The sequence below is a fragment of the Plantibacter flavus genome, from assembly GCF_900177615.1.
Taxonomy (GTDB): Bacteria; Actinomycetota; Actinomycetes; order Actinomycetales; family Microbacteriaceae; genus Plantibacter; species Plantibacter flavus.
Genome location: NZ_FXAP01000002.1, coordinates 446715 through 503108, shown reverse-complemented (window position 1 = coordinate 503108; position 56394 = coordinate 446715). Strand labels below are relative to the sequence as shown.

Annotated in this window: 54 protein-coding genes and 3 tRNA genes (1 of these 57 cut by a window edge); 41 read left to right on the top strand and 16 right to left on the bottom strand. The window is 68.2% G+C overall.

The window, feature by feature from the left end; genetic code table 11:
- The first annotated feature begins 15 nt into the window (after nt 1–15).
- From recF to B9Y95_RS08730, 8 genes are all read left to right on the top strand, one after another.
- Nucleotides 16–1245: a DNA replication/repair protein RecF gene (gene recF, locus B9Y95_RS08765; protein WP_085511732.1), complete on the top strand. Its 1230-nt coding sequence runs from the start codon at nt 16–18 to the stop codon at nt 1243–1245.
- Nucleotides 1238–1762, top strand: coding sequence for a DciA family protein (locus B9Y95_RS08760; protein WP_085511498.1), 525 nt, complete (start codon nt 1238–1240; stop codon nt 1760–1762). The genes recF and B9Y95_RS08760 overlap by 8 nt, the downstream gene beginning before the upstream one ends.
- A 123-nt stretch (nt 1763–1885) precedes the next feature.
- Nucleotides 1886–3895: a DNA topoisomerase (ATP-hydrolyzing) subunit B gene (gene gyrB, locus B9Y95_RS08755; protein WP_079704323.1), complete on the top strand. Its 2010-nt coding sequence runs from the start codon at nt 1886–1888 to the stop codon at nt 3893–3895.
- Nucleotides 3896–4002: 107 nt separating this feature from the next.
- Nucleotides 4003–6627 (top strand): DNA gyrase subunit A, encoded by a 2625-nt coding sequence (gene gyrA, locus B9Y95_RS08750; protein WP_085511497.1) that lies wholly within the window; start codon nt 4003–4005, stop codon nt 6625–6627.
- Complete coding sequence (locus tag B9Y95_RS08745; protein WP_056010202.1) at nt 6617–7024, top strand: DUF3566 domain-containing protein; 408 nt, start codon at nt 6617–6619, stop codon at nt 7022–7024. Before gyrA ends, B9Y95_RS08745 begins: the two co-directional genes overlap by 11 nt.
- 87 nt (nt 7025–7111) lie before the next feature.
- Nucleotides 7112–7185 (top strand) — tRNA-Ile (locus B9Y95_RS08740).
- A gap of 55 nt (nt 7186–7240) precedes the next feature.
- A tRNA-Ala gene (locus B9Y95_RS08735) sits at nt 7241–7313 on the top strand.
- A 74-nt stretch (nt 7314–7387) separates the two neighbouring features.
- A complete protein-coding gene (locus B9Y95_RS08730; RefSeq protein ID WP_085511496.1) occupies nt 7388–7810 on the top strand; it encodes an NUDIX hydrolase in 423 nt (140 codons plus the stop codon).
- A gap of 70 nt (nt 7811–7880) precedes the next feature.
- Here B9Y95_RS08730 and B9Y95_RS08725 read toward each other — a convergent pair whose 3' ends face one another.
- Nucleotides 7881–8405, bottom strand: a complete 525-nt coding sequence (locus tag B9Y95_RS08725) for a hypothetical protein (protein ID WP_085511495.1) — start codon at nt 8403–8405, stop codon at nt 7881–7883.
- Nucleotides 8406–8509: 104 nt separating this feature from the next.
- Here B9Y95_RS08725 and B9Y95_RS08720 point away from each other — a divergent pair, with 104 nt between their 5' ends.
- On the top strand, nt 8510–9067 hold the full coding sequence (locus tag B9Y95_RS08720) for a peptidylprolyl isomerase (RefSeq protein WP_064294028.1): 558 nt from the start codon (nt 8510–8512) through the stop codon (nt 9065–9067).
- 165 nt (nt 9068–9232) lie between these two features.
- Nucleotides 9233–9925: a rhomboid family intramembrane serine protease gene (locus B9Y95_RS08715; protein ID WP_234994030.1), complete on the top strand. Its 693-nt coding sequence runs from the start codon at nt 9233–9235 to the stop codon at nt 9923–9925.
- A 325-nt stretch (nt 9926–10250) separates the two neighbouring features.
- Here the strand turns inward: B9Y95_RS08715 and B9Y95_RS08710 are convergent, their stop codons facing one another.
- Entirely contained in the window at nt 10251–10496 is a 246-nt protein-coding gene (locus tag B9Y95_RS08710) for a cell division protein CrgA (protein WP_064294026.1), read from the bottom strand.
- A 78-nt stretch (nt 10497–10574) separates the two neighbouring features.
- Here B9Y95_RS08710 and B9Y95_RS08705 point away from each other — a divergent pair, with 78 nt between their 5' ends.
- The 3 genes from B9Y95_RS08705 to B9Y95_RS08700 are packed head-to-tail and all read left to right on the top strand — an operon-like array spanning nt 10575 to nt 12177.
- On the top strand, nt 10575–11381 hold the full coding sequence (locus B9Y95_RS08705) for a class E sortase (RefSeq protein WP_143736387.1): 807 nt from the start codon (nt 10575–10577) through the stop codon (nt 11379–11381).
- A 2-nt stretch (nt 11382–11383) separates the two neighbouring features.
- Nucleotides 11384–11545 carry a hypothetical protein gene (locus tag B9Y95_RS20830; protein ID WP_162852296.1) on the top strand — a complete coding sequence of 54 codons (162 nt, stop codon included), beginning with the start codon at nt 11384–11386 and terminating at the stop codon, nt 11543–11545.
- Nucleotides 11542–12177, top strand: coding sequence for an anthranilate synthase component II (locus B9Y95_RS08700; RefSeq protein WP_085511493.1), 636 nt, complete (start codon nt 11542–11544; stop codon nt 12175–12177). Before B9Y95_RS20830 ends, B9Y95_RS08700 begins: the two co-directional genes overlap by 4 nt.
- 174 nt (nt 12178–12351) lie before the next feature.
- Here the strand turns inward: B9Y95_RS08700 and pknB are convergent, their stop codons facing one another.
- The 7 genes from pknB to B9Y95_RS08665 all read right to left on the bottom strand — a co-directional run bounded on the left by pknB (nt 12352) and on the right by B9Y95_RS08665 (nt 21281).
- Nucleotides 12352–14043, bottom strand: a complete 1692-nt coding sequence (pknB, locus tag B9Y95_RS08695; RefSeq protein ID WP_085511492.1) for a Stk1 family PASTA domain-containing Ser/Thr kinase — start codon at nt 14041–14043, stop codon at nt 12352–12354.
- Between the two features lie 102 nt (nt 14044–14145).
- Nucleotides 14146–15897, bottom strand: a complete 1752-nt coding sequence (locus B9Y95_RS08690) for a serine/threonine-protein kinase (protein ID WP_085511491.1) — start codon at nt 15895–15897, stop codon at nt 14146–14148.
- Entirely contained in the window at nt 15894–17369 is a 1476-nt protein-coding gene (locus B9Y95_RS08685) for a peptidoglycan D,D-transpeptidase FtsI family protein (RefSeq protein WP_085511490.1), read from the bottom strand. Before B9Y95_RS08685 ends, B9Y95_RS08690 begins: the two co-directional genes overlap by 4 nt.
- A complete protein-coding gene (locus tag B9Y95_RS08680) occupies nt 17366–18763 on the bottom strand; it encodes an FtsW/RodA/SpoVE family cell cycle protein (protein ID WP_085511489.1) in 1398 nt (465 codons plus the stop codon). The genes B9Y95_RS08685 and B9Y95_RS08680 overlap by 4 nt, the downstream gene beginning before the upstream one ends.
- The gene (locus B9Y95_RS08675; RefSeq protein ID WP_085511488.1) at nt 18753–19997 is read right to left on the bottom strand and encodes a Stp1/IreP family PP2C-type Ser/Thr phosphatase; all 1245 of its coding nucleotides are present in this window, start codon (nt 19995–19997) and stop codon (nt 18753–18755) included. The genes B9Y95_RS08680 and B9Y95_RS08675 overlap by 11 nt, the downstream gene beginning before the upstream one ends.
- A gap of 4 nt (nt 19998–20001) precedes the next feature.
- A complete protein-coding gene (locus tag B9Y95_RS08670; protein ID WP_064294019.1) occupies nt 20002–20538 on the bottom strand; it encodes an FHA domain-containing protein FhaB/FipA in 537 nt (178 codons plus the stop codon).
- A complete protein-coding gene (locus B9Y95_RS08665) occupies nt 20535–21281 on the bottom strand; it encodes an FhaA domain-containing protein (protein WP_085511487.1) in 747 nt (248 codons plus the stop codon). Before B9Y95_RS08665 ends, B9Y95_RS08670 begins: the two co-directional genes overlap by 4 nt.
- A gap of 238 nt (nt 21282–21519) precedes the next feature.
- Here B9Y95_RS08665 and B9Y95_RS08660 point away from each other — a divergent pair.
- Nucleotides 21520–21606, top strand: a tRNA-Leu gene (locus tag B9Y95_RS08660).
- Between the two features lie 74 nt (nt 21607–21680).
- Here the strand turns inward: B9Y95_RS08660 and B9Y95_RS08655 are convergent.
- A complete protein-coding gene (locus tag B9Y95_RS08655; RefSeq protein WP_085511486.1) occupies nt 21681–22838 on the bottom strand; it encodes a globin domain-containing protein in 1158 nt (385 codons plus the stop codon).
- Between the two features lie 115 nt (nt 22839–22953).
- Between B9Y95_RS08655 and B9Y95_RS08650 the strand changes: the two genes are divergently transcribed.
- From B9Y95_RS08650 to B9Y95_RS08620, 7 genes are all read left to right on the top strand, one after another.
- Nucleotides 22954–23571: a helix-turn-helix domain-containing protein gene (locus B9Y95_RS08650; protein WP_085511485.1), complete on the top strand. Its 618-nt coding sequence runs from the start codon at nt 22954–22956 to the stop codon at nt 23569–23571.
- A gap of 60 nt (nt 23572–23631) precedes the next feature.
- Nucleotides 23632–24309 carry a hypothetical protein gene (locus tag B9Y95_RS08645; protein ID WP_143736385.1) on the top strand — a complete coding sequence of 226 codons (678 nt, stop codon included), beginning with the start codon at nt 23632–23634 and terminating at the stop codon, nt 24307–24309.
- A gap of 251 nt (nt 24310–24560) precedes the next feature.
- A complete protein-coding gene (locus B9Y95_RS08640) occupies nt 24561–25577 on the top strand; it encodes an ABC transporter permease (RefSeq protein ID WP_159453359.1) in 1017 nt (338 codons plus the stop codon).
- Nucleotides 25574–25996: a hypothetical protein gene (locus B9Y95_RS08635; protein ID WP_085511482.1), complete on the top strand. Its 423-nt coding sequence runs from the start codon at nt 25574–25576 to the stop codon at nt 25994–25996. Before B9Y95_RS08640 ends, B9Y95_RS08635 begins: the two co-directional genes overlap by 4 nt.
- The gene (locus B9Y95_RS08630) at nt 25993–26217 is read left to right on the top strand and encodes a helix-turn-helix transcriptional regulator (RefSeq protein ID WP_079704339.1); all 225 of its coding nucleotides are present in this window, start codon (nt 25993–25995) and stop codon (nt 26215–26217) included. The genes B9Y95_RS08635 and B9Y95_RS08630 overlap by 4 nt, the downstream gene beginning before the upstream one ends.
- A complete protein-coding gene (locus B9Y95_RS08625; RefSeq protein WP_085511481.1) occupies nt 26214–27173 on the top strand; it encodes an ABC transporter ATP-binding protein in 960 nt (319 codons plus the stop codon). The genes B9Y95_RS08630 and B9Y95_RS08625 overlap by 4 nt, the downstream gene beginning before the upstream one ends.
- Nucleotides 27174–27178: 5 nt before the next feature.
- Nucleotides 27179–27943 (top strand): ABC transporter permease, encoded by a 765-nt coding sequence (locus B9Y95_RS08620; RefSeq protein ID WP_159453358.1) that lies wholly within the window; start codon nt 27179–27181, stop codon nt 27941–27943.
- A 24-nt stretch (nt 27944–27967) separates the two neighbouring features.
- On the opposite strand, the gene B9Y95_RS08615 is transcribed toward B9Y95_RS08620, so the two are convergent.
- Entirely contained in the window at nt 27968–28933 is a 966-nt protein-coding gene (locus B9Y95_RS08615; protein ID WP_085511479.1) for a LacI family DNA-binding transcriptional regulator, read from the bottom strand.
- Between the two features lie 154 nt (nt 28934–29087).
- On the opposite strand from B9Y95_RS08615, the gene B9Y95_RS08610 reads away from it, so the two are divergent.
- From B9Y95_RS08610 to B9Y95_RS08575, 8 genes are all read left to right on the top strand, one after another.
- Nucleotides 29088–30605, top strand: coding sequence for a mannitol dehydrogenase family protein (locus B9Y95_RS08610; protein WP_085511478.1), 1518 nt, complete (start codon nt 29088–29090; stop codon nt 30603–30605).
- A complete protein-coding gene (locus tag B9Y95_RS08605; protein WP_085511477.1) occupies nt 30602–31606 on the top strand; it encodes an L-idonate 5-dehydrogenase in 1005 nt (334 codons plus the stop codon). The genes B9Y95_RS08610 and B9Y95_RS08605 overlap by 4 nt, the downstream gene beginning before the upstream one ends.
- Nucleotides 31607–31669: 63 nt before the next feature.
- Entirely contained in the window at nt 31670–33061 is a 1392-nt protein-coding gene (locus B9Y95_RS08600) for an MFS transporter (protein ID WP_085511476.1), read from the top strand.
- 31 nt (nt 33062–33092) lie between these two features.
- Nucleotides 33093–34334 carry a D-mannonate dehydratase ManD gene (manD, locus tag B9Y95_RS08595; protein WP_085511475.1) on the top strand — a complete coding sequence of 414 codons (1242 nt, stop codon included), beginning with the start codon at nt 33093–33095 and terminating at the stop codon, nt 34332–34334.
- 169 nt (nt 34335–34503) lie between these two features.
- Nucleotides 34504–35586, top strand: a complete 1083-nt coding sequence (locus tag B9Y95_RS20630; protein ID WP_159453357.1) for a hypothetical protein — start codon at nt 34504–34506, stop codon at nt 35584–35586.
- Between the two features lie 40 nt (nt 35587–35626).
- A complete protein-coding gene (locus B9Y95_RS08585; protein WP_085511473.1) occupies nt 35627–36139 on the top strand; it encodes a hypothetical protein in 513 nt (170 codons plus the stop codon).
- A 30-nt stretch (nt 36140–36169) separates the two neighbouring features.
- Nucleotides 36170–37075: an EamA family transporter RarD gene (gene rarD, locus B9Y95_RS08580; RefSeq protein WP_085511472.1), complete on the top strand. Its 906-nt coding sequence runs from the start codon at nt 36170–36172 to the stop codon at nt 37073–37075.
- 86 nt (nt 37076–37161) lie between these two features.
- Nucleotides 37162–37443 (top strand): hypothetical protein, encoded by a 282-nt coding sequence (locus B9Y95_RS08575; protein ID WP_139205469.1) that lies wholly within the window; start codon nt 37162–37164, stop codon nt 37441–37443.
- A gap of 78 nt (nt 37444–37521) precedes the next feature.
- Here the strand turns inward: B9Y95_RS08575 and B9Y95_RS08570 are convergent, their stop codons facing one another.
- On the bottom strand, nt 37522–38544 hold the full coding sequence (locus tag B9Y95_RS08570; protein ID WP_085511471.1) for a LacI family DNA-binding transcriptional regulator: 1023 nt from the start codon (nt 38542–38544) through the stop codon (nt 37522–37524).
- 151 nt (nt 38545–38695) lie between these two features.
- On the opposite strand from B9Y95_RS08570, the gene B9Y95_RS08565 reads away from it, so the two are divergent.
- From B9Y95_RS08565 to B9Y95_RS08545, 5 genes are all read left to right on the top strand, one after another.
- A complete protein-coding gene (locus B9Y95_RS08565) occupies nt 38696–40705 on the top strand; it encodes a beta-galactosidase (protein WP_085511470.1) in 2010 nt (669 codons plus the stop codon).
- Nucleotides 40702–41646 (top strand): carbohydrate ABC transporter permease, encoded by a 945-nt coding sequence (locus B9Y95_RS08560; RefSeq protein ID WP_085511469.1) that lies wholly within the window; start codon nt 40702–40704, stop codon nt 41644–41646. Before B9Y95_RS08565 ends, B9Y95_RS08560 begins: the two co-directional genes overlap by 4 nt.
- Nucleotides 41643–42512 carry a carbohydrate ABC transporter permease gene (locus tag B9Y95_RS08555; protein WP_079704354.1) on the top strand — a complete coding sequence of 290 codons (870 nt, stop codon included), beginning with the start codon at nt 41643–41645 and terminating at the stop codon, nt 42510–42512. Before B9Y95_RS08560 ends, B9Y95_RS08555 begins: the two co-directional genes overlap by 4 nt.
- Before the next feature lie 78 nt (nt 42513–42590).
- Entirely contained in the window at nt 42591–43913 is a 1323-nt protein-coding gene (locus B9Y95_RS08550) for an ABC transporter substrate-binding protein (protein ID WP_085511468.1), read from the top strand.
- Between the two features lie 7 nt (nt 43914–43920).
- Nucleotides 43921–46023 (top strand): alpha-galactosidase, encoded by a 2103-nt coding sequence (locus B9Y95_RS08545; protein WP_327083092.1) that lies wholly within the window; start codon nt 43921–43923, stop codon nt 46021–46023.
- Nucleotides 46024–46109: 86 nt separating this feature from the next.
- Here B9Y95_RS08545 and B9Y95_RS08540 read toward each other — a convergent pair whose 3' ends face one another.
- From B9Y95_RS08540 to B9Y95_RS08530, 3 genes are all read right to left on the bottom strand, one after another.
- A complete protein-coding gene (locus tag B9Y95_RS08540; RefSeq protein ID WP_159453356.1) occupies nt 46110–46523 on the bottom strand; it encodes a peptidoglycan-binding domain-containing protein in 414 nt (137 codons plus the stop codon).
- An 88-nt stretch (nt 46524–46611) separates the two neighbouring features.
- Nucleotides 46612–47043, bottom strand: coding sequence for a hypothetical protein (locus tag B9Y95_RS08535; protein WP_085511466.1), 432 nt, complete (start codon nt 47041–47043; stop codon nt 46612–46614).
- 104 nt (nt 47044–47147) lie between these two features.
- Nucleotides 47148–47687: a hypothetical protein gene (locus tag B9Y95_RS08530; RefSeq protein WP_085511465.1), complete on the bottom strand. Its 540-nt coding sequence runs from the start codon at nt 47685–47687 to the stop codon at nt 47148–47150.
- A gap of 272 nt (nt 47688–47959) precedes the next feature.
- Here B9Y95_RS08530 and B9Y95_RS08525 point away from each other — a divergent pair, with 272 nt between their 5' ends.
- From B9Y95_RS08525 to B9Y95_RS08505, 5 genes are all read left to right on the top strand, one after another.
- Entirely contained in the window at nt 47960–48808 is an 849-nt protein-coding gene (locus B9Y95_RS08525) for a carbohydrate ABC transporter permease (RefSeq protein ID WP_123539828.1), read from the top strand.
- On the top strand, nt 48805–49743 hold the full coding sequence (locus B9Y95_RS08520; protein WP_085511463.1) for a carbohydrate ABC transporter permease: 939 nt from the start codon (nt 48805–48807) through the stop codon (nt 49741–49743). The genes B9Y95_RS08525 and B9Y95_RS08520 overlap by 4 nt, the downstream gene beginning before the upstream one ends.
- A gap of 93 nt (nt 49744–49836) precedes the next feature.
- Complete coding sequence (locus B9Y95_RS08515; RefSeq protein WP_085511462.1) at nt 49837–51171, top strand: ABC transporter substrate-binding protein; 1335 nt, start codon at nt 49837–49839, stop codon at nt 51169–51171.
- Nucleotides 51172–51210: 39 nt separating this feature from the next.
- Nucleotides 51211–53115 carry a BNR-4 repeat-containing protein gene (locus tag B9Y95_RS08510; RefSeq protein ID WP_085511461.1) on the top strand — a complete coding sequence of 635 codons (1905 nt, stop codon included), beginning with the start codon at nt 51211–51213 and terminating at the stop codon, nt 53113–53115.
- A gap of 73 nt (nt 53116–53188) precedes the next feature.
- Nucleotides 53189–54082: a LacI family DNA-binding transcriptional regulator gene (locus B9Y95_RS08505; protein WP_085511460.1), complete on the top strand. Its 894-nt coding sequence runs from the start codon at nt 53189–53191 to the stop codon at nt 54080–54082.
- Between the two features lie 61 nt (nt 54083–54143).
- Here the strand turns inward: B9Y95_RS08505 and B9Y95_RS08500 are convergent, their stop codons facing one another.
- Nucleotides 54144–54965, bottom strand: coding sequence for a DeoR/GlpR family DNA-binding transcription regulator (locus B9Y95_RS08500; RefSeq protein ID WP_200811375.1), 822 nt, complete (start codon nt 54963–54965; stop codon nt 54144–54146).
- A 95-nt stretch (nt 54966–55060) separates the two neighbouring features.
- Between B9Y95_RS08500 and B9Y95_RS08495 the strand changes: the two genes are divergently transcribed.
- Both B9Y95_RS08495 and B9Y95_RS08490 read left to right on the top strand, forming a co-directional pair.
- Nucleotides 55061–56059 carry an acetylxylan esterase gene (locus tag B9Y95_RS08495; RefSeq protein ID WP_085511459.1) on the top strand — a complete coding sequence of 333 codons (999 nt, stop codon included), beginning with the start codon at nt 55061–55063 and terminating at the stop codon, nt 56057–56059.
- Nucleotides 56060–56071: 12 nt separating this feature from the next.
- Nucleotides 56072–56394, top strand: the 5' portion of a protein-coding gene (locus B9Y95_RS08490; RefSeq protein ID WP_085511458.1) for a GNAT family N-acetyltransferase. Its footprint extends 211 nt past the window's final position; 323 of the gene's 534 nt are visible here — the first part of the coding sequence; it begins with the start codon at nt 56072–56074; the stop codon falls past the right edge of the window.

Genomic DNA, 56394 nt, shown 5'->3' with positions numbered 1-56394 from the left:
CGGTAGGGTGACGTGGTGATCGTGCGGCACTTGAATCTCACCGACTACCGCAACTACGCGGTGGTCGACGTGGCGCTCGAACCCGGACCCAATCTGTTCGTGGGTCGCAACGGCCAGGGCAAGACCAACCTCGTCGAGGCGATCGGATACCTCAGCAGCCTCGGGTCCCATCGGGTCTCCTCCGAACAGGCGCTCATCCGACACGGTGCCGATGCGGCGATCATCCGGGCCCGCATCATGCACGACGGTCGTGAGCTCCTCGCCGAGGTGCAGCTCAACCGGGGTTCGGCCAACCGTGCGCAGGTGAACCGGTCTCAGATCAAGCCGCGTGAACTGCCGCGGTACGTGTCCACGGTGCTCTTCGCGCCGGAGGACCTCTTGATCGTCCGCGGCGACCCGTCGGCGCGCCGGCGGTTCATCGATCAGCTCCTCGTGCAGCGGATCCCACGGCTGGCCGGCGTGATGGCCGACTACGACCGCTCCCTGAAGCAGCGGAACTCGCTCCTCAAGTCGGCGAGGGCGCGTGGGCTGAAGTCCGGGCCCTTGGCGACGCTCGACCTCTGGGACGACCGACTCGTGCAGTACGGCACGGAGATCATCGCCGAACGCCTGCAGCTCCTGGCCATGCTCGGTGGGCCACTGCGCGGAGCGTACGAGGCCGTCGCCGGCGACGATCACCGACCGGTCCTCCTGCCCGTGCTCAGTATCGCCGGCACCGATGCCGAGGACGAGTCGGCCGCCGCTGACCCGACTGAGGGCGTCGAGCCGGGCGCGCCCGTCGATCTGGGGCGCATCGCGGAACGGTTCCGCGCGGCGCTCGCGCAGCGCCGGTCGGCAGAGCTCGAGCGTGGCCTGACGCTCGTCGGACCGCACCGCGACGACGTGTTCTTCGGTCTCAACGGGCTCCCGGTGAAGGGGTACGCGAGCCACGGCGAATCGTGGTCGTTCGCGCTCGCCGCCAAACTCGCCTCGGCCGAGCTCCTCCGGGCCGACTCGTCCCTCGGCGATCCGGTGCTCATCCTCGACGACGTCTTCGCCGAGCTCGATTCGCGTCGCCGGGAACGCCTCGCGGCCGCGGTCGCGGAGTACGACCAGGTCATCATCACCGCGGCCGTGTTCGACGACGTCCCCGAACGGTTCACCGCGCACGTCGTGCGCATCGAAGCCGGACGGATCGTGGACGGTCCGGACGAGGAGGCCGCCGTCGTGAGCGAGCCGCTCCCCGCGGAGTCGACGCATGACTGAGCCGCGCCGACTCGGACGGGATGCCGACCCGGCGGGGGAACTCTCCGCCACGGTGTACCTCCGGTTCAAGGAGATCTTCGGCGGCGAACGGGTCTCCCGTGACCGCAAGCGCCGGGAACGCTCGGCCGAGGGGCCCCAGGACTCGGTGCCGTACGGTGTCGGTCGCGACCCCAAGGGCCTCGGGACGGTCATCGATTCGCTGACCGCCGGACTCGGGTGGAATTCGCCGCTCGCCCAGCACGAGGTGCTCGGGAACTGGGCGGAGTTGTGCGGCGAGGACACCGCCAGGTACTCCGAACCGGTGTCGATCTCGGACGGCGTCCTGCTCGTGCAATGCCAGTCGACGGCCTGGGCGACACAGCTGCGCCACATGCGCCACGAGATCCTCGTCCGCATCGCCGAACGCTATCCCGACGCCGGTGTCGACACGATCCGTTTCCAGGGCCCCGGAGCACCCTCCTGGAAAAGAGGCCCCAGGTCGATCCCAGGGCGTGGTCCACGCGATACTTACGGCTAGGGAGGCAAATACGGCCTCCGGGCACGGAAAAGTGCCTCAAACGGGCGTTTTCTCGCGGCTTCACGGGGTCTGTTTGGTAGGATGGAACGGTCGAATCTCGACGGTTTGGAGCCCTCTTTTCCTATGACATCAGAACCCAACACGCACGCCCAAGACTCTGATTACGGCGCAAGTGCCATCCAGGTTCTCGAAGGTCTCGAAGCCGTCCGGAAGCGGCCCGGTATGTACATCGGGTCCACCGGTCCACGTGGTCTGCACCACCTGGTCTACGAGATCGTCGACAACTCCGTGGACGAGGCCCTCGCCGGCTACTGCGACACGATCCTCGTGACCATCCTCGAGGACGGCGGCGTCCGCGTCATCGACAACGGTCGAGGCATCCCGGTCGACATCCACCCGGTCGAGAAGAAGTCGACCGTCGAGGTCGTCCTGACCATCCTGCACGCCGGCGGCAAGTTCGGTGGCGGCGGGTACGCGGTCTCCGGTGGGCTCCACGGCGTCGGTTCGTCCGTCGTCAACGCACTGTCCACGCGCCTCTCGGTCGAGGTCCGTCGTCAGGGTTCGGTCTGGCGTCAGAGTTTCCAGCACGGTGTCCCCGACGCCCCGCTCCACGAGGACGAGCCGTCCTCCGAGACGGGTACCACGATCACCTTCTGGCCGAGCGCCGAGACGTTCGAGACGACGGAGTTCGACTACGAGACGCTCCGGACCCGCTTCCAGCAGATGGCGTTCCTCAACAAGGGCCTTCGAATCGAGCTCGCTGACGAGCGGCCGTTGCGCGACGCCATCGAGGCCGAGGACGTCGACGACAACTCGGCGGCCCACTCGCAGCGCAAGGACGTCTTCTTCTACGAGCGCGGTCTCGAGGACTACGTCGAGTACCTGAACAAGGCCAAGCGTGCCGAGCTCGTCCACGACGAGATCATCTCCTTCGAGTCGGAGAACACCGAGCGCAAGATCGCGCTCGAGGTCGCGATGCAGTGGACGACGGCGTACAACGAGAGTGTCCACACCTACGCGAACACGATCAACACGCACGAGGGCGGCACCCACGAGGAAGGGTTCCGTGCGGCGCTCACCACGCTCGTGAACCGATACGCACGTGAGAAGGGCATCCTCAAGGAGAAGGACGACAACCTCTCCGGCGACGACGTCCGCGAGGGTCTCACCGCCGTCATCTCCGTCAAGCTCTCCGAGCCGCAGTTCGAGGGCCAGACGAAGACCAAGCTCGGCAACACCGAGGCGAAGGCGTTCGTGCAGAAGGTCGTGAGCGAGCAGCTCAACGACTGGTTCGACCGCAACCCCAACCAGGCTAAGGAGATCATCCGGAAGGCGCTGCAGGCCGCGACCGCTCGTCTCGCCGCCCGGAAGGCGCGTGAGACGGCCCGCCGCAAGGGCCTCCTCGAGGGTGGCGGCATGCCCGGCAAGCTCAAGGACTGCCAGTCGAAGGACCCGTCGCTGTCCGAGATCTTCATCGTCGAGGGTGACTCCGCAGGCGGCTCCGCCGTGCAGGGTCGCAACCCGGAGACCCAGGCGATCCTCCCGCTCCGTGGCAAGATCCTCAACGTCGAGAAGGCACGCCTCGACCGCGCGCTCGCGAACAACGAGGTCCAGGCCATGATCACGGCTTTCGGTGCCGGCATCGGTGAGGACTTCAACCCCGACAAGGTGCGGTACCACAAGATCGTGCTCATGGCCGATGCCGACGTCGACGGCCAGCACATCACGACGCTGCTGCTGACGCTCCTGTTCCGCTACATGCGTCCGCTCGTCGACCTCGGCTACGTGTACCTCGCGCAGCCGCCGCTCTACCGCCTGAAGTGGTCGAACGCCGACCACCAGTACGTGTACAGCGACCGCGAGCGCGACGCCCTCCTCACCGACGGTGTCGCCTCGGGCAAGCGCATCCCGAAGGAGAACGGGATCCAGCGCTACAAGGGTCTCGGCGAGATGAACTACAAGGAGCTGTGGGAGACCACGATGGACCCGCAGACGCGGACGCTCCTCCAGGTCACCCTCGACGACGCCGCTGCTGCCGATGAGATCTTCTCCACGCTCATGGGCGAGGACGTGGAGTCCCGACGGACCTTCATCCAGAAGAACGCGAAAGACGTCCGCTTCCTCGACATCTGAGTGGCACGAACCACCCTCATCCACCGGTCACTGAGCTTGTCGAAGTGATCCACCTCGCACCAAACAGGCCCTTCGACAAGCTCAGGGACCAGGAGAAGTAAGAGAACATGGCAGACGAAACCAACGACGAGATCACGGTCCCGGACGAGGACCACGGCGTGCACGGACGGATCGACCAGGTCGACCTGCAGCTCGAGATGCAACGCAGCTACCTCGACTACGCGATGAGTGTCATCGTCGGCCGTGCCCTGCCCGACGTCCGCGACGGCCTGAAGCCCGTCCACCGCCGCGTGATCTACGCGATGTACGACGGCGGCTACCGCCCCGACCGTTCGTTCTCCAAGTGCGCGCGCGTCGTCGGCGACGTCATGGGTCAGTTCCACCCGCACGGCGACACGGCCATCTACGACGCGCTCGTCCGCCTCGTGCAGCCGTGGAGCCTGCGGTACCCGTTGGCGCTCGGCCAGGGCAACTTCGGCTCACCGGGCAACGACGGCGCGGCAGCCCCTCGGTACACCGAGACGAAGATGGCCCCGCTCGCCATGGAGATGGTGCGCGACATCGACGAGGAGACCGTCGACTTCCAGCCCAACTACGACGGCGAGTCCCAGGAGCCGGTCGTCCTGCCGGCGCGCTTCCCGAATCTGCTCGTCAACGGTTCCGTCGGCATCGCGGTCGGCATGGCCACGAACATCCCGCCGCACAACCTCCGCGAGGTCGCCGACGGTGCCCTCTGGCACCTGGCGAACCCGGAGGCCAGCCGGGAAGAGCTCCTCGAGGCGCTCATGCAGCGCATCAAGGGGCCGGACTTCCCGACCGGCGCGCAGATCCTCGGTATCAAGGGCATCCAGGACGCCTACCGCACGGGTCGCGGTTCCATCACGATGCGGGCCGTCGTGAACGTCGAGGAGATCCAGGGCCGGACCTGCCTCGTCGTCACCGAGCTCCCGTACCAGGTGAACCCCGACAACCTCGCGTTGAAGATCGCCGACCTCGTCAAGGAGGGTCGCCTGGGCGGCGTCGCCGACATCCGCGACGAGACCTCCGGTCGCACCGGCCAGCGGCTCGTCATCGTGCTGAAGCGCGATGCGGTCGCGAAGGTCGTCCTCAACAACCTCTACAAGCACACGCAGCTGCAGGACAACTTCGGCGCGAACATGCTCGCGATCGTCGACGGCATCCCGCGCACGCTGCCGCTCGACGGGTTCATCACCAACTGGGTGACGCACCAGGTCGAGGTCATCGTCCGCCGCACCGTGTTCCGACTCCGCAAGAAGGAGGAGCGCGCACACATCCTCCGCGGCTACCTGAAGGCGCTCGACGCGCTGGACGAGGTCATCGCGCTCATCCGTCGCTCGCCGTCCGCCGACGAAGCGCGCACGGGCCTCATGGACCTCCTCGAGATCGACGAGCTCCAGGCCAGCGCGATCCTCGACATGCAACTGCGTCGTCTCGCCGCCCTCGAGCGTCAGAAGATCATCGACGAGGCCGCCGAGATCGAAGCGCAGATCGCCGACCTCAAGGACATCCTCGCGAAGCCGGTCCGCCAGCGCGAGATCGTCAGCGAGGAACTGACCGCGATCGTCGACAAGTACGGCGACGACCGCCGCACCGAGATCATGTTCGGGTTCGACGGCGACATGAACATGGAAGACCTGATCCCCGAAGAGGAGATGGTCATCACCGTCACCCGCGGCGGGTACATCAAGCGCACGCGCAGCGACAACTACCGTCAGCAGCACCGCGGTGGCAAGGGCGTCAAGGGTGCCCAGCTGCGCGCGGACGACGTGGTCGACCACTTCTTCGTGACGACGACGCACCACTGGCTCCTCTTCTTCACGACGAAGGGTCGCGTGTACCGCGCGAAGGCCTACGAGCTGCAGGAGGCCGGCCGCGACGCCAAGGGCCAGCACGTGGCCAACCTGCTCGCCATGCAGCCGGACGAGGAGATCGCGGAGATCCTCGACATCCGCGACTACGAGGCCGCGACGTACCTGGTGCTCGCGACGCACGACGGCCTCGTCAAGAAGACGGCGCTCTCGGAGTACGACACGAACCGCTCGGGCGGCATCATCGCGATCAACCTGCGCGAGGGCGACGAGCTCACCTCCGCGCTGCTCGTGGAGAACGACAGCGACGTCCTGCTGGTGTCCCGCAAGGGCATGTCGATCCGCTTCACGGCCAGCGACGAGACCCTGCGGCCGATGGGACGCGCGACGAGCGGCGTCATCGGCATGCACTTCCGCGACGACGACAAGCTGCTCTCGGCGTCGGTGCTTCCGTCCGTCGAGGGTGAGGAACGCGAGGCGTTCGTCTTCGTCGTGACCGAGGGCGGCTACGCGAAGCGCACCAACATCGACCAGTACCGCGGCCAGAACCGCGGCGGTCTGGGCATCAAGGTGGCCAAGCTGAACGACGATCGAGGCACCCTCGCGGGCGCGTTGATCGTCGACGAGAGCGACGAGGTCCTTGTGGTTCTTGCCAGTGGCAAGGTGGTAAGGTCTGCCGTGGCCGAAGTTCCAGCGAAGGGGCGCGACACGATGGGCGTCGTCTTCGCACGTTTCGCGGAGAGCGACCGAATCATCGCGCTGGCCAAGAACAGTGACCGAAACCTTGAGACCCAGGATGTTCCGGAGACGGTTGCAGACGCAGCCGCCACGGAGGGTGCAGCACCCGAGGCATCCGTGCCGGACGAGACTCCGGCGATGAAGGAAGAAGTAGATGAGCAGTAGCGTCGCAGAGAAGTTGGCCAAGAAGTCGACCAAACGCACCAGCACCAAGCAGGTGCGCCTGAAGCTGGTGTACATCGACTTCTGGTCGGCGGTGAAGCTGTCGTTCTTGGCGGCGATCGCGGTCGCCGTGGTCATCGTGGTGTTCTTCTTCCTCGTCTACACGGTGCTCAACACCACCGGTGTCTTCACGAAGGTCGGTGGCCTGTTCACCGACATCGCCGGCCCGGGGAACAACATCCTCCAGTACGTCAACCTGCCGCAGGTCATGGCCTTCGCGGGCATCGTGGCGCTGCTCAACCTCATCGTCATCACGCTGATGGGAGCCCTCCTCGCGGGGCTCTACAACCTCAGCGTGAAGATCACGGGTGGCCTCCTCGTCGGGTTCACCAACAACTGACGCTCCGTCGGGTCGGCGCCGCCCCGCGCGGCGCCGCTCGATTATGAGTTGCGGCGGGAATCGGGTAGTCTCAACAAGGTTCAAAACGGGGCTATAGCTCAGGCGGTTAGAGCGCTTCGCTGATAACGAAGAGGTCCCAGGTTCAAGTCCTGGTAGCCCCACCCTGCACGACCAGCAACACACCGATTGGATCGGATCTCCGGATCTGCTCCATCCGGGGCCTTAGCTCAGTTGGTAGAGCGCCTGCTTTGCAAGCAGGATGTCGGGAGTTCGATTCTCCCAGGCTCCACAGTCCAGAAACGCCCTCGGCAGACGCCGGGGGCGTTCTCCGTTGTCGCAGGGACCGGCGGTTAGGCTGGCGGCATGGATATCCGCGTCGCTGCCTATGCCGTCATCATCGACGAACGGGGCATGCTCCTCTCCCACTGGAACGAGAGCGGACACAGCGGATGGACGCTCCCGGGTGGCGGGATCGACCCCGGAGAGGACCCGGCCGACGCCGCGGTCCGTGAGGTGTTCGAGGAGACCGGCTACCACGCGGAGCTCGACGAGCTGATCGGCGCCGACTCGCAGGTCGTGCCGGCGGAGCGCCGCCTCAGCACGACGGCCATCGGGCCGCTCCACACGCTGCGCATCGTCTACCGGGCGCACCTCACCGGCGGCACGCTGACCTACGAGGCGGACGGCAGCACCGACTACGCCGCGTGGTACCCGCTCGAGGAGGTCGGCTCACTCGACCGCGTCAGCCTCGTCGACGTCGGACGACGCTTCGCCGGCCTCATCTGAGCACAGCCGTCACAACACGAAGCCCCTCCCCGGTCGGAACCGGCGAGGGGCTGCGTCGTGCGAAGCGAGATCAGGAAGCGGCAGGCTCCTCGTCGGAGACCCACAGCTCGTCGTCTGCGCGGAACGTCTGCCAGACGGCGTAGGCGACACCGGCAGCGGCGAGGACGCCGAGGCCGATCGCGATGACGGTACCGGCGCTCGCGCCCTTCTTGGCGGGCAGCACCTGCTCGGGGACGTGGAGTCGGCGGAGAGCCGCCTGCACGCGGGTGTCCTTGGCGATGTCGCCGATGCTCAGCACCGTACCGACGACGCCACCGACAGCGGGGACGACGCCATCCGAGATGCCCTTCCGCACACCGTCGACGGCGTTGCGGGAGACCTTGATCCCCCGGTCGACCGTCGGGACGACGCGGTGCTCGTAGGTGTCGCGCACGACGGGGACCACCTGCTCCTTCGAGTAGTTCCCGAGCTGACGGCTCACCTCACGAGCGACTTCGTTGGCGTGGTTCAGGACATCCTGCTGGGAGTCCCAGAGGTCGGCAGCGGAACCCTTGAGCTTCTTGAGCTCTTTCCGGCGCTTGCGTGACAGGCTCATGTGGTCATCTCCAATGATCGCGGCAACAACGTAACCTCCATCTTGCCACTTAGACCCCTGGATACCATCCGAGAGTCCCGAACCCTTGTGCAAGAATTGGGAGTATGTCAAAGCACACCGCAGTCGCCACGTTGCACACCAACCACGGTGAGATCAAGGTCAACCTCTTCGGGGACCACGCTCCCAAGACGGTCAAGAACTTCACCGACCTGGCGACCGGCGGGCGCGAGTGGACGGACTCGAAGACGGGCCAGACCCGGAACGACGCGCTGTACAGCGACCTCATCTTCCACCGCATCATCCCCGCGTTCATGATCCAGGGCGGCGACCCGCTCGGAACCGGAACCGGTGGCCCCGGCTACAACTTCGACGACGAGATCCACCCGGAGCTCAACTTCGACGAGCCCTACATCCTCGCCATGGCGAACGCCGGCAAGCGCCGCAACGCCATCACGGGCGCCGTCGAGGGCACGAACGGTTCGCAGTTCTTCATCACCACCGTTCCCACGCAGTGGCTCCAGGGCAAGCACACCATCTTCGGTGAGGTCGCCGACGCCGAGTCCCGCGCGGTCGTCGACGCCATCCAGGCCGTCCCGACCGGTGCCGGCGACAAGCCGATCGAGCCCGTCGTCCTCGAGAGCGTCACCATCTCCGAGGCCTAGACCCCGCTCGGAGGACAGACCGTGACCCTGCCCCGGGATCCGTCGGCCAACTTCTGCTATCGCCACCCCGACCGACAGAGCTTCGTGCTCTGCCAGCGTTGCGGCCGGACGATCTGCGGAGAGTGCCAGACGCCCGGGGCAGTCGGTTTCATCTGTCCGGAGGACATGAAGGCGCAGCGACAGAGCGCCCCTCGCAACCGTCTCGGCGCGAGGATCAGCAACTCCTCCCCCATCGTCACGTACGCGATCATCGCCGTGACGGCGTTGGTGTTCCTGCTGCAGTGGATCCCCGGGCTCGGCGTCACGAACGCGCTCCTCTACGCCGGCGTGTATTCCGATCCGTCGTACGGTGCCCTCCAGCCCTGGCGGATGCTGACCGCCGTGTTCGTCCACTCGCAGGGCTTCATCTTCCACATCCTGCTGAACATGTACACGCTCTGGATCTTCGGGCGGATCCTCGAGACCATGCTCGGGCACTGGCGGTTCCTCGCGCTCTACCTGGTCGCCGGGTTCGCCGGTTCAGTCGGTGTCCTGTTCCTCGCCGACCCGAGGACGGCCGTCGTCGGCGCCTCGGGCGCGATCTTCGGTCTCCTCGGCGCGTTCCTCGTCATCCAGCGACGCATGGGTGCCGACACCCGCGGGCTGCTGGTGCTCCTGGGCATCAACCTCGTCATCGGCTTCATCCCCGACGTGAACATCGCCTGGCAGGCCCACCTGGGCGGCCTCGTCGGAGGCGCCCTCGTCGGCCTCATCCTCGTCAACACCCGGAAGCGCACCCAGCAGCCACTCCAGGCGGTCCTGATCGGCGCCTTGAGCGTCGTCCTCGTGGGCGCCAGCCTGCTCCCCGCCCTGCTCTGAGCGGGACCGCACTTCGACAGGCTCAGTGACCGGGTTCGGCTCGTCGACCGGGCGCGGACCAGTGGTGCCCTCGATCGTGAGCCGTAACCCTGCAGCAGAAGTCGAAGGTTGCCCGAGTTATCCACAGAGTTATGAACACTGGGGATAATTACACCGGTGTGGTTCCCCGTGTTTCCGGGGCTCCCGGCGTTTCTCCACATCGACATGTGGATAACTCGGAAGTTCTCCACATTCCTGTGGAGAACTCGTCATGTCGGTGCCCGGTACAAGAAACAGCGGGCCGTCCGAGAGGACGACCCGCTGTGCACGACGTGAAGTGAGGGGGCTAACGCCACCTGGTGGTCATGAGGAAGCCGATGAAGGCGATGCCGAAGCCGACGAGGATGTTCCACGGTCCCAGCGACTGGATCGGGAGCAGCGTGCCGCTCAGGTAGTAGACGACGATCCAGGCGAGGCCGAGGAGCATGAAACCGAACATGACCGGCTTGAACCAGACCGCGTTCGGTGCGGGTTCGCCGCTCGTCTGCTCGGGTTCGCGGGACGGTTTGCTTCGTGACTTCGTGCGTGCCATGCCGACATTCTACCTGTTCACCCCAATCGGTGCCTCGGGGGTCAGCCGATCCCGAGTTCTTCTCGGTAGAATCCAGGCGTGACCGACGACCTACCTTCGCGAGCGAGCGCACGCGCCGCTGAGCGCAGAGCGCCGTCGAAGCACCGCATCAGCGTCTTCGGGGTCGCCGGCGAGCTGCTCATCACGGCGGGCATGGTCGTCCTGCTGTTCCTCGCCTGGCAGCTCTGGTGGAACGACATGATCATGGCCGGCAGCCAGGCGAACGCCGCGTCGAGCCAGTCGCAGGAGTGGATCAAGAACGCCGAGACCGCTCCGGCGCCCGAACCGACCGTCGATGCATCCGGCGCGCCGAACTACGGTGAGCCGCCCGTCACCGCCCGCCCCGCGCCGGGCGACCCGTTCGCCGTGCTCTACGTGCCCCGGTACGGCGCCGACTACCGTCGCGTCGTGGCGGAGGGTGTCGACACCGCGACCGTCCTCAACAGCTTCGACCTCGGCGTCGGTCACTACCCGAGCACCCAGATGCCCGGAGAGGTCGGCAACTTCGTCGTCGCCGGTCACCGTAAGGCCTACGGCGGCGCGATGACCCTGATCAGCGACCTGCAGATCGGCGACAAGGTCTATGTCCAGACGGCCGACGGCTATTACACCTACGTGTTCCGGAACATCACCTACGTGTTGCCCACCCAGGTCGACGTCCTCAACCCCGTCCCTCAGGTCGACGGCGTCGCACCCACGCAGCGCATCCTCACCCTGACCACCTGCAACCCGCTCTACTCGACGGCGGAACGCAGTATCGCTTACGCGGTGTACGAGTCCTGGCAGCCGCTGTCCGCCGGGCCACCCGCCGAGATCGCCGCGTCCGTCGCGGCCGCTGGAGGCTGACGATGTACGGCGCACTCTGGAGGGTCCTGCCCGGACCCGTCTGGCTGAGGATCATCATCCTCGTCGTCCTGTTCGTGGCGGTCGTGGCCGCACTCTTCACCTGGGTGTTCCCCTACGTCGACTCGTTCATCGTCGATCAGAATGTGACCGTCGGCGACGAATGACCCGCGTCCTGGTCATCGACAACTACGACAGCTTCGTCTACACGCTGAACGGGTACGTCGAACAACTGGGTGCAGAGACCGTCGTCGTGCAGAACGACGGCATCGCGCTCGACGACCTCGAGCAGCGGATCCGCGGGTTCGACGGCGTGCTCGTCTCGCCCGGACCCGGCCGACCCGCTGACGCCGGGATATCGATGGCCACCGTGCGCGCGGCGTACCGCACCGGCACGTCACTCCTCGGGGTGTGCCTCGGACACCAGGCGATCGCCGAGGCGTTCGGAGCGACCGTGCACACCGCCGACGAGCTGATGCACGGACAGAGCTCGCTCGTGGAACACGACGGGAGTGCCCTCTACCGCGGAATCCCACAGCAGTTCAACGCCACCAGGTATCACTCGCTCGCCGTCGTCGACGGCAGCGTGCCCGAGGAGCTCGTCGTGACGAGCCGCACGACCAGCGGCGTGATCATGGGACTCCGCCATCGTGAGGCCCCGATCCACGGCGTGCAGTTCCATCCGGAATCGGTTCTCTCCGAGGGCGGCTACCAGCTCCTGGCGAACTGGCTGGAGACGGCCGGGCTCACCAGTGCGCATGAGCGTGCACGTGGGCTCAGCCCGCTCATGACCCGGTAGGCCCTTCGACAGGCTCAGGGACCGGAAAGCAGACTCAGGGACCGGAAAGGAAGCTCAGGGACCGGAAAGCAGACTCAGGGACCGGAAAGGAAGCTCCGGGACCGGAAAGCAGACTCAGGTACCGGAAAGCATGCTCAGGGACCGTCGTTGGACGGGTCCAAGAGCCAGCGCAGCCTACGGGCCGGTGCAGTAGGTCAGCGTGATGATCGACTTCTGCGGGATGTCGCCCGGTGCGGGTGACATGGCCGTGATCGGGTCGCCGGCGACAGCCTTGCACGTCGCGTCCGCCTGCGGCTGCACTGTGAACTGCCTCGTCGCGTCCTGGAGGTAGTTCGTCGCATCGAGGAGCGGCTGCCCGACGACATCCGTCAGCGTGACGTTCCCGCTGGAGACGACGAGGTTCACCGTGGCCCCCTGGTCGACGGAGGTGCCAGCTCCGGGGTCCATGCGCAGCACGACACCTGCCGGCACGGTGGGCGAGTTCTCGCGGGTCACGGAGCCTTGCGTGAGGCCGGCGGCGGCGACTGCAGCCCACGCGGCCTCGGAGGACTGGTTGATGACGTCGGGGACCTCGACCTGTGCACGGCCGGTCGACACGTAGACCTTGATCTGCGTGTTCTTGGTCACCGTGGTGCCGCCGGGCGGGTCGGTGCGGATGACGTGACCCGCCTCGTAGTCGCTGCTCGCTTCGTCGAACTTGGTCGGGACGAGCTCGAGCTGCTCGATCGTGCTGTTCGCGCTCTCCCACGTGGCGTCGACGAGATCCGGCACCTCTCGGGAGTCCGTGGAGATGCTCGTCGCGGGCGGAAGCTGCACCACCCAGAACACGAGTGAGAACAGAATGACGGCGATACCGGCGATGGCGGCCCAGATCCACACGACCGGTGGCCGACGCTGGGTGCGCGTCACGGTGTCGTCCGAGGTGAGCTGACGGATCGCCTGCTCGGTGCTGGACGCCGCCGTCGGCGATGGGCCGAACAGTGAGTCGTGGTCGTCGCGTCGGACCGGAACATGGCCCGCTCCTGCTTCGTCGAGATCCTCACGGAACTCGACGGCGCTCTGGTACCGCTCGAAGCGATCCTTCGCGAGGGCTCGGAGGACGACCTGGTCGAGCGCCGGCGACACCTTCGGGTTGATCGAGCTCGGCTTCACCGGGCGCTCGCTCACGTGCTGATAGGCGACGGCGACGGCGGTGTCGCCCCGGAAGGGTGCCTTGCCCGTCAGCATCTCGAACAGGACGACGCCGGTGGAGTAGAGGTCGGTCCGGGCGTCGACCGTCTCGCCCTTGGCCTGCTCGGGCGAGAAGTACGCGGCCGTGCCGAGGATGGCGGTCGTCTGGGCGACCGTCGTGGACGAATCCGAGACGGCGCGCGCAATACCGAAGTCGGTGACTTTGACGTCGCCAGCCGTGGTGATCATGACGTTGCCCGGCTTGATGTCACGGTGCACGACGCCGGCTCGGTGGGAGTACTCCAGTGCGGTGAGGATGCTGTGCGCGATGCGCACGGCCTCCTCGGACTCCACGGGTCCCTCGGCGATGAGGTCCTTGAGCATGCGCCCTTCGACGTACTCCATGACGATGAACGGTTCGATGAGATCGTGCCCCGAGCCGTCCTTCACCCGCTCTTCGCCGGCGTCGTAGACGCGGACGATCGTGGGGTGGGCCATCCGAGAGGCAGCCTGCGCCTCTTGACGGAAACGGGAGCGGAACGCCGGGTCGGTGGCGAGGGTGGACTTCAGGACCTTGATGGCGACGGTGCGACCGAGCTTGGTGTCCACGCCGCGGAAGACGTTGGACATGCCCCCGCGACCGATGAGGTCGCCGACGACGTATCGACCTGCGAGCAGGCGTTGATCGTCAGCCACGTACCACCCCTGAATTCGCTTGGAGGACAAACACTAACAGCTTACCCGGGCACCCTTCGTGTGCTCTCAGGGATGACCCTGAGAGCACACGACGAGATGTGACTACTCGGTGGCCTTGACCACGTCGATCGGCGTCGATGCCGGTGATGCCGCCGACGTGCCGGTGCTGCACCGGACCGCGTAGGACACGGTCAGCTGACCGGCGGCGTCGACCGTGATCGTGCCGCTGGTCGTGTTGGCGTCGAACTGACCCGATGCGTTGTTCTGGAAGAAACCGCCGCCGACCGTCACGGTGTAGCCGAGGAAGTCCGTGCCGGTCGGGCAGGCGTTCTGCACGGTAGCCCAGTCGACGGCGATGGTCGTCGACGTCGCGTCCTTCGGGATCTCGAGCTGACCGGCGTCGTTCAACTTGGACTGATCGACCTTCGGCGCTTCCGTGGGTGGGTTGATGACAGCGATCTCGCCGTACACGGTGAGGGTGATGGCTGAACCCGTCTTCACGTTACCCGTCGGGTTGACGTCGTAGACCGTGTCGACCTGCTCCGGCGACGTCGCTGCGTTACCGACGTTCTTCGACACGCTGAAGTTGTACGGCGTCGCGCTGAAGATCGCGTTGAGCTCGTCGAAGGACCGGCCCTGGAGATCGCTCAGGTTGATCGGGAACACCGTGGGCACCGGTGTGGGCGTCGGGGTCGGGGTCTTCGACGGGGTCGGCGAGGCCGAGGTCGATGTCGCCGACGGCGTCTTGCCCCCTGCGTCATTCCCCTGGTTGGCGAACACCGCGATGAGCGAACCGACGAGCACGATGACGAGCAGGGCGACGAGACCGATGAGCGGCCAGGTCCACTTGCTGCGCTTCTTCTTCTCGCCCTCGCCCTCGACGTCGTCCTCGAGCTGGTCCGCCTCGGAGGCGGACAGCAGCTGCGTGGTCGCGTCGTCGGCTGCGGGCATCCGGCGGGTCTGGTCCATGACGGTGGTCGCGGCGTCGCCGGCCCCACCGAGGATCATCGGTACGGCTGCGGCCGCGGCGTTGAGGTCGCCTCGACGGAGCGCCTGGGCGGCGCGCGCGACGTGGGCGGACGATGCCGGACGGTCGACCGGGTTCTTCGCGATCATCGACATGACGAACCGGCGGACCGGCTCGGCGATCGTGACGGGGAGTTCCGGCGGCTGCTCGTTGATCTGCGCCATCGCGATGGCGACCTGCGACTCGCCCGTGAACGGACGGCGTCCGGCGAGGCACTCGTACGCGACGATGCCGAGCGAGTAGATGTCCGTCGAGGGCGAGGCGGGGTGCCCGCTCGCCTGCTCGGGCGAGAGGTACTGCACGGTGCCCATCACCTGACCGGTGGCCGTGAGTGGCACCTGGTCGGCGATGCGGGCGATGCCGAAGTCGGTGATCTTGACGCGGCCGTCCGGCGTGATGAGCAGGTTGCCCGGCTTGATGTCACGGTGGACGAGGCCTGCGGCGTGCGCGGCCTGGAGTGCCGAGGAGGTCTGCGCGACGATGTCGAGCACCTTGTCGGTGGGCAGGACACGCTCGCGCTCGAGCACGGTGGACAGAGCCTCACCGGGCACGAGTTCCATGACGAGGAACGCGCTGCCGTCCTCCTCGCCGTAGTCGAAGACGTTGGCGATGCCCTCGTGGTTCACGAGTGCGGCGTGCCGTGCCTCCGCACGGAACCGCTCGAGGAACCCGGGGTCCCCCATGTACTCGTCCTTGAGGATCTTGATGGCGATGGTCCGGCCGATGACCAGGTCAGTGGCCTGCCACACCTCGCCCATGCCACCGATCGCAATGCGAGATTGCAGTTCGTAGCGACCCCCGAAGGTCAGCCCGGCTGTCGGTCTCATTTGTTCAGCACCGCCTCTAGTACTTTCTTCGCGATCGGAGCGGCCACGAGGTTGCCGTAACCGTCCTGTCCGAGTCCACCGCCATCTTCTACAACGACCGCCACGGCGACCTTCGGGTCGTCCGCAGGCGCGAAACCGGTGAACCACAGCGTGTACGGATCGTCGGATCCGTTCTGTGCCGTGCCTGTCTTTCCAGCCACATCGACCCCATCTATTCTTGCATTAGTCGCAGCACCGCTCTGGACGCCCTGGACCATGATGTCCGTGATCTCCTTGGCCACCGAACTCGAGATCGGCTGCGACAGCTGCGCCGGTTCGAACTCCTTGAGGACGCTCAGATCGGGGTTCACGACGCGGTTCACCAGCTGCGGGTTGCAGACGATGCCACCGTTCGCGATGCCGGCCGAGACCATGGCCATCTGGAGTGCCGAGGCCCGCACGGTGTACTGCCCGAAGGCCGCCATGGCGGTCTGGTCGTCACTCAGCGCGTTCGGGAAGGTGCTCGGCTGCATCGGCATGGGGTTGAGTCCCGTTCCGGTGATGTTGACGTCCATGTTGAAGCCGAAGCTCTGCGCCATGTCGCGGATCTTCTCGTAGCCGAGTTCGACGCCGAGTTCCGCGAGCGGGATGTTGCAACTGAGTTCGACCGCCGTCGCGATCGACACCGTCGCGCCTCCACCGCAGCTTCCGCCCTCGGAGTTGCGGATGACGGTGCTCGTCCCGGGGAGCGTGTAGGTGGACGGGTTCGGGAACTCCGACTCCGGCGTGTAGTCGCCCGAGGCGAACGCCGCGGCCGCCGTGACGAGCTTGAACGTGGAACCGGGCGGGTCGAGGTCGCCGTCGACGCCCTTGTTGAGGAGCGGCTGGCGGTCGTCGTCGTCGAGGGTCCGGTAGGCGTCGAGCACGGCCGCGTTGTCGTGGCTGGCCAAAACGTTCGGATCGTAGCCGGGGCTCGACACCGAGGCGAGGATCTTGCCCGTCTTCGGCTCGATGGCGACGATCGCGCCCTCCTGGTCGCCGAGTGCGTCGAAGGCGGCCTGCTGCACGACGGGGTCCAGGGTGACCTCGACCGCCGCGCCCTTCGGTGCCTGTCCGGAGATGAGCCGGTTGATGGAGTCGAGGAACTGGGAGTTCGACGTGCCGCTCAGATACTCGTTCGTCGCGAGTTCGAGACCGGACGAGCCCTGGGTGGGCGAGAAGTAGCCGGTGACGGGCGCGTACAGCGGACCGTTCGCGTAGACACGCTGGTACTTGTACTCGTCGTCGCTCGCAACGGACGAGGCGATGGCGGTCCCGTCCGAGAGCAGGATGGGACCCCGTTCGGTCCGGTAGCTGTCGTAGAGCGTCCGCGTGTTGCGACCGTCGGCGTTGAGGGTGTCGGCCTGGAACATCTGGATGATCGTGGTCGACCCGAAGAGCGCCAGGAACATCGCCAGGACGACGATGCTCACCCGCTTGAGTTCGCGATTCATGAGACCACCGCCTTGGGTTGGGTCCGGACCGTGTCGGAGATGCGGAGCAGGACGGCGATGATGATCCAGTTCGCGACGAGTGACGACCCGCCGGCCGCCAGGAAGGGTGTGGTGAGTCCCGTGAGCGGGATGATGCGGGTCACGCCGCCGACGACGACGAAGACCTGCAGCGCGACGGTGAACGCCAGGCCGATCGAGAGGAGCTTGCCGAAGTCGTCGGTACCGGCGTAGCCGACTCGGAAGCCCCGCGAGACGAGCAGCAGATAGAGCGCGAAGATCGCGAAGAGGCCGGCGAGACCGAGCTCCTCTCCGAGGCTGGCGATGATGTAGTCGCTCTGCGGGACGGGTGTGATCTCGGGCATGCCCTGGCCGAGCCCGGTACCGAGCAGTCCGCCGTGGGCGAGGCCGAAGATGCCCTGCACCAGCTGGTAGCTGCCGCCGTCGCGGTCGAACACCTCCGGGTTGAAGGCGTCCCACCAGTTGTGGAAACGACCGGCGACGTAGGAGAGGGTCTGACCGGCGATGAACGCACCGGCGAAGAACATCGTCAAGCCGATGATGATCCAGCTGGCGCGGCTCGTCGCGACGTACAGCATGACGAGGAACATGCCGAAGTAGAGCAGACCGGTTCCGAGGTCGCGCTGGAAGACGATCACGCCCATCGCCATCGCCCACACCACGAGGATCGGGCCGAGGTCGCGCAGACGGGGGAACTGGATCCCGAGGAACTTCTTGCCGACCATCGAGAGGCTGTCGCGCGTGCGAACGAGATAACCGGCGAAGAACACCGCCAGAGCGATCTTCGCGATCTCGCCGGGCTGGAAGGTGACCGCGTCGCCGATGCCGATCCAGACGCGGGCGCCGTTGACCTCGCGACCGATGCCCGGCAACAGGGGCAGCAGGAGGAGGACGAAGGCGAAGAGGCCGGCGATGTAGGTGTATTTGAAGAGGACGCGGTGGTTGCGGATGATCAGGACCACGGCGATTGCTCCGGCGATCGCGATCGCACTCCACACCATCTGTCGGACCGCGGCGCTCGCCCACCCGGAGTCGCCGAGCGCGATGTCGATCCGGTAGATCTCGGCGATGCCGATACCGCCGAGCACGGTGGCGATCGGCAGCAGGAACGGGTCGGCCTCCGCCGCGGTGTAGCGCAACACGATGTGGAAGGCGAGGACCAGCAGCGACAGGCCGGAGCCGAAGGTGATCAGGGCGAAATCGAGGTGTCCGAGGGCGCCGAGCTGCACGAGCATGACCGCGACCGCGTTGATGGCGAACGCGAAGATGAGCAGCGCGAGCTCCAGGTTGCGGAGCTTCTTCGGCAGCCGGAGTCGGCGCATCGTCTTGATGACGCCGGTGTCGGCTTGGATGGGGGCTGCGACGTCACTGGTCATCGGTCACCCGCAGACGTTTCACGATGTCGAGGGCCTCGGTGAACGAGGATGCGCTGATGGTCTGGTCGACGGCCTGGCGGTCGAAGTCGGAGAGCGAGCCGAGCGGGATGCCCGTGTCCTCCTTGACGTTCGAGAGCTTGATGGGGCCGACGTCCTGCTGGATCCCCTGGTAGATGACGACGGTGTCGGCGTCGCCGCCCACGAAGTACCGGGTCTGTGTCCACGCGTACCCGAGCACGACACCACCCACGATCGCGATGATGACCACGATGAGGCCGACGAGCCAGGTGATGCGCCGACGTCTCGCGCGACGTTCGTCCTCTTCGATGAGCTCGTCGAGGTAGTCCTCGGAGGCGGGCTCGAAGTGGGAGTTGCCGAGCGACGTGACTCGGCCGGGGTGCAGCCAGCTGTTGGGGATGAGCGAGGGTTTCTTCACCGAGGGGGTGAGCGCGAAGGCCACAGGCTTCGAGGCCGAGCCGACGACGACGGGCTCGCCGTCACTCACCGGCTCGTCGACGATGTCGACGACCACGACGGTGACGTTGTCCGGGGCACCGCGGTCCAGGCTCTGCCGGACGAGCTTCTCGGCAGTGCGCTGTGCTGACAGCTGCTCGGTGAGGGTCGCGGTGATGTGCGTCTCGTCGACCACGCCCGAGAGGCCGTCGGAACAGAGGACCCAACGGTCGCCCGGCTGCGTCCCGAGCGTCATCGTGTCGATCTCGGGGGAGGCGTCGACGTCGCCGAGGACGCGCATCAGCACCGATCGGCGGGGATGGACCATCGCTTCCTCGGCTGTGATCCGGCCGGAGTCCACGAGGCGCTGGACGAAGGTGTGGTCGACCGTGATCTGGCTGAGCTCGCCCTCACGGAAGAGGTAGATCCGGGAGTCGCCGATGTGGGCGATGGCGACCTCGTTGCCGATGACCGCGAGGGCGGAGACCGTGGTGCCCATGCCCGTCAGCTCGCGGTGCTTCGAGACCGTGTCGCCCAGGATGGAGTTCGCCGCGAGGATCGCCGACTGGAGCGTCGCCTCAGCTGCTTCGGAGGACGGGTACGGCTCGTCGGCTTCGATGATGCGGTTGAGTGCCATCGCCGACGCGACGTCACCGCCGGCGTGACCACCCATGCCGTCGGCGACGACGAACAGGTGATGCCCGGAGTAGCCGGAATCCTGGTTGTTTGAGCGCACTTTACCCACGTGGGAGAGCGCTGCGCCGGCGCCGCTGGTCGTCACCGGGTTACCGCCGCAACTCGAAACTGGTCTGGCCGACCTTGACGGGGGTGTCGAGCGGGATCTGCGTCGGGACGCTCACGCGCTTGCCGGCGAGGAAGGTGCCGTTCGTGGAATCGAGGTCCTGGACCATCCACTCGTCGTTCCAGAGCATGAGGCGCGCGTGATGCGTGGACGTGTAGTCGTCGCGGATGATGAGGCCGGAGTCCGCTGAGCGTCCGATGGTGATCGGCTCGCGGCCGAGGGGGAGCTCGGTGCCCTGCTTGGGGCCGGACACGATGACGAGGCGCGAGGTGTTGTCGACCGTGGCGCGCGGAGGCGTGCCGCTCGATCCACCGGCCGCGGGCCGACTGGGGGCCGGGGCGGTCGCGGCACGCATCGGCTGCGGCGGGGTGGCCGGAGCTCCGTTCGACGACTGCTGCTGCGGTTTCCGGACGCGCGGACCGAAGAGGTCGGTGCGGAGGGCGTAGACGATGCCGAAGACGAACGTCCAGAGCAGGAGCAGGAAGCCGATGCGGAGGACCAGCAGGGTCAGTTCGCTCACGCGCCGTCCCCCCACGAGTCGCCGAACGACGACACATCGTGACGTCGGGTCGCATCGCTCATCTGGCGATCGGAGCCGCCGGCCTTGGCTACCACCCGGAACACGATCCTCGTGCGGCCGATCTCGATGACGGAGTCGGGGGAGAGGGCCGCCTGGCGGAAGGACTGGCCGTTGAGCTTCGAGCCGTTCGTCGAACCGAGGTCGCGTGCCTGACCGGCGTTGCCGTCCCAGAGGATCTCGACGTGCTTCCGCGAGGTGCCGGTGTCGGGGATCGTGATGTCGGCCTCGGTACCGCGGCCGATGACCGTGCGGGCCTGCGTGATCGGGTAGCGCTTGCCGCCGATGTCGAGCACGGGCGCCCAGGTGACGGAGCCCTTGAGATTGACGCTGTCGATCTGGACGAGGCCGTCGGGGAGCGAGCGGTCGCCGGAGAGCTGGATGGTCACGGCACCCGGAAAGGAGTACCCCTGGCTCTTGGCGTGCTTCTGCACGAGCGAACCGAGTTCGTCGACGAGGGAGGGACCGATGGCGTCCATGCGCTCGAAATCGGTGGGCGACATGCGGACGGTGAACTTGTTCGGCACGAGGATGCGGTCGCGGGAGACGACGGCGGCCTTGGTGTCGAGCTCGCGTCGGAGCGCGCTCGTGATCTCGACCGGCTGGAGTCCGGACTTGAAGGTCTTCGCGAAGGCGCCGTTGACGGCGCGCTCGAGTCCCTTCTCGAAGTTGTCCAGAATGCCCACGGTCTCTCGATTCGTGTCGGTGTCCAGGCAATGTTAGACGGTTTGCCTGCACACGAGGCCAATCGACGCGGGCGCCGACGCCAGGTGTTCACCCGCTCGGCAGCAGGAGATCAGCATCGGCGCCGGACCGTCGGGGCCGTTTCGTCCTGCTCTGGCGCGGATCTCCGGTGTTCTGCCACTCGGGCTCCGCGTGCTATCCTCGATAAGTTGCCGCGAGAGCGGTGACGTCTGGTGTCTCGCGCGAGTGGCGGAATTGGCAGACGCGCTGGCTTCAGGTGCCAGTGCTCGAAAGGGCGTGCGGGTTCAAGTCCCGCCTCGCGCACCAGTGGATGTGACACGAAGGCCCCCGAGGAATCGGGGGCCTTCGTCGTTCTCCGGCCGGCCGCCAGGCCCGGCGTGCTACCTCTGCCGACCGGTCGCGAGCCAGACGTCCGGTCCGAAGATCTCGTAGCGGAGGCGTCCCTCGGGGATGCCCAATGACCGGGCGGTGTCCCGCAGCACCTGCATGAACCCCAGAGGCCCGCAGATCGAGAGGGTCGCGTGCTCGGGCAGCGCGACGTGGTCGAGCTCGAGCCTCGGTGCCGCTACGTCGTCCGCGAACCAGGTCTGCATCCGGGCGTCGGGCAGTCGATCGACGAGCGAGGCGATGCGGTCGGCGAAGGCGAAGTCCTCGCGCGAGCGGTCCGCGTGGAGCACGAGGACCGTTCGAGGGTCGGCGGTGGCGACGAGGGCCTCGAGATACGACACGGTCGGCGTGCAGCCGATACCCGCGGAGATCAGGACGAGCGGCGACCGGTCGTCGTCGAGGACGACCGCGCCATACGGGTTGGACAGCTCGATCACGTCGCCGACCTCGATGACGTCGTGGAGCACCGGCGTGACGTCGCCGTCAGGGTCCCGTTTGACGGCGATGCTCCGGCCGGTCCCCGGGCGCAGCAGGGTGAACGCGCGAGCCTGGGATGATCCGTCCGGCGCCGTGACCCGGAGGCTGACGTAGTTCCCGGCGACCGCCGGAGTGACGGGCGTCCCATCGGCCGGGACGAAGATGAACTCGGTCACCGTCGAGGTCGTGACGATCTTCTCCGAGACCGTCCAAGGAGTCCAGTGCGAGTCGTTCGCCTGTGCGCCGTACAGTCGGCGCTCGGCGGCGATGAGGACGTCGGCGAACAGCCAGTAGACCTCGCTCCAGGCCGCGACCACTTCTGAGGTGGCGGCGTCGCCGAGATCTGTGGCGATCGCGCGGAAGAGGTACTCGTAGACCACCTGGTACTGCTCAGGCGTGACGCCGAGGGAGGCATGGCGGTGGGCGATCCGCGTGACGAGGTGAGCCGGGGCCTCCTCGGACGTCGACGCGGCGGTCGCGAAGGCGACGATCGAAGCAGCGAGCACGGCCGCCTGCTGTCCGGTGGCGTGGTTGGTCCGGCTGAACATGCCGTCGAGCAGTCCGGGGTGGTCTGCGAACAACGCCGCGTAGAACGACGTGGTGATGGTCTCCATCCTGCCGGCGATGACGGGCGCGGTCTCGGCGATGATCGTGCGGGTGGCTTCGGTGAGCATGTCGGTCCTGTCCGCGCCCGGGTGGGCGCACGCTCAGACGGTAGATCGGGTGGCCGTCGCATCGTCGACGACATTCCCGCGGAAAATACACTCCGCTGAAATGTAGAGTACGGACATGGATGCTCGATCGATCCGCTCCGTCCTCGCCTCGGGACCTCGGTTGCGCATCCTTGCGCAACTCCTCGCAGACGGTGCCAGCTCTGCCGGCATGCTCGGTCGAGCGGTCGGCATGCCGGAGAGTACGGTGCGCGACCACCTGCGCGTTCTGTCGAACGGTGGACTCGTCGTCTCCGAGCGCGAGCCGCGCACGACCCGCGGGCGCCCTCGGACCCTCTTCGTCGCCGCAGAGCACGCGGGACGGTCGGCCCACGGTCGCGAGGTGACCGAGCGGGCGCTCCGCCTGGGTCAGGCGTACCGGGCGGTCGTCCTGCAGGAGGAGGCGGGAGACGACGACGGGCAGCTGGACGTCCTCGACGATCATCTCGACCGGCTCGGGTTCGAACCCGAGCCGGCGGGGTCGCTGGCTCTGCGGCTGCAGTGCCCGGCGATGGACCTCTTCCGGACGCTCGGGCCGGAGGTCCTGTGTGCCGTGCACCTCGCGGTGATCGAGGACGTCCTCACCCGGTCGCCCGGTCCGCTCGTGGTCGACAGACTCGTCCCGGCGCCCCCGACGGACTGTCGTCTCTCGCTCGAGCGACGACGATCGCACGATTCTCGACACGGTGACCGATGACACATCGGGCCTCGCCTGTCACATGCTCGACGGATGTCAGGTCTCCGTTACCGTGTCGACATGGAGACCCCCCGAGTGCCGGTGAGTATCGCGATCACGATGTTGCACGATGGTCGGGTGCTGTTGGAGTTGCTGGCGGACCACTCCTCGGCGTTCAGCAGCGCCGAGACGCACATCGACGACCGCGATCGCACGTCGGCGATCGTCCGCGAGTGGGTGACCGCGCCGCTCGCGACGCCGGATCGTCGCAGTTCACACCGTCCGTTGGCGTACCGCGACGGCTACACCCTCGTCATCTCGGCCGAGTCGACCCGGGATCTCGCGGCGTTCAGCCCCTACGGCAACTCACTCCGGATCGACTTCGCCAGGGCGTTCGGCGCGGCGTCCGGCACGGCTGGGGATCCAGAACCGCTTGCGCGCGCGCTCCCGCGTGATCTGGCGATCTGCTTCCGGCGCGCGCAGGAGAAGGCCGCCTGGCGGATCGCGCAGGGCGCCTATCTTCCCGTCCTCGTCGGGTACCTCGACGAGCTGCGGTCGATGACGTCGATCGAGGAGCAGGACGCGTACGAGACGACGACCGCCGGTGTCGGAGGAATCCTCGACGATGAGCGCTACCTCCTGGTGGCGGACGATGAACGCGCACGGCAGGTGTACCTCGACCTCGTGGCGGAGCGGTCCTCGCTCTACAACTGGTACATGGATCTGGCCAAAGGTGGTCACGCCCGCCCGCGGCGGTGACGAGGACGTGTCGCGGCGGGTTCGACGCTCGTGGTCGACACGCTGATCCTGGCGCCCCCGACGCCGGGCCGACGAGTCCATGGACGTGTGGTGCTGCCGAGGAGGTTTGACACCCGGCTGCATGACAAGCATACTTGACGTATGTCAGGTTTCCTTGTCATTTCGAACCCGATCGTCCAGGTGCGCCGACGATGAGGACGACCGACAGGTCGACCCGCCGCGCTGGCACCGCGTTCGGGCGGCTGGCGTCGATGAGCGCTCGCGACGTCCTCAGGAATCCACTGACCGGGATCTCGATGTGGTTCATGACCGGCATCATCCTCGTGATCTACGTCTCCATGTGGCTCGCGTTCGTCGTCCTGGGCCCTGCTCCGGTCGTCGCGCTGGAAACGGACGACCCGGGAGTCTCGTCGGCTCTGGAGCGGGCCGGTGTGCGGGTGGTCGCCGACGACGCCCCCGATCGGAACACGCGGGTGACCGTGCACGAGGGGCGTGCCCTGGTGGTGCTCGACACTGCGGATCAGGCTGCGTGGGACCCGATCTGGCGAGGGCTGCGCGACGCAGGCGTCACGGCCCACGGGGTGACGGTGATGGACGACGAGGGTGACGTCAAGATCGATCCGCTGCAGGAGAACCTCGGGATCGTGGTCCTGGTCGGGGTCGCGAGCCTGGCGTTCATCGGGACGACCGTCCCGCTCGTGGCGATGCGGGAGCGCGGGCTGCTCCGACTGCTCGGCGTGACACCGCTGCGACGGTCGACCTTCCTCCTCGCGCAGCTCCCCTTGCGCGCGCTGGTGGCGGTGGGGATCCTGGTGCTGACGACCGGGATCGCGGTCTGGCGCAGGTACGTCGACGGTGTGGACCTTTTCGCTCTGGGGGTCTCGTTCCTCCTCGGAGCGGCGATGCTGTTCGCTCTGGCGCTGGTGTTCGCCGCCCGATCGCGGAACGCCGAGGCGACGCAACAGACGATGGTTTTGGTGACGATCGGGCTCGTGTTCGCCTCGGGTGGGCTTCTGCCGCAATCCATCCTGCCCGCCGCCGTGCAGGTCGCCATGAACTGCCTGCCGACCACCTGGTTCGTCGCCGCCGCGAGTGCCTCACTGACCGGGGCCGAACCGTTCCTCCCCGTCCCCGCGCTCTGGGGGCTCATGTCGCTCGTCACCGTCGCAGCAGGAACGCTCGCCGTGCGGTGGTTCGAGTGGGATCAGTCCGAGCGCGACGGGCGGGCGACCACGATGTCCGACACGCAACGAGAGGTGGCAGCATGAACGAGCACACGACACGGGGATCGACGCCGCAGGAGCGTCGTGCGTCCCGCAGATACATGTGGGAGATCGCGGCCGGTGCCGTCGGGTTCCTCGTGACGTTCCTCTTCCTGCCGGAGCTGTTGCCCACCGAGCCGGGATCGCCCGCAGCCGTCGCGGTCGCACTCGTCCCGCTCGTGCCGGTGGTGTGGATCGTGATCGCACTCGTCCGGCACGTGCGCCGTGTTGACGAACTGCAGCGCGGACTGATCGTGCTGAGTCTCGCCATCGGGTTCGGTGCGGCGATGCTGATCAGCCTCGCGGTCGTGTTCCTGTCGACTGCCGGTGTCGTCGTCCCCCAGCCGGAATGGTGGGTGTTCATCGGCGGGATGGCGGTCTGGGGTGTGACCATCGGCGTCGTCTCCTTCCGGGCAACCCGATGAAGAACGACGTCCGCGCCCTCCGTACCGAACGCGGGTGGACGCAGGTCCAGTTCGCTGAAGCACTCGGCGTCTCCAGGCAGACGGTGAACGCGCTCGAGACCGGGCGCTACGATCCGTCCCTGCCGTTGGCGTTCCGGGTCTCCGCATTGCTCTCACGCCCGATCGAGGAGATCTTCTTCCCGGGTGAACACGACGCCCCGCCGTCTGGAGGACGACGATGAACGAACCGGACCGAGCGGTCGTCACCGTCGACCGGCTCAGCAAGCGCTACGGCGACCGGAGCGTCCTGCGCGACGTCTCCCTCCGGGTCCATGCGGGCGAGGTGTTCGGACTGCTGGGACCGAACGGCGCCGGGAAGACCACCACGCTCGAGACCATCGTCGGACTCCGCCGTCCCACCGACGGAACCGTCCGGGTGCTCGGGCGAGACCCGTCGATCGACCGCCGATACGTGACCGAGCGGATGGCGGTGCAGCCGCAGGCCGCCACCCTGTTCCCGACGCTGACCGTCGCGGAGACGCTCGACCTCTTCGCGTCGTTCTACCGCGACGTGCGGCGTCCGGAGGAGGTCTTGGACGAGCTCGATCTGGGCGAGGCACGGCGCGTGCGCGTGAAGCACCTCTCAGGGGGCCAGGAGCGTCGTCTGCTGATCGCCATCGCGTTGATCGGCGATCCCGAGATCGTCGTCCTCGACGAGCCGTCGGCCGGACTCGACCCGCAGGCTCGACGGAACCTCTGGAGCATCATCCGGCGCCAGCAGGAACGCGGGACCACGATCCTGCTCTCGACGCACCACATGGACGAGGCCACCCAGGTCTGCGACCGGATCGCCGTCCTCGTGGACGGCGCGATCGCCGCCTCGGGGGAGCCGGAGACCCTGGTCCGGGAACACGCCGCCACGGCCACGGTCACCTTCGAGGTCCCCGGCCGGACCACCGCGGACGAGCTGCGTTCCCACGACATCCCCGGTGAGATCACCGTGACGGCGAAGGGCGCCGTCAGCCTGGTCGGGATCGTGACCGACGACCCTGACGCCGTGCTGCGCCGCCTCACCTTCTCCTCCGGTCTCAGACCGCGCGGGTTCCGAGTGGCGCACGGGTCACTCGAGGATCTCTTCATCGATCTCGCGAATCGGCCGGCGTCAGCAGCCGAGGGCGACCGGGCCCACAGCCCATGAGGACGATGCATCCGTTCCCAGCACAGGTCCGGAGCTTCGCCGCAGCCCACGCGCGCGACCTCGTCCGGGACCCGCGCTCGATCATCGCGCTCGTGGCGAGTTTCCTGGCCCTGATTGGACTGCTCTGGGGTGTGGACGCCCTCGTGGCGACGGCGTCCGGCACGCCTGCCGGTGTGCTGGAGCACGCCCTCCCGCTCGTTTCGAGCACGGGGTCGATGGCGATCGCCTTCATGCTCACCACGGTGCCGCTGGTCCGGCACCGCAGCACCGGCCTGCTGCGGGCGCTGTCGACCTCGCCGGCCCGTCGCGACGCGTACCTGCTCGGACATCTGCCGATCCGCGTGGGGTTGGTCGTCGTCGAGGCCGCGGTGATCGTCGCCCTGGCCGCCTGGACGGTGCCAATCCGTCCACTCTCCGACCTCGTCGCGATCGCCGGCACGATCCTGCTCGGTGGCGCGATGCTGCTCGGCTTCGGCTACCTCCTCGCGGCGCGGTTGTCGAACCCGGACATCGCCATGCAACTCGCGTACCTGCTGCCGATGCTCGCTCTCGCCACATCCGGTGCCCTCTGCCCGCTCGCGGTCCTTCCGGAGTGGGTCGCCGGTCTCTTCGGGCTCCTGCCCACGACCTGGATCGTCGGTGCCCTCGAAGCGATCATCTCCCAAGGCCCTCAGCCCGTGCCACTCGCGGTGGTCTGGAGTCTGATGGCGGCGTTCGCGCTCGTGTCGGGTCTCGCGGCCGCACGGCTCCACCGATGGGATGCCGGCTGATCGGGGGAGCTGCCGTCCGCCGCGTCAGCCCCGCCGCGGGGGCGCCGTCGAATCGCGCACGATGAGCTGCGAGTCGAGACTCGCGACCGAACGGGGCGACCCGCCGGCCATGGCCTGGAGGAGCACCTCGACCGCCAACGACCCGCACCGGTTGATCGCGAGCCGCACGGTGGTGAGACCGGGCTGGCGGATGGACGCCATCTCGATGTCGTCGGTGCCGATGATGCTGAGGTCCTCGGGGCAGCGCTTGCCCATCGACGTGATGCCGGCGTCGATACCGAGGGCGACCAGGTCGTTGTAGGCGATGACCGCCGTCGCACCGCTCGCCACGATCGTGGCCGCTGCGGCGAGGCCGCCCTGGATCGAGGCCGCCTGGTGGCCCAGGCGGGTGAACTCGATGTCGAGCTGTGCACAGGCCGCAGCGACCGCGTCGCCACGGCGGAGGTCCGCCCAGGAGTGCTTCGGACCGGCCGCGTAGGCGATGTGTCGGTGACCCAGTGCGGCGAGGTGCTCGACCGCCTGCCGTGGCCCGCTCTCGGTGTCCATCACGACGTAGGGGAGGCCGTCGATGATGCGGTTGACCACCACGACCGGGGTGTCGCCCACGAGCGCGCGGATCTCGTCGTCCGGGAGCCGTGGCGAGCAGAGGAGCATCCCGTTGAGCTTCCGCGCCAGTTCCAGCTGCTCGTGCTCCCGATGCAGGTCCTCATCGGTGTCGAACAACACCGGGCGGTGGCGTCCCTGCCAGGCCTGGGCGTGGACGCCCTTCAGGAGCGTCGCGTAGACCGGGCTGGCGATGTCGGGGACGATGACGCCGAAGGTCTTCTCCGCCGTCGAACCGTTCGGGTTCGAGTACCCGAGGTCCGCCGCCGCCGTGAGGACGCGCTCGAGCGTTGCGTCCGCAAGGCGATCCGGCTCGCCGAACGCCCGCGACGCGGTGGCGATGGAGACGCCCGCGTGACGGGCGACATCGGTGAGGGTGGCGGTCACGGTTTATCCTTCGCGGGGTCGGGTGTACTCATGATGCGGCATCGTGGTGCCATGAAACTACTTGACAAACTTTGTACAAACCATTCAGAATCACTTTCATGATGATCGACGCGGATCTCCTCCAGCCGACGACGCAGTGCCCCGAGGCTCGGCGATGACGGCCCTGCCGCCGCGACTGGGCGCTCGTTCGGGCCCGCGTCCGGAGCACTCGGCACCGTCCGCCGCCGGCATCCTGCACCTCGGCCTCGGTAACTTCCACCGAGCGCACCAGGCCGTCTACACGGCGGCTGCGCTCAGCGCGGGCAGCGATGAATGGGGCATCGTCGGTGTCGCATCCCGGTCCCGAGCGGTCGTCGACGCCATGCAGGCGCAGGATCTCCGCTACACGGTCGCAGAGATCTCACCCACCGGGGCCTCGTTCTCCGTGCCCGCCGTGCACACCGACGCGTTCGTCGCGGCGGAGGATCCGGAGCGCGTGGTCGGCACTCTCGCGGACGACCGCATCCGGGTCGTCACGCTGACCGTGACGGAGCACGGCTACAGCGCCTCACCGTCGACCGGTCTCCTCGACCTGAACGACCCGCTGATCGCAGCCGACCTCCGCGGAGGTGCCCCGCAGACGACCATCGGCCAGCTCGCCCGCGGTCTGCAGCGGCGGGCTTCGGGTGGTGGAGCGCCGATCACGATCCTGAGCTGCGACAACCTGAGCGAGAACGGCGCTCGCACGGAGGCGCTCGTCCGGGCCTTCCTCTCCGAACTGCGCGGTACCGAGGGCGCGGAAGCGCTCGCCTACCTCGACAGCGCGGTCGCCTTCCCGTCCAGCATGGTCGACCGCATCGTCCCGGCGACGACCCCGCGACTGCGGGAGCTCGTGGCAACCCGCCTCGGCGTCCGGGACGACGCACCGGTCTCCGCCGAACCGTTCACGATGTGGGCGATCGAGGACCGCTTCGCCGCTGCGCGTCCCACCTGGGAGGCCGGAGGCGCCGTGTTCACCGACGAGGTGGGGGCGTACGAGCAGATGAAGGTGCGGCTCCTCAACGGGACGCACTCGCTCATCGCCTACCTCGGTGCGCTCCGCGGGGTGGCCAAGATCTCGGAGTCGATCGCCGACACCGCCGTTGAATCCGCCGCACGGGCGATCCTCCGCCACGAGTACGAGCCGTCGGTGCGGTTCCCGTCCGGCGTCGACGTCCGCACGTATGAGGGGCAGCTCTTCGAACGCTGGGCGAACCACGCCCTCGGGCACCGCACGGCGCAGGTGGGTACCGACGGATCGGTGAAGCTGCGCCAGCGCATCCCGGAGCCCGCCCTCCTGCTGCTCGAGGCCGGATCCGTCCCGCACCTCATCGCCCTCACGGTCGCGGCCTACCTGGCCTGCATTGCCCCGATGCCGGGGTTCGACCCTGGTCCGCACGCGCGCGCCATGGTCGATCCGGCCCGCGAGGAGCTCGCCCGCCTGGCGAGCACGTCGACGGACGGTCGGCACCTCGCGCATCGGGTGATCGCGGAGCTGCACCTCTTCGGGCAGGACCTCGCCGAGCAGCCGACCTTCATCTCGCGGGTCGGTGAACTGATCGACACCATCCGTCGACACGGCGTCGACGCGGCCATCCGCGACAGCATCACCGCCTCGCAGGCACCCATGACCACGACAGGAGCCAACCGATGAAGACGCTCGCGATCCACGGCGCGGAGGACATCCGCTGGGAGGACGCCCCCACTCCGAAACCACGCGACGGCGAGGTCCGCCTCCGGGTGCGGTACGTCGGTATCTGCGGTTCCGACCTGCACTACTACTTCAACGGAGCGAACGGCGAGTACGTCATCCGCGAACCACTCACCCCCGGCCACGAGCTCTCGGCCGTCGTCGACGTGGACCCCTCCGGTCGGCTCGCCCCCGGCACCAGGGTCACCGTGCACCCGGCGCGATACGGCCCGAGCCTTCCGGGGCTCGAGGACCGCCCGCACCTGCGGCCCGGCGGTGACTACCTCGGGAGCGCAGCAGCGAACCCGCACCGACAGGGTGGGGCCTCGGAGTACCTGATCGTCGAGCACTCGATGGTGCGCGTCCTGCCCGACGGACTCCCGCTCGAGCGGGCGGCGCTCGCCGAACCCCTCTCGGTCGCCATGCACGCGGTCGGGCTCGCCGGCGACGTGCGCGGTGCGCGGGTCCTCGTCATCGGTGCCGGGCCCATCGGTCTGCTCGTGATCGCTGCGGCCGGCCGGGCCGGTGCAGCGACGATCGCGGCGAGCGACATGCGCGAACAGGCACTGGAACGCGCCGCGACCGTGGGAGCCGGTGAGCTCCTGCTCGTGGGTCGCGACGCCGTCGCCGACGAGTCCTACGACGTCGTCTTCGAGTGCTCCGGCGCGCCGGTCGCCCTGACCCAGGCGGTCCGGGCCGCGAGACGAGGCGGATCGATCGTCCAGGTCGGCATGCTCCCCGACGTCGACAGCCCGATCAACCTCGCCCCCATGCTCGCCAAGGAGCTCACCATCCGCGGCGCGTTCCGCTTCTCCACCGAGATCGACGACGCGATCGCGTTCCTCACCGAGGGTGATCTCCTCGACGCCGTCGTGACCCAGGTCATCCCAGCCGAGGAGGCGGTCGACGCCTTCGCCACAGCTCGGGACTCATCCCGCTCGGCGAAGGTGCTCCTCGCCTTCTGAGCCACCCACCGCACACTCCCACCCCCACTTCCGCTGCATCCCGTAGGTCCGAAGGAGTACCTCATGTCAGAACCCAGATCGTCCGTCGCCGCCGGCGACCCCACCGAGAACCGATCCGTCCGCGACCTCGTCCGCGCCGCGATCTCCGGGTGGCTCGGCACCGCGCTCGAGTTCATGGACTACCAGCTCTACTCGCTGGCCGCCGCGCTCGTGTTCGCCGACCTCTTCTTCTCCAACGAGGACCCGGCCATGGCCGTCGTCGCCGCGATGGCGACGTACGGGGTCGGCTACGTCGCCCGTCCGGTCGGCGCGTTCTTCTTCGCCCGGCTCGGCGACAAGACGGGCCGGACCAAGGTCCTCTTCTACACGATCCTGCTCATGGGGTTGTCGACGACGCTCATCGGCTTCCTGCCGACCTACTCGCAGGTGGGCCTCCTCGCGCCGATCCTGCTGGTCCTCCTGCGGATCGCGCAGGGCTTCGGAGCCGGTGCCGAGATCTCGGGCGCCGGCGTCATGCTCGCCGAGTACGCCCCGGCCAAACGCCGCGGCATCATCGCGTCGCTCGTGGCGCTCGGGACCAACTGCGGCACCCTGCTCGCGTCCGCGCTGTGGGCCGGTCTGCTCCTGGCGTTCAGCGAGGACGAGGTCATCGCCTGGGCCTGGCGCATCCCGTTCATCGGCAGCGTCGTGATCATGCTCTTCGCGGTCTGGGTCCGCTTCAACCTCAAGGAGAGCCCGATCTTCGAGGAGCGCGACGACGTCGTCGACGGCAAAGCGCTCACCAAGCAGGAGACGATCGCCCTCGCGACCGAGACCGGCAACCTCCGCACGCTCGAGGCCATGAACCGCAAGCCGATCAAGGCGTTCAGCATCGCGCTCCTGCTGCGGTTCGGTCAGGCCGGCAACTCGGGACTCGTCCAGACGTACCTCATCAGCTACATCACCGTCGTCCTGCTGCTGGACCGGTCGATCGGGGTGAACGCCGTCATCGTCTCCTCGCTCGTCGCCTTCATCACCGTGCCGCTCTCCGGCTGGCTCGGTGACCGGTACGGCCGGAAGCGCATGTACATGGTCTGGGCGATCATCGCGCTCATCATCATCGTCCCGACCATGCTCATGATCCACAGCAAGGACACCGCCTTGGTGTTCGTCGGCTACGTCGTCCTGCACAACCTGGCGGTGATGAGCTTCGCATCGCTCGAGAACCTGACGCTGCCGGAACTCTTCGGCGCTCGGAACCGCTACACCTACACCGCGATGGCCCGGGAGATCGCCGCGATCGTCGCGACCGGCGCTGGCCCCGTCATCGCCGCCGCCTGGGTGTCCGCCGCCACCGGCTCCTTCATCCCGATCATCATCATGCTCGGCGTCTTCACCCTCTGCGCCCTGGTCGCGTCCATCTGGATGCCGGAGGTCGCCGGTCGGGACCTCACCGACCCGCGCGACGCCATCTGACCGGCACCCGACCTCCTCGAAAGGAACCCCCATGAGCATCGAACTCGCGGACGTCATCGTCACGAGTCCCGGCCGGAACTTCGTCACCCTGAAGATCACCACCAGCGACGGTGTCGTGGGCTGGGGTGACGCGACCCTCAACGGACGCGAGCTCGCTGTCGCGTCGTACCTCGGCGACCACGTCGCGTCGATGCTGATCGGCCGCGATGAGGACCGCATCGAGGACACCTGGCAGTACCTGTACCGCGGACCCTACTGGCGGCGCGGCCCCGTCACGATGGCGGCCATCGCCGCGGTGGACATGGCGCTCTGGGACATCAAGGCCAAGAAGGCCGGGGTGCCGCTGTACCAGCTGCTCGGCGGTGCTAGCCGATCGGGCATCCGGGCGTACGCGCACGCCTCGGGGACGGACTACCAGGCACTCGCCAACGCGATCACCGGGTATCAGGAGCTCGGGTTCACCGCGGTGCGCGTCCAGACCGGTGTGCCGGGGCTCGGGCAGGTGTACGGGGTGTCCGCCTCAGGGCCCGGCGTCCGCTACGACTACGAGCCGGCGAAGCGAGCGGCGGACGGCTCGGCTGCCACGGCACCGACCGAGGAGTCCTGGGACACCGCCGGCTACCTCGCGCACATGCCGGGCGTCTTCGAACGGATCCGCGAGGACTTCGGGACGGGCCTCCGGATCCTGCACGACGGACACCACCGCATGTCGCCCATCGAGGCCGCCCGGTTCGCGAAGGACATCGAGCCGTACAAGCTCTTCTGGCTCGAGGACTGCACACCGGGGGAGGACCAGACCGCCCTGCGACTCGTCCGCCAGCACTCGACCACGCCGCTGGCAATCGGCGAGGTCTTCAACTCGGTGTACGACTATCAGACCCTCATCACCGAGCGCCTCATCGACTACGTCCGTTCGGCGGTGACGCACACCGGTGGCATCACGGCGATGAGGAAACTGCTCGACTTCGCGGCCATCTACGGGATCCGTTCCGGCATCCACGGCCCCACCGACATCTCGCCCATCGGGATGGCCGCAGCGTTGCACCTCGACCTCGCGATCCACAACTTCGGGATCCAGGAGTACATGCCGCACAACGAACAGACCCTCGAGGTCTTCCAGACCTCCTTCACCTTCGACGACGGCTTCCTGCACCCCGGCGAGCAGCCCGGCCTCGGCGTCGAACTCGACGAGGACGCGGCTGCCGCATTCGAGTACACGAAGGCGTACCTGCCGGTGAACCGGCTGACGGACGGCACCGTCCACGACTGGTGAGCGGCGTCGGTTGTGGCATCTGGTGCTCGGCGGCTGTGAGGTGAGATGATGCGGTGCTGCCTCGAACGCGTGCGGTCCTCCGCCACGTCCGTCCCGATGCGCGAGGCGCTGCGGGTTCCGGGACGGCAGCTCCTCCCTGCGACCCGGAATCGAAGGATGCCCGGTGCACGTGGACCCGACCGTCGGCGCGGCCGACACCGCTGAACCAGCCACCCGAGGCGGCAGCGTCGCCCCCGTCGCTCCGCCGTCGCACCGACTGCGTCCGGTCGCCCTCGGTGGTGTCATCGCCGCCACGGTCGTCGTCGCCGCGGCCTGGGTGGTCGGCGCGTCGGTGTCGCTGACGGCGGCCACGGCACCGTCGGTGATGCTGCAGCCGTATCTCGACGCACTGGAGGAGGGGCAGCTCGAACGGGCCGTCGCGATGGACGGGACCGCTGCCGCCGCCGCCGAACTCGGCTACAGCGTCGACCTCCTGACCGATGAGCGGTATGCGCTCGCGACCGACCGCCCGACGGCCTATCGCGTCGGAGCGACCCGGACCGAGAACGGGGTCGCCACGGTCGACGTGGCGTTCGAGCACGGCGGTGAACGGCAGACCACGGCGTTCACGCTGCGCGCACAGCCGTCCGGCTTCCTGTGGTTCAGCGCGTGGCGCACCGAACCGGCGAGCCTGCCGACCATCACGGTGCCCACGGTCAGGTTCGGTGCGCTGGACCTCTCCGTCGGAGGCGAGCACGTGGGCACGGTGGATGAGACGACGGTCTACGTCGTCGGACCGGGGAAGTACGACATCGCGGCCGACTCGACCACCGGCTTCTTCGACTTCGAGGTGCCCAGCGTGGAGGCCGAATGGGACGGCAGGCAGACGGCGTATCTGTACCCGACACTGACGGCGCTCGGGCAGGAAGGGGCGACCGCTGCGGTCCGCGCGTACGTGGACGCCTGCATCGCATCGACGTCCTATGAACCCGCGGGCTGCTCCATCGCGATCGACAATTCGGAGGGCGACGAGATGTCGGGCGTCACCTGGCTGTTGACCCGTGGTCCCGAGTTCGAGTTCTCGGAGTACTCCGCGACGGCGGGGTTCCTCGTGACCACCACCCGGCGGGGCAGTGCCGACTTCGTCGCCGCGTTCGCCTCGGCCTCGGGCGAATACGGCATCGTGACCGCGGAGGACTGCGAGGTGTGGGTGGACGGCGCCGTCGTGTTGTCGACCGACGGCACGTGGACCTTCGACCCGTACACCTGGTGAGGATGGGCGACATGATGCATCTGACGACGGAAGGCGACGCATGAAGTACGTTCCCGCATTCGGCCTGAAGGCGCAGGTGTTCATGCTCTGTGTGGCGCCGCTCTTCCTCGTCCTGGTGATTCCGAAGGACAAACTGGTGTCAGCGGTACCGGTCCTGGTCGGCATGGGCGTCATCCTCGCAATCAACACTTGGATGACGCTGATTTGGATGACGCACCGGATCGTCGTGATCGACGGGCACCTCGTGGCGTACACGGCGTTCCGATCGCGGGTCGTCAGTCTCGACGACGTCCGTTCCATCGGGCCGAGCGCGGTCGCGAACATGTTCCGGATCGCCGTGCGCGATCAACCGAGCATTCGAGGGTACCGACGGAACGGTTACGGCGCATTCGCGGAAGACCTGACCACCAGGCGGTCCTCGATCGAGTTCCTGTACGCGCTGCGCAAACCGAAGACCGATCAGTTCATGGAATCGGGCTATTCCGAGCTGACCGAGGACGAGCGTCGCGAAGCCGAGGCCCTCGTCCTGGCCGCCCGGTCGGCCGCGAGCTGAGCTGCCCGCGCGACGATAGGGTGAGGACCCGTGACGGCCGCCCTTCCCCCTGAGCATCGCGAGACGACGCCCCGCGGGGTCCTCGTCTCCGTCGTTGCCTCGTTCCTGTTCGCGGCGCTGTTCTTCCTGCCGCCGCTGCTGGAGCCGTTCGGGGCGAACGAGATCTTCGCCTGGCGCGTGATCGCGACGGTGCCGGTGCTGGCGACGCTCATCGCGGTGTTCGGGTGGTGGCGGGACGTCCGCGACATCGCGGTTCGACTCGCACGTCGTCCGATCCTCGTCCTCGTGGTCGTGCTCGACGGGCTCCTGCTGTCCCTGCAGCTGTGGCTCTTCGGTTGGGCACCGCAGACGGGGCACGGGCTCGAACTCGCACTCGGCTACCTCCTGATGCCGCTGGCGATGGTCGTGGTCGGCGTCGTCCTGCATCGGGAGCGACTCGCACCGCTCCGGATCGCGGCTGTGGCCGCAGCCGCCCTCGGCGTCACCGCCGCGATCGTCGTGGCCGGTGGGCTGTCCTGGGCGACCATCGCGGTCGCCGTCGGCTACCCGGTGTACTTCGCGATCCGGCGCCGAGCCGCGCTCGACTCCATCGGTGCGTTCTGCTTCGAGCTGGCGGTCCTCGTCCCCGTCGCGATCGTGCTGGCGTTGCAACCGTCCTCACTCGCCGTCCTCGCCGCGCACCCGCAGCTGGGCTGGGGGATCGTGCTCCTCGGGGTGATCGGTGGCGTCGCCCTCGTGCTGTACCTCGTCGCGAGTCGCCTGCTGTCGTTCGGCGTCTTCGGGCTGCTCAGCTACCTGGAACCGGTGCTGCTCGTCCTCGTGGCGGTCCTGCTCCTCGGCGAATCACTGACGGCCGCCGACGGGTTCGTCTACGGCCCGATCGTGGTGGCCCTCATGCTCCTGGGGCTCGAGACCGTGCGACGCCCGTCGCGCTGATCGTCCACCTGCAGCCCGGCGCGTCGCCGCGAACCTGTGAAGTCAAGCCTCGAGACGCGTTCCGCGAGCGCGCCTAGCCTGATGGCATGGTTACGAAGCATGCTCCAGCAGTGTCGCTCGAGTCGCCGTTTCCTCCAGCGCGAGACTCGTCCGAACGGCACCACGTCGTCCCGATCGGTGCCCGGCAATGGCGGATCTCGAACGACGCCGATCCCTCCTCACCCGAGTGCTGTCTCGCGTACGTCGAGGCACAGGGCACCGGTTACGACGTGCTCATCGTGGCGCCCAGCCCGCCCGAATGGCTGCATGTGGACACCTTCGACGAGGCCAAGCGCGCCGCGATCCGACGGCCGTCACCACAGCTCTGAGTCGCTCCACCGGCGTTCATTCGCCCATTCTTGGGCGACGGAGTGCTGGTTCGCCCAAGAATGGGCGAACGAAGGGGATCAGACGCTCCCGCGACGCACGATCGACGTGGGGACGAACGAGCCGACCGGCGAGATCGTCTCACCCCGGAGCTGCGCGAGGAGCACCTCCGCCGCGCGCTGACCGACGGCCGCCGCCGGCTGGTGGACGGTGGTGAGCGGCGGGTGGCAACGGAGCGCCCACGCCGAGTCGTCGAAACCGACGACCGACACGTCCTCTGGCACGCTCCGCCCTGCCGCACGGAGGGCTTCGAGCGCTCCGGCCGCGACGGCGTCCGAAGCCGCGAACACGCCGTCGACGGCCGGCTCCCGGCGGAGCAGCTCCGACATGCCGGCGAAGCCGTCCTGGTGCGAGTAGAGCGGGACCTCCACGACGAGTCGTTCGTCGAAGCGGTCGCCGAGCGCATGGCGGAACCCGGCGAGTCGGTCTGAGCCGGAATCCCGGTCGAGGGCTGCGGCGATCATGCCGATGTGCCGTCGGCCGGCACCGATCAGCTCACCCGTGATGTCGGCCGATGCCGACCGGTTGTCGATCCCGACGAAGGGGAGCTCACGGAGGTCGGGCGGATGGCCGACGAAGGTCGCCGGGAGGCCGAGGCGTTCGATGACGCGCGTGATCGGGTCGTTCTGGCGTGCAGACACCATGATCACGCCGTCGACGAAGCCGCCCGAGAGGTACCGGGTGATCCGGTCGGTGTCGCGCTCGGAGTCGACGACCAGGCAGACGAGCTGGTGGTCGGCCTGTGACAGGGCCTCATTCGCCCCGAGCAGGATGTTGCCGATGTTGGGGTCGTCGACGAACAGGCTGTGCGGCTCGTGGACGACGAAACCGACGGCCTGGGTGCGCTGCATGACGAGGTTCCGGGCGGCCGTGTTCGGCACGTAGCCGACCTTTTCGATGGCGGCCTCGATCGCCTCGCGCGCTTCGGCCGACACGTAGCGCTCGCCGTTGACGACCCGGCTGACCGTGCCCCGGGAGACGCCGGCTTCGACGGCGACATCGTGCACCGTCGCTCGTTTGCGTCGGGTCGGCGGAGGGGTCACGGGTCCACCCTAGCGCCGGTCCGGGCGGCCTTCGGCGGGGTCCGTGTTGACAGATTCAGAAACGCACGCCTACTCTGTGTACGTTCACAGACTCTCAACGTGGAGTTGTCGCTCTTCGATCTGTGCACGTTCACAGATCGCGGAAGGCACCATGAGCACGACCCCCACGTTCAGCCACGACGGCATCGCCTACGGCTGCGACTACAACCCCGAGCAGTGGGATCGGTCCGTCTGGCGCGAAGACGTCGCGCTCATGCAGGAGGCGGGCGTCGACCTCGTCGCCCTCAACATCTTCGGCTGGTCGCACCTCGAGCCACGGCCGGGGGAGTTCGACTTCGCCGGGCTCGACGAGATCCTCGACCTGCTCCACGAGGCCGGCATCCGGGTCAACCTCGGGACCGGCACCGCATCGGCCCCGCCGTGGCTGACGTTCCGGCACCCGGAGATCCTCCCCGAGACCGAGGACGGGACGACGCGCTTCCCCGGCGGTCGCCAGGCCTGGTGCCCGTCGTCCGCGGTCTTCCGTCGCTACGCCCTCGAACTCGTCGAGCGCGTCGCCGAACGCTACGGCGAGCACCCCGCCGTCGAGCTCTGGCACGTGTCGAACGAACTCGGCTGCCACAACGCGCTCTGCTACGACGACGAGAGCGCCGAGGCCTTCCGAGGCTGGCTCCGCGCCCGCTACGAGACGATCGAGCGTCTGAACACCGCGTGGGGCACGTCGTTCTGGAGTCAGCAGTACAGCGACTTCGCCGAGATCCTGCCGCCGCGCCTGACCCTGTCGAGCCGGAACCCGAGCCAGGTCATCGACTTCCACCGCTTCTCCTCCGACGAGCTCCTCGGCTACTACCGGGCTGAGCTCGAGGTCCTGCGCCGCCACAGCTCCGTGCCCGTCACGACCAACTTCATGGTCACCGCGCACATCCGGAACCTCGACTACTGGCAGTGGGCGCCCGAGATGGACGTCGTCGCCAACGACCACTACCTCGACAACCGCCTCGCGGACCCCACGGCCGAACTCGCGTTCGCGAGCGACCTCACGCGCGGTCTCGCCGGGGGCGGCGCGTGGTTGCTCATGGAGCAGTCCACCGGTGCGGTCAACTGGCAGCCGCAGAACCTCGCGAAGGCACCTGGCGAGATGACCCGGAACTCCCTCACGCACGTCGCGAAGGGCGCGGAGGCGATCTGCTTCTTCCAGTGGCGCGCGTCGCTGCAGGGTTCGGAGAAGTTCCACTCGGCCCTCCTGCCGCACGCGGGCACCGACTCCGACGTGTGGCGCGAGGTCGTCGAGCTGGGCGGCACGCTCGACCGACTCGACGAGATCACCGGCACGCGCGTCCAGGCTGATGTCGCCCTCGTCTTCTCCTGGGAGAACTGGTGGGCGGCCGACGGTGAGAGTCGCCCGACCCACGCGATCGACCACCTCTCGCAGGTCCACGCGGTCCACGCGTCACTGCGTCGTCTGGGTCACACCGTCGACGTCGTGCGTCCGGGCGCCGACCTCTCCGCCTACCGGCTCGTCGTCGTCCCGAACCTGTACCTGGTGCGCGACCGCGAGGCCGCGGTCGTCTCGGACTTCGTCGCGGCCGGCGGGCACGCCGTCGTCACGTTCTTCAGCGGGATCGCCGACGAGGAGGACCGGGTCCGCCCCGGCGGCTACCCCGGAGCGTTCCGCGAGCTGCTCGGCGTCAACGTCGAGGAGTTCGCCCCCGTCCTCCCCGGCCAGGTGCTGACGCTCGCGTCGGGCCGGACCGCGACGGCCTGGTCCGAGCGGACCCGCGCCCGAGGCGCCGAGATCGTCGACTCCTTCGCCGACGGCCCGTCGGCCGGTCGCCCGGCCATCACGCGCAACCGCATCGCGGGTGGCGGCGACGCCTGGTACCTCGCGACGAACCTGGACGCCGGCGCGCTCGACGAGGTGCTCCGCGACGCAGCCGCGGGGGCCGGGGCGCTGCCGCAGGGTGATCCGGACCAGCCGGGCCTCGAGGTCGTCCGCCGCGCCGATGAGGGACGGAGCTACCTCTTCCTCATCAACCACTCGACGAACGACGTCGAGCTGCCGGCCAGCGGGCGCGAGCTCGTCACCGGCGAACCCGTCGACTCCATCGCACGCGTGCCAGCCGGCGCCGTGCGCGTCATCAGAGAGGACCGCACGCGATGAGCGTCAACATCGAGACGGCCGAGGCGACGTCGCCACGGCCCGTCCGCCCGCCGAGGGCGGCCAAGCTGCCGAAGGCGGTGGTGCAGCACAAGCGGGCGATCGCCATCTTCATCGTCCCGTTCGCCGTGCTGTTCGCGCTGTTCTACCTCGTGCCGATCGGGTACGCGGTCTACCAGTCGCTGCTCGTGATCGAGCGTGACGGCACCTTCGGTCAGGCACGGGAGGTGTTCGGTGGACTGGCGCAGTACGTGCAGGTCTTCCAGAACGGCCCGTTCTGGCAGTCCGTCGGACGGGTGCTCCTGTTCGGCGTCGTCCAGGTGCCGGTGATGCTCGGGCTCGCGCTCCTCTTCGCGCTGCTGCTCGACTCACCGCTCCTGCGGGGCAAGCGGTTCTTCCGCCTCGCGTTCTTCGTCCCGTACGCGGTGCCCGGCGTGATCGCCGCCATCATGTGGGGCTTCCTCTACTCGCCGAACCTGTCACCGTTCACCGCGGTCACGCAGAACGTGGACTTCCTCTCGGCCGACCTCGTGCTCTGGGCCATCGCGAACGTCGTCACCTGGGTGTTCGTCGGCTACAACATGCTCATCATCTACTCCTCGCTGCTCTCCATCCCGACGGAGATCTACGAGGCCGCGCGGCTCGACGGCGCCGGTCAGGCGCGCATCGCCTGGTCGATCAAGATCCCACTGGTGATGCCGGCGATCGTGCTCACGGCGATCTTCTCGATCATCGGCACGCTGCAGCTGCTCGCCGAGCCGCAGGTGTTCCGCACCTTCAGCTCGGCCGTCAGCAGCACCTTCACCCCGAACCTCACCGTCTACACCACCTCGTCCATCCCGAACGTGAACCTCGCAGCCGCCTTCTCGGTCGTGCTCGCGTTGGCGACCTTCGTCCTCTCCTTCGGGTTCCTGAAGTTCACGCAGCGAAAGGAAGGCAAATGACCGCCATCCTGTCCACCGGCCGCGGCCCGCAGGAGAGCCGCCTGTCGCGCGCCGGCGCGCTCATCGTGATGCTCGTCTTCACGCTCTACTTCCTCATCCCCATCTGGTGGCTGTTCATCGCCTCGACGAAGTCGTCAGCGCAGTTCGGCAACTCGGCTCCACTCTGGTTCGCGGACTTCAACCTGTTCGAGAACATCGGCCAGCTCGTCGCCTACCGCGACGGCGTCTACCTCAAGTGGATGCTGAACTCGGTCCTGTACGCCGGCCTCGGCGCACTGCTCGGCACGCTCTTCGCGGCCATGTGCGGCTACGCCCTCGCGAAGTACCGGTTCCCGGGACGCGACCTGATCTTCAACGTCGTCCTCGGCGGTGTGCTCGTCCCCGCGACCGCGCTCGCGCTCCCACTGTTCCTCATCTTCAGCCAGGTGGGCCTCACGAACACCTTCTGGGCGGTCTTCCTGCCCTCGCTGGTGAGCCCCTTCGGTGTCTACCTGACGCGGATCTTCGCGGCGTCGAGCGTGCCCGAGGAACTCCTCGAGGCCTCGCGTCTCGACGGCGCCGGTGAGATCCGCACCTTCTTCACCATCTCCGTGCGACTCATGTTCCCGGCGCTCGTCACCGTGTTCCTCTTCCAGTTCGTCGCCATCTGGAACAACTTCTTCCTGCCGCTCATCATGCTGCGCGACGAAGCCCTGTTCCCGGTCACCCTCGGGCTCTACTCCTGGAACTCGCAGGTCAACCAGATCCCCGAACTGCGCCTCTACGTCCTCGTCGGCGCGTTCCTGTCGATCATCCCGCTCGTCATCACCTTCCTCCTGCTCCAGCGGTTCTGGCGCTCCGGCCTCGGTGCCGGCGCCGTGAAGTAGTCGGACCGACGAGCAGACACTCCTCTCCATCCCGCACCAACACCCATCCCGCACCATTCACAGAAGAACGGATTCGCTATGAACCTCAAGAGAACAGCGGTCGCCGCAGCGGTGCTGTCGGCCGTCGTCCTGAGCGGCTGCTCCTCCACCGGGTCGGAGGGCGGCAGTGCTGCTGCCTCCTGCGCCCCGGCCGAGGGCAAGGTCGACCTCAGCTTCACCTCCTGGATCCCCGGCATCGAAGAGGTCGTCGACGTCTGGAACAAGGAGAACCCCGACATCCAGGTCAAGGTCCAGACCGGCCCGAACGGTAACAGCGGTACGTACCAGAACTTCTTCAACCAGCTGAAGGCCGGCAACGCGCCCGACCTCGGCCAGATCGAGTACGACGCCCTGCCGAACTTCCGCGTGCAGAACGGCCTCATGGACCTCGGTGCGTGCGACGACGTCATGGCCGCCAAGGACGACTTCGTCGACTGGACCTGGGGTCAGGTCTCGCTCGGTGAGTCCGACTCGGTCTACGCCGTCCCGCAGGACTCCGGCCCGATGGCCATGTTCTACCGCGCCGACCTGTTCGAGCAGAACGGGATCGCCATCCCGACGACGTGGGCCGAGTACAAGGAGGCCGCCAAGCAGGTCCGCGCCACCGGTGCCTACATCACCAACTTCTCGCAGGGTGACATCAACCAGTTCGCCGGCTTCGTCTGGCAGGCCGGCGGTAGCTGGTTCGACAACGACGGCTCCGACTGGACCGTCGACCTGACCGATCCCGCCTCCAAGAAGGTCGCCGACTACTGGCAGGACCTGATCGACGAGGACCTCGTCTCGACCGTCCCCACCTGGACGACCGAGTGGGACAACGCCTACAACTCCAGCGCCGCCTGGACCTGGAACTCCGCCGTCTGGGGTGCGAACTCCATCGCGTCGGGTGCTCCCGACACCGCCGGCAAGTGGGCCGTCGCGAAGGCTCCGCAGTGGGAGGCCGGCGACTCCGCGGCAGGCAACTGGGGCGGTTCCTCGACCGCCGTCTTCACCGGTTCCAAGCACCCCTATGAGGCGTCGAAGTTCGCGCTGTGGCTGAACACCTCCGACGAGGCGCTCACCATGCTCAACAAGAGCGCCAACATCTACCCGGCGACGAAGGAGGGCCTGAACCTGCCCGTCCTCAAGGAGGGCGTCGACTTCTACGGCGGCCAGCCGATCTACGATGTCTTCGCGGAGGCTTCCTCCGAGGTGTCGGAGGACTTCGCCTGGGGTCCGACGATGACGCAGACGTACAACGACGTGTCCGACGGTTTCAAGGCTGCGGTCTCCGGTGACGGAACCCTGCTCGACGCCCTCACCAAGGGCCAGTCGGCGACGATCGACGCCCTCAAGGCGCAGTCCATCCCCGTCAAGGAGTGACAGAACAGTGATCCACCACCTTCGTGCCGCGGGCGTCAGCCTGATCGTCGACGCCCGCGGCACGAAGGTGCCCACCATCCTCCACTGGGGAGCCGATGTCGGCGAACTCGCCACCGACTCCCTCATCGCCGTCGCCGACGGGCTGACGCCGGCGATCCCGCCCTCGTCCATCGACGCCCCGCCGCGCCTCAGCCTGCTTCCCACCGTGTTCGACGGTTGGAGCGGCCGCCCGGGTGTCGGCGTACACCGGCCGGGCGGAACCGATAAGTCGAACCTGCTCGCGCTGCGGCTGATCGACCAGCAGGCCACCGACACCTCGCTGGCCCTCACGACGTCCGACCAACGCGCCGCGGTGACGGTCGTCTCGACGATCGAGTTGACCCCCCAGGGCGTGCTCCGCGTCCGGCACACCGTGCGGAACGACGCCGAGGCTGACCGACCACTCGCTGTCGACGCCCTCGCCGTCGTGCTCCCGGTCCCCGACCGCGCCACCGAACTCCTCGACTTCACCGGTCTCTGGACGCACGAGCGCACGCCGCAGCGCCACCGCCTCGGGCAGGGCGCTTGGACACGCGAGCACCGTCACGGACGTCCCGGTCACGACGACGCGTTCCTGTCCGTCGCGGGCGCACCCGGCTTCGACTTCCGCAGCGGCGAGGTGTGGGCGACGCACCTCGCGTGGAGCGGCGACAAGGTGATCTGGAGCGAGCGTTCGCCACTCGGCCCCGTGGTCACCGGCTCCGGTGAACTCCTCGCGCCTGGCGAAGTCACGCTGGCGCCGGGGGAGACCTACGAGTCACCGTGGACGGTCGCCGTCTACTCCGACGCGGGTCTCGACGGCGTCTCCGCGCGACTGCACCCCTGGATCCGCTCGTGGAGCACGATCACGAAGCCCCGCCCGGTGGTGCTGAACACCTGGGAGGCCGTGTACTTCGACCACGACCTGCCGACACTGCTCACCCTCGTGGAGCAGGCAAAGCGCGTCGGTGTCGAACGGTTCGTCCTCGACGACGGCTGGTTCACCGGTCGCACGGACGACCGCCGTGCGCTGGGCGACTGGTTCGTCGACCCGGAACGCTGGGCCGGTGGGCTGTCGCCACTCATCGACGCGGTCACCGGTGCCGGCATGGACTTCGGACTGTGGGTCGAGCCGGAGATGGTGAACCCCGACTCGGAACTCGCGCGCACGCATCCCGAGTGGGTCCTCGGGCACCCGGACGCTCCGACCTGGCGCTTCCAACGGGTGCTCGACCTCGGCAACCCGGACGCCTTCGCCTACCTCCTCGGACGACTCGACGCGTTGCTGACCGAGTACGACATCGCGTTCCTCAAGTGGGACCACAACCGCGACCTCCTCGGCGGCTCGGCGCACCGGCAGACGACGGCGCTCTACCGGCTGCTCGACGAGGTGCGTGCCCTGCACCCCGGTGTCGACATCGAGTCGTGCGCCTCGGGTGGCGCGAGGATCGATCTCGGCATCCTGGAGCGGGTCGAGCGGGTGTGGACGAGCGACACGAACGACCCGCTCGAGCGGCAGTCGATCCAGCGCTACACGGGGCTCGCCGTTCCACCGGAGTATCTCGGCGGTCACCTCGGTGCGGCCCGCTCGCACACCACCTGGCGCACCTCGGATCTCGCGTTCCGCCTGGCCACTGCCCTCTTCGGGAGCGCTGGCATCGAGTGGAACCTCAACGAGGCGAGCGACGCCGAACTCGACTTGATCGCGGCATGGATCGCGCACTACAAACGCCTCCGCCCGCTGCTGCACACGGGCGAGGTCGTCCGCATGGACAGCGCAGACCCGGCACTGCAGGCGCACGGGGTGATCGCCCAGGACCGCTCGTCCGCGATCGTCGCGCAGGTGGCGCTCGCCGCACCGCTGACGGCGATCCCCGCGCCACTCCGGGTGCCCGGCCTCGATCCCGAGCGTCGCTATCGGGTCCGTCCACTCGACCTCGGCGCGCCCGCCCGGTCGATCCAGGACGTGCCGCCGGTGTGGCTGACCGAGGGCTCGGTCGTGCTCACCGGCCGCACGCTCGCCGAGGTCGGGATCGCGATGCCGCTCCTCGCTCCCGAGCAGGCGCAGCTCTTCACCCTCGACGCGCAGTAACCTGCTCCGTTCGTTCGCCCATCTTCGGGCGAACGAGAACTCCCTCGCCCAAAGATGGGCGAGGGAGTGTCGTCGTGCGGGCCCGGTCAGATGTTGCAGCCGGAGGCGCGAGCCGCGTCGTACGGGAACCAGTCGACCGGACCGGGTCCCATCTGCGGCGCGCAGAGGATGTTCCAGGTCTCGGCTCCCACGACGCCGTCGACCTGCATGCCCCAGTACGTCTGGAAGGCGACGACGGCTGCTCGGGTCTGCTCGCCGAACTGACCGTCGACCTCCAGGTTGGACACACCACCGGGGATCCTCGGTCCGAAGGCGTTGAGCAGGGTCTGGATGTTGGCGACGCAACCGCCGTCGCCTCCGGCGGAGTACTGGTAGTCGACGCATTGGCCGGCGGCTGCGGCCGGTGCTGCGGTCGCCACGCCGCCGACGGAGCCGGCGATGGCGAGGCCGAGTGCGGCCCCCGCGAGGGCGATCCTGCTGCGCATCGTTCGTGTGGTCATGATGTTCCTCTCGTTCGACTGCTCGGGCATCACGAGCGTAGGTCGAGCGTCTCGAGCGGTGAATGGGCAGTGGTGCCCATGCCCAGGTTCAGTCCGCGAGGAGATCAGGCGGGGTGACGACCAAGCAGAGGACGCCCCAGAACATCGCGCCGAACACCGAGAGGACGACCGGCAGCGCGACCAGGTCGGCTCCCGTGCCGGCCAGCCGGGTGAATTCCACCGACCACATCCAGACGACGAGACCCAGCACGGCTGCTCCTCCAACGAGTGCTCGCTGCACCCGACGGTTCGCCTGCCACGACTCGCGGAGCCCGGCGAGGCCGAGGACCGCGGCGACCACGGACAGCGCGAGCGGGAGTGTGACCATGAGCCAGGTCGGCGCGGTGCCGTCGACCAGTCCGCTCCGGTCGACGTGGACGGCCAGCGTCGAGGGCGCGGTCGGCAGAACGGTCCAGGCAGCGACGATCCCCCCTGCCAGCGGGAGGCACATCATCCCGGCCGAGACGACTTCGCGGACCATCCTCCTCATCGGTTCGCCCCCAGCGCTTCCGGTGTGTCCGTTCGTTCGCCCATCTTTGGGCGAATGTGTGTTCATTCGCCCAAAGATGGGCGAACGAAGCGCGGTCAGTCGATGCCGATGTCCTCACCGACGACGGTGATCTGGGCCGGGACAGGCCAGGGGTGGTCGCCGACGGGTGCGAGACGGACGAGCTCGGTGACCCGGGGCGCCGGCGCACCCGCGGAACCGATGAGCCAGCCGCCCACGAGGAAGGTGGTGCCGGGGACCGACCAGACGGCGATGCCGGTCACACCGAAGTCGCCGTAGGCGCCGTCGGAGAACCGAACCGTGACGAGGTCGCCGTGTGAGAGCTCGGCGAGCTGAGCGGTGACGGCACCGGGGTCGGGGTCGACGGGGTCGAGCTCGGGGATCGACTCGAGCACCTGGAGCGGCTTCGTCGGCTTGCCGTTCTGATCGAGTGCCGTGCCGGCCAGGAGGAGTCCGCCGATGATCGGCGAGCGGCGGGCCCGGCCGATGAGGTCGAACACGCCGTAGCGGGGCACGCTCAGACGCGCTTGCAGTGAAGCAGCGTCCTCGGCCGACTCGATGGCGGCCGTGAGGCCCTTGATGTCGCGGCGAGCAGGAGCGCTGAGGTCGTAGTTCACCCATCAACTCTCCCATGTCCACCGTGGCAGCGGATGGACGGCCGTAAGTTACAGTTTCAATCAAGTATGAACAGTCCGTTATGGAACCGTGACCAGCGTGCGTTGACCTGTCACGCGGACACCGGGCATGCTGATCAACACTTGGCCACTGATAAAAGCGCCGCCGCCCCAGGAAGCCCCGCATGCAGCGGAGTGCTCCTCACAAGGATGTGAGTATGACGACTTCACAGTTGGAAACAAATTCAAACAAACCAAAACGGATGCCGGACGGGATGTTCGCGTTCGTCCTCGTCCTCCCCGGACTCGCGCTGCTCGTCGCGGTCGTCGCCTATCCGCTGCTGACCGCGCTCGTCACGGCGTTCTTCAAGCAGAGCCTGGTCGTCCCCGGACGGGAGTTCGTCGGCTTCCAGAACATCATCGACGTGCTCCAGGGTGACTTCTTCAAGCTGCTCGGGCAGACCATGGTCTTCACCCTCGGGACGACCATCGCCCCCTTCATCATCGGCTTCGCACTCGCCCTCGCACTCAACACCCGCATCCGCGGTGCCAAGGTGATGCGCGGACTCATGCTGATCCCCTGGCTCGTTCCGGGCGTCGTCGTGTCGTTCCTCTGGATGTGGATCTTCAACGCGAACTACGGAGTGGCGAACGCCATCCTCGCCCTGTTCGGGGTCGACGCGCAGGCGTGGCTCGCCCAACCGCAGACGGCCATGTTCGCCGTGATCGTCGCGAAGAGCTGGCAGTCCTTCCCGTGGATCATGGTCATGCTCCTCGCCGGCCTGCAGACGGTCCCGCAGGAACTCCACGAGGCGGCCGAGATGGACGGTGCCGGGACCATCCGACGCTTCTTCTCGATCACGGTCCCGCAGCTGAAAGGCATCATCGGCCTCGTCCTGCTGCTCGAGTTCATCTGGAACTTCCAGCACTTCGACATCATCTACGTCCTGACGGGCGGTGGCCCGGCTGGGAGCACCCAGACCTTCGCCACCGCCGTCTACGAGACCGCCTTCCGCGGCTTCGACCTCGGCCACGCGGGCGCCCTCGGGCTGCTCTGGCTCATCCTCCTGATGGCGCTCGTCGTCGTCTACGTCCGATTCTCGGAGAAAGGCGAGCAGAAATGAGCGTCTCCATCGCCCCGCCTGGATCGCAGGACACCACGCCAGACCCGCAGCCCCCGTTCGTCGCGACCGAGCTCGGCACCCTGCGACGCCGTCCGTCGCTTTTCCGCTCGGAGAGCCGGGCCGTCCGGATCAGCGCTTGGGTCGCGGTGATCGTCTGCGGCGGCTTCGGGCTGCTGCCGGTCTACTGGTTGCTGGCCACCTCGCTGACCCCACGCGCCCAGGTCTTCTCGTACCCGCCGAAACTCTTCCCCACGGAGATCAGCTTCGAGGCCTACACCGCCCTCGCCTCGAACCCGGACCTGTTCGGCTACCTGCGGAACAGCATCATCGTGTCGGTCATCACCGCCCTGCTGTCCGTGATCGTCTCGGCCTACATGGGCTACTCGTTCTCGAAGTTCCGCTACCGCGGGCGTCGATCACTCATGTACTTCGTGCTCGCCTCGCAGATGTTCCCGCAGGCGTTGCTGCTGATCACCCTGTACTCGGTGTTCAGCGCCTACGGACTCCTGAACACCTATGCGGCGCTGGTGCTCTCGTTCACGACGTTCACCCTGCCGCTGTGCGTCTGGATGCTGAAGGGGTTCTTCGACACGATCCCGGACGAACTCATCGAGGCGGCTCGCGTCGACGGGGCGTCCCGACTGCGGATCATCCACTCGATCGTGCTGCCGCTGTCCGCACCCGGCCTGGTCGCGGCGGGCCTGTTCGCCTTCGTCCGCGGGTGGAACGACTTCATCTTCGCGCTCACCCTGGCGGGACCCGACAAGCAGACGCTTCCGCCCGGCCTCGTGAACACCTTCGTCGGTGAGGCGGCCACGGCTTGGCCCGAGCTCATGGCCGCGTCCCTCGTCGTCTCCCTACCCGTGGCGATCGCGTTCATGGCCCTGCAGCGTCACCTCGTCGGCGGACTGACCGCCGGTGCAGTGAAGGGCTGAGCGCAGCACACCGAACCGGCCCGCCGCCGGCCTCCCCACAATCCGTTCCACCAACCCAGACACGTCCACCAGGATCACGCTCGAGGAGGAGCCATGTCCCACACCACCCCGTCCTTCGCCACCGCCGCACAGCAGACCGTCATCACCCGCCGCCGTGCCCTGCAGTTCCTCGGCATCGGCGTCGCCGCAGCCACCCTCGCCGGATGTGCGCCCACCGGTGCCGCACCCGGAGCGGGATCCATCCCGAAGGCGACCGCCGGCGGCACCGCGACCGACTTCGACTTCGCGAGCTGGTCGCTCACCGAGAAGGCTTCGGCACCCGCCATCCAGAGCCTCCTGCAGAAATACGAGGGCAAGGCCAAGATCGACGTCGGTGAGGTCTCCTTCCCCTACAACGAGTACATCAACCAGCTCATGCTGCAGGTGCGCGGCGGGCAGTTCTCCGGCGTCGCCCACGTCGACGTCGCTTGGCTCGGCTCACTGGCGAGCCTCGGCAAGCTGCAGGACGTGTCCGGGCTGACCGAGGGACGCGGCTACACGAAGGCCGGACTCACGGCCGCGACGTTCGACGGCGTGCAGTACGGCCTCCCGTGGACGATCGGCGCTATCGGTCTCGTCACCAACCAGGCGATCCTCGACCAGGCCGGCATCGGCGAGTTCCCCACGACGATCGACGAGTTCGAGGGCTCACTCAAGCAGCTCAAGGGCCTCGGCAACGGCATGATCCCCTACGCGGCGTCGACGAAGGCCGCGCAGCTGAAGGACATCCTCATCTGGATGCAGACCTTCGGCAGCCCGCTGGTCGACGGGGACACCGTCACGATCGGCGACGACGCGAGCATCGAGGCGGTCACCTGGTACAAGAGCCTGTACGACCAGGGCCTCATCGCAGCAGACGTCGACCGCTTCGACGCACGCTCCCTGTTCGCGCAGGGTCGCACCGCGATCTACGACGACGCGATCGTCGGACGGAGCGCCGTGACCGGCGAATCACCCGACCCCGACTTCGCGAGCAAGCTGCAGCCGGTCGCCCGGCCGGTCCTCAAGCAGGGTGACACGCCGCGTGCGCTCGTGTGGGGCGGGGCGCTCGCCGTGGTCGACGGTCCGGCCGCCGGCACCGCAGCGGACTTCGCCCAGTGGGTGACGTCCGACCCGGAGACCGTGCTCGAGGACTTCGCCGCCCGTGGTCTGCCGCCGGCGACCGAGGACGCGCTCAACTCCGACGCCGTGAAGGACGACTCGTTCGCCACGAACTTCAGCGACCGCATCACCAAGACGAGCTCGACGAACCCGTTCTGGAAGTTCGTCCAGTACTCGCAGATCGAGACGAAGATCGCGGAGAAGGTGCAGGCGGTCCTCGTCGGCCAGGAGCAGCCGGCGGAAGCCATGAAGGCCGCCGGGGCAGCCGCGCAGAAGCTCGTCGGCTGAGCCGCGGATCAAACGATCGTGACCGGCACCGGGAGAACCATGCGACGCAGCTCATCGAACACCGTCCGCGCGCTCGCCGCGGCCGCGCTCACGGTCCTCGCGCTGGGGGTGACGGCGCCGGCGGTCGCCGCCCCCGGAGGACCGGTGCGTGGTGACGCGCGCGCGAGTGCGGTGGCCGACACGGTCGAGACCGTGCCCGTCACGGTGGACACGTCGAACCAGGCCGGCTGGTGGCGACCGCTCGACGTCGTCGACGGAGTCACCTACTTCGCCTTCAACGCGCCGGCATCCACCGCGTCCAAGCACGAGGTCCATCTGGCCTCGCGGGGCGCGGACGGGACGTGGACCGAAGGGTGCCTGCGCTCGACGGCCGGCGGTGCCTGCGTGACCTTCACCGACGACAACGGTCACAACCAGCCGTCGATCGTGGTCGACGGCGACGGTATCATCCACGCCTTCGTGTCGATGCACAACGAGCAGTGGAACGTGTTCCGGTCCAGTGCACCCGGCGACGTCACCTCGCTCGTGGAGGCGACGTCGTCCATGCCCGACCTCGACGCGGCGATCACCTATCCGGTGACGGCGCGCGGCCCGGACGGCGACGCCTGGGTGCTCGTGCGCGTCGGGACGGACGCACAGGGACGACGAGAGGGGCGGCTCTACCGGTACGACCTCGACACCGGTGTCTGGGAACGCGAAGCGGTGGTCGCAGCGGCGACCGGCTACTCCTTCTATCCCGACGACCTCGAGGTGGACGTCGACGGCCGCGTCCACGTGCTGTGGGAATGGGGCCCGTTCCCGGCTGACCCGGCGCGGCACCTCGGGTCGTACGCGACATACGACCCGTCCGACGGTTCCTTCGCCGACGTCGCGGGGACCGCGCTCACCGGACCGATCACCCCGACCACCCCGGGATCCGTCGTCTGGCGCCCCTTCGGCCCCGGTGAGGCCATCGGCAGCTACACGCCGGCGCTGCAGACCGCGAAGGTCGCCCTCGACGGCAGGGCGCTCGCGGGGATCGTCTACCGGTTCGTCGAAGCCGACGAGACCGCGTACGACGTCCGGTACGCCTCGTGGGGCGGCGGAGCCTGGAACGACGAGTCGCTCGTCGACGCATCCGCGCTCGGTTCCGGCGTCTCGACGGTCGCCGCGATCGACGCGACGAGCGTCGGCGGGGTCGACCGCGTCTACGCGGTCCTCGCCGTGCAGGTCTGCGGCGAGAACCGCAGCCAGGTGGTCCGACTCGAGCGGGAGACGGACGGCACCTCGTGGACGGCCCGAACGGTCGGCACCGATCAACTCGGCCAGCAACGGCTGCGGGCGGAGACCGTCGACGGCACGGATGTGCTCTACCTGAGTGCGCCTCTCAGCGAGACGACCCGCGGCACCGTCCGGTACGCGGCGATCCCGCGAGCGGCGTCGGCCGAGACCGGCGGGACCTCGCTCCAGGACATCGTGTCGGGCCTTCGTGGCGAAGCGTCTGGCACGAACGTGGCACTCGGTGCGACCGTCAGCGTGTCGTCGTCACTGCGAGCCGACACCGGCGGGCCGCTCGCCGTCGACGGCGTGTGCACGGACGCGAGTCGCTGGATCTCCGCGGTCGGCGACACGGCACCCACGATCACGGCCGCCTGGCAGGCCCCGACGGCGCTCGCCGAGGTCAGGGTCAAGAGCGGTTACGCCGGGGGAGTCTCGACCGATTCGGTGCTCCGCGACTTCACGATCGAGGTCCGGACAGGCGGTGCCTGGGTCGAGGTCGGACGGTTCGACGACAACACCGCAGGTACCGTCACCGCGCCCGTGGACGGACTGGTCGTCGACGCGGTGCGCCTGCTCATCACCGACCCGTCCGCCTCGGCGACCGACGTCGCGCGGGTCTTCGAGATCGAGGCCATCGCGGCACCCGCCACCGAATCCGCGAGGAACGACGATGTCCCGGGATAGCGTTGTGCTCAGTCGGGACCGCAACGGTCCCGAGCGGCCGGGATCCACCCGGTCAGCAGTGAGGAGCAGCACCATGTCGGACGCCGCCTTCGGCTCTCAGCGGTCGGCACCGGTACCGCGCCGTTCGCGCACGGGCATGGTGGCGCTCGCCGTCCCGAACCTCGACGAACCGTACTTCGCGGAGCTCACCACGCTCCTCGTCCGTGGTGCCGACGAGCGTGGACTGTCGATCCTCATCCAGCACACCGAGGGCGACCACGACCGTGAGGTCGACATCGCCAACGGGGTGGGCCTGCCGCTCACGGACGGGCTCATCCACATCCCGCGCTCGCTGACGGTCGGCGACCTCACGCGGCGGACCTCCCCGGGGCCGCTGGTGCTCCTCGGCGAGCACATCCAGGTGAGCCCGTTCACGCACATCTCGATCGACAACCGGGCGGCCGCCGACGCCGCGACGAATCACCTCGCCGAGGTCGGCTGTTCCCGCATCGCGTTCATCGGGCCCAGGGACGAACGTCCGTCCGACGCTGCGGATCAGCGGTACGCCGGGTATCTGGACGTGGTCGCGCGGCTCGGGCTCGCGCAGGAGCCGTCGCTCATCGGGCACGTCGACGCGTTCACCCCCGAGGAGGGACGCCGCGTGATGCGTCGGATGACCGCCGAGGGCGTCGAGCTCGACGGCGTCGTCTGCTCCAACGACTCGATCGCCTTCGGCGTGCTCGCGGCCCTCCACGAAGCCGGCCGGCGGGTGCCCGAGGAGGTCGCGGTGATCGGCATCGACGACGTCCACGCCGCCCAGTTCTCGACCCCGTCGCTCACGACGGTCGCTCCCGACTACGACGCGATCGTGCGTGCGGCCTTCACCGAGCTCGAACGCCAGATCGCCGCCCCGCCCGGTGCCGACACGCCGGTCCGGCACGTGGTCGTCGACGCGCGGATCGTCGTGCGGGACAGCACGGCACGCTGAGGTCCATGAGCGGGAGGACAGGCCGGCGCGCCGCTGTGCCGGGGTGCTGGACGTGTCGCGGTCAGGCGTCCATGCGGTCGTCGTCGGCGGAAGCGGGGGCGACCGGCGCGAGCCAGACCTCGCCGAACTGCGCGCGGAGCGTGGTCTCGACGTCCTCGGACACGTCGTCGTCCATGACGAGGTGGTCCACCTCGCGGAGGTCGACGATCGTCGTCAGCCCCACGGCGCCCCACTTCGAGTGGTCGGCGAGGACCACGGAGCGGCGCCCGGCGCCGACGAACGCCCGGTTGGTCTCGGCCTCGAGGAGGTTCGAGGTCGTCAGCCCCGCCTGCAGGTCGATCCCGCGGACGCCGAGGAAGACGACGTCGCAGTGCAGGGACTCGATCGCGCGCACGGCGACCGGACCGACCAGGGCGTCCGAGGGGGTGCGGACGCCGCCGGTCAGCACGACCGTCTGGGTGTACGGCTCGTCGGCGCGGTCGGGCCGTGCGAACACGTCGGCGACCGGGAGGGAGTTCGTGACGATGGTGAGCTCCGGGATGGCTCGCAGCTCCTGCGCGAGGGTCCAGGTGGTGGTCCCGCCGGACAGGCCGACCGACATGCCGGGCTCGACGAGGATGGCCGCTCGACGGGCGATGGCGCGCTTCTCGGCGAGCAGTCGGCGTGCCTGGTTGGGAAAGCCCAGCTCGGCACGGTCGGGCAGTCTGGGCGTGGTGGCGCCACCACGGACGCGGTCGACGAGGCCCTCCGTGGCGAGTTGCTCGATGTCGCGTCGCACGGTCATCTCGCTGACGCCGAGTGCGGTCGCGAGGTCGACGACGCTCGCCGCACCGTTGCGGCGCACCTCCGACATGATCTGCGATCTGCGTTCCGCACCGAGCACAGCGTCCTCCTTCGACCCGGCTGCCAGTCTGGCACGCGCGCACGGCGAACCTCGGCACCGGCGATCCACGACGACGAGGCGGAGGCGGACAACGCATGCGTGAGGTACGACATCGGGACTGGTTCGGCGATGAGGTTCGCGACGGCACCTACGGCTACGGCCTCGAGGCGCTCCTGGCGGTCGAACCGGTCGTGCCGCCGGCCGGATTCGAGGAGCTGTGGCGCGGGTGGTACGCGGCGGCACGTGAGGTGTCTCCGGATCCGGTCTTGACCCCGATCGGCCGACAGGGTGCGCACGAGGTCTTCGTCGTCGAGCACACGGTCGCCGACGGCCTCCGCTTGCGCGGATGGCTCGCGATGCCAGCGGGCGGACCTGCACACTTCGGGATGGTGCATGGACACGGGTACGGCGGACGGGACGCGCCGGACTGGTCCCGCGTCCCGGACGACGCTGCCGTCATCTTCCCGATCGCCCGCGGCCAGGGTGTCTTCAACGCGGGTCTCGGAGCGCCGACACCGGAGGACGGTCATGTCCTGTTCGGCATCGACAGCGTCGAGCGGTACGCGCTCGGCCGCTGTGCCGTCGACCTCTGGCACGCGGCGTCGGCGCTGCTCGACGTCGTCGGACCGCTCCCGCTCTACTTCGTCGGTGAGAGCTTCGGCGGCGGGATCGGTGCGCTCGCCCTGCCGTGGGACGACCGCTTCGTCGGAGCGACGCTCGTGGTGCCGAGCTTCGGTCAGTACGACCTGCGTCTGCGCCTGCCGTGCGAGGGGAGCGGCGAGCGGGTGCGACACCACGTCGCCGAGCACCCGGAGGCGCGCGAGGTCCTGCGGTTCTTCGACGCGTCGACGGCCGCGGGGTTCGTCCACGTGCCGGTGCGGGTGGAGGCCGCGCTCTGGGACGGCCACGTGCCACCACCCGGGCAGTTCGCCGTCGCCAACGCGCTCGAGGACCTCGAGCTGAGCGTCCTCCCCGCCGGGCACACCGAGTACCCGGAGCTCCAGGCCGTGCTGGCGGAGTCCTACGCGGCGACGAGGGCGCACGCACTCCGGTCGGCCGCGCTCGCGGTGGACGGATCGACGATCGAGAGGTGAGAGGGTGGACGGATGATCGCTGCGCTCACACTCCCCGTCGCCCTCAGCACACCGGGGCAGGAACTGCTGCTTCGCCGGGCCACCCTCGCCGACCTCGACGCGCTGATGGCGCTCCTCGCCGACGACCCGATCAGCGCGTCCCGTGGTGACCAGGCCCAGGAGAGCGACCTCCCCGCCTACGAGCGTGCGCTCGCGGACCTCATCGACGATCCGGCGAACGAGATCCTGCTGGTCGTCGACGCGGCGCAGGCCGTCGTCGCGACGATGCAGCTGACGCGCATCCCCGGGATGGCCCGCCGCGGTTCCACCCGATTGCTCGTCGAAGCCGTGCGGGT

Excerpts from the sequence above, each read along its gene's own strand:
- B9Y95_RS08760 (WP_085511498.1), top strand. The coding sequence starts at position 1,238 with ATGACTGAGCCGCGCCGACTCGGACGGGATGCCGACCCGGCGGGGGAA.
- gyrB (WP_079704323.1), top strand. The coding sequence starts at position 1,886 with ATGACATCAGAACCCAACACGCACGCCCAAGACTCTGATTACGGCGCA.
- gyrA (WP_085511497.1), top strand. The coding sequence starts at position 4,003 with ATGGCAGACGAAACCAACGACGAGATCACGGTCCCGGACGAGGACCAC.
- B9Y95_RS08745 (WP_056010202.1), top strand. The coding sequence starts at position 6,617 with ATGAGCAGTAGCGTCGCAGAGAAGTTGGCCAAGAAGTCGACCAAACGC.
- B9Y95_RS08730 (WP_085511496.1), top strand. The coding sequence starts at position 7,388 with ATGGATATCCGCGTCGCTGCCTATGCCGTCATCATCGACGAACGGGGC.
- B9Y95_RS08725 (WP_085511495.1), bottom strand. The coding sequence starts at position 8,405 with ATGAGCCTGTCACGCAAGCGCCGGAAAGAGCTCAAGAAGCTCAAGGGT.
- B9Y95_RS08720 (WP_064294028.1), top strand. The coding sequence starts at position 8,510 with ATGTCAAAGCACACCGCAGTCGCCACGTTGCACACCAACCACGGTGAG.
- B9Y95_RS08715 (WP_234994030.1), top strand. The coding sequence starts at position 9,233 with ATGAAGGCGCAGCGACAGAGCGCCCCTCGCAACCGTCTCGGCGCGAGG.
- B9Y95_RS08710 (WP_064294026.1), bottom strand. The coding sequence starts at position 10,496 with ATGGCACGCACGAAGTCACGAAGCAAACCGTCCCGCGAACCCGAGCAG.
- B9Y95_RS20830 (WP_162852296.1), top strand. The coding sequence starts at position 11,384 with ATGTACGGCGCACTCTGGAGGGTCCTGCCCGGACCCGTCTGGCTGAGG.
- B9Y95_RS08700 (WP_085511493.1), top strand. The coding sequence starts at position 11,542 with ATGACCCGCGTCCTGGTCATCGACAACTACGACAGCTTCGTCTACACG.
- B9Y95_RS08690 (WP_085511491.1), bottom strand. The coding sequence starts at position 15,897 with ATGAGACCGACAGCCGGGCTGACCTTCGGGGGTCGCTACGAACTGCAA.
- B9Y95_RS08685 (WP_085511490.1), bottom strand. The coding sequence starts at position 17,369 with ATGAATCGCGAACTCAAGCGGGTGAGCATCGTCGTCCTGGCGATGTTC.
- B9Y95_RS08680 (WP_085511489.1), bottom strand. The coding sequence starts at position 18,763 with ATGACCAGTGACGTCGCAGCCCCCATCCAAGCCGACACCGGCGTCATC.
- B9Y95_RS08655 (WP_085511486.1), bottom strand. The coding sequence starts at position 22,838 with ATGCTCACCGAAGCCACCCGCACGATCATCGCCGAGACCGCGCCCGTC.
- B9Y95_RS08650 (WP_085511485.1), top strand. The coding sequence starts at position 22,954 with ATGGATGCTCGATCGATCCGCTCCGTCCTCGCCTCGGGACCTCGGTTG.
- B9Y95_RS08645 (WP_143736385.1), top strand. The coding sequence starts at position 23,632 with ATGGAGACCCCCCGAGTGCCGGTGAGTATCGCGATCACGATGTTGCAC.
- B9Y95_RS08640 (WP_159453359.1), top strand. The coding sequence starts at position 24,561 with ATGAGCGCTCGCGACGTCCTCAGGAATCCACTGACCGGGATCTCGATG.
- B9Y95_RS08635 (WP_085511482.1), top strand. The coding sequence starts at position 25,574 with ATGAACGAGCACACGACACGGGGATCGACGCCGCAGGAGCGTCGTGCG.
- B9Y95_RS08630 (WP_079704339.1), top strand. The coding sequence starts at position 25,993 with ATGAAGAACGACGTCCGCGCCCTCCGTACCGAACGCGGGTGGACGCAG.
- B9Y95_RS08625 (WP_085511481.1), top strand. The coding sequence starts at position 26,214 with ATGAACGAACCGGACCGAGCGGTCGTCACCGTCGACCGGCTCAGCAAG.
- B9Y95_RS08620 (WP_159453358.1), top strand. The coding sequence starts at position 27,179 with ATGCATCCGTTCCCAGCACAGGTCCGGAGCTTCGCCGCAGCCCACGCG.
- B9Y95_RS08610 (WP_085511478.1), top strand. The coding sequence starts at position 29,088 with ATGACGGCCCTGCCGCCGCGACTGGGCGCTCGTTCGGGCCCGCGTCCG.
- B9Y95_RS08605 (WP_085511477.1), top strand. The coding sequence starts at position 30,602 with ATGAAGACGCTCGCGATCCACGGCGCGGAGGACATCCGCTGGGAGGAC.
- B9Y95_RS08600 (WP_085511476.1), top strand. The coding sequence starts at position 31,670 with ATGTCAGAACCCAGATCGTCCGTCGCCGCCGGCGACCCCACCGAGAAC.
- manD (WP_085511475.1), top strand. The coding sequence starts at position 33,093 with ATGAGCATCGAACTCGCGGACGTCATCGTCACGAGTCCCGGCCGGAAC.
- B9Y95_RS08585 (WP_085511473.1), top strand. The coding sequence starts at position 35,627 with ATGAAGTACGTTCCCGCATTCGGCCTGAAGGCGCAGGTGTTCATGCTC.
- B9Y95_RS08575 (WP_139205469.1), top strand. The coding sequence starts at position 37,162 with ATGGTTACGAAGCATGCTCCAGCAGTGTCGCTCGAGTCGCCGTTTCCT.
- B9Y95_RS08565 (WP_085511470.1), top strand. The coding sequence starts at position 38,696 with ATGAGCACGACCCCCACGTTCAGCCACGACGGCATCGCCTACGGCTGC.
- B9Y95_RS08560 (WP_085511469.1), top strand. The coding sequence starts at position 40,702 with ATGAGCGTCAACATCGAGACGGCCGAGGCGACGTCGCCACGGCCCGTC.
- B9Y95_RS08555 (WP_079704354.1), top strand. The coding sequence starts at position 41,643 with ATGACCGCCATCCTGTCCACCGGCCGCGGCCCGCAGGAGAGCCGCCTG.
- B9Y95_RS08550 (WP_085511468.1), top strand. The coding sequence starts at position 42,591 with ATGAACCTCAAGAGAACAGCGGTCGCCGCAGCGGTGCTGTCGGCCGTC.
- B9Y95_RS08540 (WP_159453356.1), bottom strand. The coding sequence starts at position 46,523 with ATGACCACACGAACGATGCGCAGCAGGATCGCCCTCGCGGGGGCCGCA.
- B9Y95_RS08535 (WP_085511466.1), bottom strand. The coding sequence starts at position 47,043 with ATGGTCCGCGAAGTCGTCTCGGCCGGGATGATGTGCCTCCCGCTGGCA.
- B9Y95_RS08525 (WP_123539828.1), top strand. The coding sequence starts at position 47,960 with ATGTTCGCGTTCGTCCTCGTCCTCCCCGGACTCGCGCTGCTCGTCGCG.
- B9Y95_RS08520 (WP_085511463.1), top strand. The coding sequence starts at position 48,805 with ATGAGCGTCTCCATCGCCCCGCCTGGATCGCAGGACACCACGCCAGAC.
- B9Y95_RS08515 (WP_085511462.1), top strand. The coding sequence starts at position 49,837 with ATGTCCCACACCACCCCGTCCTTCGCCACCGCCGCACAGCAGACCGTC.
- B9Y95_RS08510 (WP_085511461.1), top strand. The coding sequence starts at position 51,211 with ATGCGACGCAGCTCATCGAACACCGTCCGCGCGCTCGCCGCGGCCGCG.
- B9Y95_RS08505 (WP_085511460.1), top strand. The coding sequence starts at position 53,189 with ATGTCGGACGCCGCCTTCGGCTCTCAGCGGTCGGCACCGGTACCGCGC.
- B9Y95_RS08495 (WP_085511459.1), top strand. The coding sequence starts at position 55,061 with ATGCGTGAGGTACGACATCGGGACTGGTTCGGCGATGAGGTTCGCGAC.